Origin of the sequence: Pseudoalteromonas sp. PAST1 (assembly GCF_021532515.1) — a bacterium.
GTDB lineage: Bacteria > Pseudomonadota > Gammaproteobacteria > Enterobacterales > Alteromonadaceae > Pseudoalteromonas > Pseudoalteromonas simplex.
The window spans coordinates 1-57671 of record NZ_JAKGBH010000030.1; the positions used below are offsets into that span (position 1 = coordinate 1).

Annotated in this window: 51 protein-coding genes; 43 read left to right on the forward strand and 8 right to left on the reverse strand. The window is 39.2% G+C overall.

The features are described from left to right. From L1272_RS14900 to L1272_RS15025, 26 genes are all read left to right on the forward strand, one after another. Positions 1 to 635, forward strand: a 635-nt coding sequence (locus L1272_RS14900) for a hypothetical protein (protein WP_235373742.1), incomplete at its 5' end; no start/stop codon positions are given. Positions 636 to 655: 20 nt separating this feature from the next. Then, a complete protein-coding gene (locus L1272_RS14905) occupies positions 656 to 1408 on the forward strand; it encodes a glycosyltransferase family 2 protein (RefSeq protein WP_235373743.1) in 753 nt (250 codons plus the stop codon). A 261-nt stretch (positions 1409 to 1669) separates the two neighbouring features. Beyond that, on the forward strand, positions 1670 to 2155 hold the full coding sequence (gene rfaH, locus L1272_RS14910; RefSeq protein WP_235373744.1) for a transcription/translation regulatory transformer protein RfaH: 486 nt from the start codon (positions 1670 to 1672) through the stop codon (positions 2153 to 2155). Positions 2156 to 3239: 1084 nt separating this feature from the next. Further along, positions 3240 to 4358 carry a polysaccharide export protein gene (locus L1272_RS14915; RefSeq protein ID WP_235373745.1) on the forward strand — a complete coding sequence of 373 codons (1119 nt, stop codon included), beginning with the start codon at positions 3240 to 3242 and terminating at the stop codon, positions 4356 to 4358. Positions 4359 to 4369: 11 nt separating this feature from the next. Next, a complete protein-coding gene (locus tag L1272_RS14920; RefSeq protein WP_235373746.1) occupies positions 4370 to 4804 on the forward strand; it encodes a low molecular weight protein-tyrosine-phosphatase in 435 nt (144 codons plus the stop codon). A gap of 14 nt (positions 4805 to 4818) precedes the next feature. Continuing rightward, entirely contained in the window at positions 4819 to 7074 is a 2256-nt protein-coding gene (locus L1272_RS14925) for a polysaccharide biosynthesis tyrosine autokinase (protein WP_235373747.1), read from the forward strand. A gap of 103 nt (positions 7075 to 7177) precedes the next feature. Continuing rightward, on the forward strand, positions 7178 to 8245 hold the full coding sequence (gene rfbB, locus L1272_RS14930) for a dTDP-glucose 4,6-dehydratase (RefSeq protein WP_235373748.1): 1068 nt from the start codon (positions 7178 to 7180) through the stop codon (positions 8243 to 8245). Between the two features lie 14 nt (positions 8246 to 8259). Further along, a complete protein-coding gene (gene rfbA, locus L1272_RS14935) occupies positions 8260 to 9141 on the forward strand; it encodes a glucose-1-phosphate thymidylyltransferase RfbA (RefSeq protein WP_235373749.1) in 882 nt (293 codons plus the stop codon). Further along, entirely contained in the window at positions 9138 to 9545 is a 408-nt protein-coding gene (locus L1272_RS14940; RefSeq protein ID WP_235373750.1) for a sugar 3,4-ketoisomerase, read from the forward strand. The genes rfbA and L1272_RS14940 overlap by 4 nt, the downstream gene beginning before the upstream one ends. Continuing rightward, positions 9535 to 9984: an acyltransferase gene (locus tag L1272_RS14945; protein ID WP_235373751.1), complete on the forward strand. Its 450-nt coding sequence runs from the start codon at positions 9535 to 9537 to the stop codon at positions 9982 to 9984. Before L1272_RS14940 ends, L1272_RS14945 begins: the two co-directional genes overlap by 11 nt. After that, a complete protein-coding gene (locus tag L1272_RS14950; RefSeq protein WP_235373752.1) occupies positions 9981 to 11081 on the forward strand; it encodes a DegT/DnrJ/EryC1/StrS family aminotransferase in 1101 nt (366 codons plus the stop codon). The genes L1272_RS14945 and L1272_RS14950 overlap by 4 nt, the downstream gene beginning before the upstream one ends. Then, positions 11078 to 12322, forward strand: coding sequence for an O-antigen translocase (locus L1272_RS14955; protein WP_235373753.1), 1245 nt, complete (start codon positions 11078 to 11080; stop codon positions 12320 to 12322). Before L1272_RS14950 ends, L1272_RS14955 begins: the two co-directional genes overlap by 4 nt. Further along, a complete protein-coding gene (locus L1272_RS14960) occupies positions 12319 to 13395 on the forward strand; it encodes a hypothetical protein (RefSeq protein ID WP_235373754.1) in 1077 nt (358 codons plus the stop codon). The genes L1272_RS14955 and L1272_RS14960 overlap by 4 nt, the downstream gene beginning before the upstream one ends. Positions 13396 to 13846: 451 nt before the next feature. Beyond that, entirely contained in the window at positions 13847 to 15346 is a 1500-nt protein-coding gene (locus tag L1272_RS14965) for a hypothetical protein (RefSeq protein WP_235373755.1), read from the forward strand. Then, a complete protein-coding gene (locus L1272_RS14970) occupies positions 15339 to 16430 on the forward strand; it encodes a glycosyltransferase (RefSeq protein WP_235373756.1) in 1092 nt (363 codons plus the stop codon). Before L1272_RS14965 ends, L1272_RS14970 begins: the two co-directional genes overlap by 8 nt. Before the next feature lie 13 nt (positions 16431 to 16443). After that, the gene (locus L1272_RS14975) at positions 16444 to 17427 is read left to right on the forward strand and encodes an EpsG family protein (protein WP_235373757.1); all 984 of its coding nucleotides are present in this window, start codon (positions 16444 to 16446) and stop codon (positions 17425 to 17427) included. A gap of 35 nt (positions 17428 to 17462) precedes the next feature. Next, positions 17463 to 18584 (forward strand): glycosyltransferase, encoded by a 1122-nt coding sequence (locus L1272_RS14980; protein ID WP_235373758.1) that lies wholly within the window; start codon positions 17463 to 17465, stop codon positions 18582 to 18584. Next, positions 18581 to 19723 carry a glycosyltransferase family 4 protein gene (locus tag L1272_RS14985; protein ID WP_235373759.1) on the forward strand — a complete coding sequence of 381 codons (1143 nt, stop codon included), beginning with the start codon at positions 18581 to 18583 and terminating at the stop codon, positions 19721 to 19723. The genes L1272_RS14980 and L1272_RS14985 overlap by 4 nt, the downstream gene beginning before the upstream one ends. Next, entirely contained in the window at positions 19720 to 20649 is a 930-nt protein-coding gene (locus tag L1272_RS14990; protein WP_235373760.1) for a UDP-glucose 4-epimerase family protein, read from the forward strand. Before L1272_RS14985 ends, L1272_RS14990 begins: the two co-directional genes overlap by 4 nt. A gap of 23 nt (positions 20650 to 20672) precedes the next feature. Then, positions 20673 to 21221 carry a sugar transferase gene (locus L1272_RS14995; protein ID WP_235373761.1) on the forward strand — a complete coding sequence of 183 codons (549 nt, stop codon included), beginning with the start codon at positions 20673 to 20675 and terminating at the stop codon, positions 21219 to 21221. Between the two features lie 192 nt (positions 21222 to 21413). Then, positions 21414 to 23381, forward strand: a complete 1968-nt coding sequence (locus L1272_RS15000) for a polysaccharide biosynthesis protein (RefSeq protein WP_235373762.1) — start codon at positions 21414 to 21416, stop codon at positions 23379 to 23381. A 74-nt stretch (positions 23382 to 23455) separates the two neighbouring features. Next, positions 23456 to 24622, forward strand: coding sequence for a nucleotide sugar dehydrogenase (locus L1272_RS15005; RefSeq protein ID WP_235373763.1), 1167 nt, complete (start codon positions 23456 to 23458; stop codon positions 24620 to 24622). Between the two features lie 216 nt (positions 24623 to 24838). Continuing rightward, positions 24839 to 25846: an NAD-dependent epimerase gene (locus tag L1272_RS15010; RefSeq protein WP_235373764.1), complete on the forward strand. Its 1008-nt coding sequence runs from the start codon at positions 24839 to 24841 to the stop codon at positions 25844 to 25846. 556 nt (positions 25847 to 26402) lie between these two features. Further along, entirely contained in the window at positions 26403 to 27311 is a 909-nt protein-coding gene (galU, locus tag L1272_RS15015; protein ID WP_235373765.1) for a UTP--glucose-1-phosphate uridylyltransferase GalU, read from the forward strand. A gap of 178 nt (positions 27312 to 27489) precedes the next feature. After that, entirely contained in the window at positions 27490 to 29634 is a 2145-nt protein-coding gene (locus L1272_RS15020) for a YjbH domain-containing protein (RefSeq protein ID WP_235373766.1), read from the forward strand. Positions 29635 to 29843: 209 nt separating this feature from the next. After that, positions 29844 to 31466 (forward strand): hypothetical protein, encoded by a 1623-nt coding sequence (locus L1272_RS15025; RefSeq protein ID WP_235373767.1) that lies wholly within the window; start codon positions 29844 to 29846, stop codon positions 31464 to 31466. A 72-nt stretch (positions 31467 to 31538) separates the two neighbouring features. Here the strand turns inward: L1272_RS15025 and L1272_RS15030 are convergent, their stop codons facing one another. Continuing rightward, positions 31539 to 32936: an MBL fold metallo-hydrolase RNA specificity domain-containing protein gene (locus tag L1272_RS15030; protein WP_235373768.1), complete on the reverse strand. Its 1398-nt coding sequence runs from the start codon at positions 32934 to 32936 to the stop codon at positions 31539 to 31541. Between the two features lie 418 nt (positions 32937 to 33354). Here L1272_RS15030 and L1272_RS15035 point away from each other — a divergent pair, with 418 nt between their 5' ends. The 5 genes from L1272_RS15035 (at position 33355) to L1272_RS15055 (ending at position 41451) form a co-directional block, all read left to right on the forward strand. Further along, positions 33355 to 33831 (forward strand): DUF721 domain-containing protein, encoded by a 477-nt coding sequence (locus L1272_RS15035; RefSeq protein ID WP_199529313.1) that lies wholly within the window; start codon positions 33355 to 33357, stop codon positions 33829 to 33831. A 724-nt stretch (positions 33832 to 34555) separates the two neighbouring features. Then, positions 34556 to 37264: a preprotein translocase subunit SecA gene (secA, locus tag L1272_RS15040; RefSeq protein WP_235373769.1), complete on the forward strand. Its 2709-nt coding sequence runs from the start codon at positions 34556 to 34558 to the stop codon at positions 37262 to 37264. A 62-nt stretch (positions 37265 to 37326) separates the two neighbouring features. Beyond that, complete coding sequence (gene mutT, locus L1272_RS15045) at positions 37327 to 37728, forward strand: 8-oxo-dGTP diphosphatase MutT (RefSeq protein WP_235373770.1); 402 nt, start codon at positions 37327 to 37329, stop codon at positions 37726 to 37728. Positions 37729 to 38213: 485 nt separating this feature from the next. Further along, positions 38214 to 40286: a M13 family metallopeptidase gene (locus L1272_RS15050; RefSeq protein ID WP_235373771.1), complete on the forward strand. Its 2073-nt coding sequence runs from the start codon at positions 38214 to 38216 to the stop codon at positions 40284 to 40286. 718 nt (positions 40287 to 41004) lie between these two features. Continuing rightward, positions 41005 to 41451 carry an REP-associated tyrosine transposase gene (locus L1272_RS15055; RefSeq protein ID WP_138599300.1) on the forward strand — a complete coding sequence of 149 codons (447 nt, stop codon included), beginning with the start codon at positions 41005 to 41007 and terminating at the stop codon, positions 41449 to 41451. A gap of 114 nt (positions 41452 to 41565) precedes the next feature. On the opposite strand, the gene yjgA is transcribed toward L1272_RS15055, so the two are convergent. Further along, positions 41566 to 42087, reverse strand: a complete 522-nt coding sequence (gene yjgA, locus L1272_RS15060) for a ribosome biogenesis factor YjgA (RefSeq protein WP_054563425.1) — start codon at positions 42085 to 42087, stop codon at positions 41566 to 41568. Positions 42088 to 42224: 137 nt separating this feature from the next. Here yjgA and pmbA point away from each other — a divergent pair, with 137 nt between their 5' ends. Continuing rightward, on the forward strand, positions 42225 to 43562 hold the full coding sequence (gene pmbA, locus L1272_RS15065; RefSeq protein WP_055021365.1) for a metalloprotease PmbA: 1338 nt from the start codon (positions 42225 to 42227) through the stop codon (positions 43560 to 43562). A 129-nt stretch (positions 43563 to 43691) separates the two neighbouring features. Then, positions 43692 to 44108 carry a VOC family protein gene (locus tag L1272_RS15070; RefSeq protein ID WP_235373773.1) on the forward strand — a complete coding sequence of 139 codons (417 nt, stop codon included), beginning with the start codon at positions 43692 to 43694 and terminating at the stop codon, positions 44106 to 44108. 8 nt (positions 44109 to 44116) lie between these two features. On the opposite strand, the gene L1272_RS15075 is transcribed toward L1272_RS15070, so the two are convergent. Continuing rightward, positions 44117 to 44275, reverse strand: coding sequence for a hypothetical protein (locus L1272_RS15075; RefSeq protein ID WP_235373774.1), 159 nt, complete (start codon positions 44273 to 44275; stop codon positions 44117 to 44119). A 150-nt stretch (positions 44276 to 44425) separates the two neighbouring features. Beyond that, positions 44426 to 45085 carry a LiaF domain-containing protein gene (locus L1272_RS15080; RefSeq protein WP_235373775.1) on the reverse strand — a complete coding sequence of 220 codons (660 nt, stop codon included), beginning with the start codon at positions 45083 to 45085 and terminating at the stop codon, positions 44426 to 44428. A 330-nt stretch (positions 45086 to 45415) separates the two neighbouring features. Here L1272_RS15080 and L1272_RS15085 point away from each other — a divergent pair, with 330 nt between their 5' ends. Genes L1272_RS15085 through L1272_RS15100 form a run of 4 tightly spaced genes read left to right on the forward strand, consistent with a single transcriptional unit; the run spans position 45416 to position 46662 of the window. Continuing rightward, a complete protein-coding gene (locus L1272_RS15085; protein WP_235373776.1) occupies positions 45416 to 45982 on the forward strand; it encodes a BON domain-containing protein in 567 nt (188 codons plus the stop codon). A gap of 57 nt (positions 45983 to 46039) precedes the next feature. Beyond that, complete coding sequence (locus L1272_RS15090) at positions 46040 to 46198, forward strand: YqaE/Pmp3 family membrane protein (protein ID WP_064971745.1); 159 nt, start codon at positions 46040 to 46042, stop codon at positions 46196 to 46198. Positions 46199 to 46219: 21 nt separating this feature from the next. Further along, positions 46220 to 46402, forward strand: coding sequence for a hypothetical protein (locus tag L1272_RS15095; RefSeq protein ID WP_138599296.1), 183 nt, complete (start codon positions 46220 to 46222; stop codon positions 46400 to 46402). A 50-nt stretch (positions 46403 to 46452) separates the two neighbouring features. Beyond that, positions 46453 to 46662, forward strand: a complete 210-nt coding sequence (locus L1272_RS15100; RefSeq protein ID WP_054552865.1) for a hypothetical protein — start codon at positions 46453 to 46455, stop codon at positions 46660 to 46662. Here the strand turns inward: L1272_RS15100 and L1272_RS15105 are convergent. Continuing rightward, positions 46647 to 48671: a methyl-accepting chemotaxis protein gene (locus L1272_RS15105; protein WP_138599295.1), complete on the reverse strand. Its 2025-nt coding sequence runs from the start codon at positions 48669 to 48671 to the stop codon at positions 46647 to 46649. The genes L1272_RS15100 and L1272_RS15105 overlap by 16 nt on opposite strands. 112 nt (positions 48672 to 48783) lie before the next feature. Here L1272_RS15105 and L1272_RS15110 point away from each other — a divergent pair, with 112 nt between their 5' ends. Beyond that, positions 48784 to 49554, forward strand: coding sequence for an NADP-binding protein (locus tag L1272_RS15110; protein WP_235373777.1), 771 nt, complete (start codon positions 48784 to 48786; stop codon positions 49552 to 49554). Here L1272_RS15110 and hutC read toward each other — a convergent pair whose 3' ends face one another. Further along, entirely contained in the window at positions 49555 to 50262 is a 708-nt protein-coding gene (gene hutC, locus L1272_RS15115; RefSeq protein ID WP_138616087.1) for a histidine utilization repressor, read from the reverse strand. Between the two features lie 142 nt (positions 50263 to 50404). Here hutC and hutI point away from each other — a divergent pair, with 142 nt between their 5' ends. Both hutI and L1272_RS15125 read left to right on the forward strand, forming a co-directional pair. Next, complete coding sequence (gene hutI / locus L1272_RS15120; RefSeq protein WP_235373778.1) at positions 50405 to 51646, forward strand: imidazolonepropionase; 1242 nt, start codon at positions 50405 to 50407, stop codon at positions 51644 to 51646. Positions 51647 to 51767: 121 nt separating this feature from the next. Then, positions 51768 to 53438 carry a GGDEF domain-containing phosphodiesterase gene (locus L1272_RS15125; RefSeq protein ID WP_235373783.1) on the forward strand — a complete coding sequence of 557 codons (1671 nt, stop codon included), beginning with the start codon at positions 51768 to 51770 and terminating at the stop codon, positions 53436 to 53438. Between the two features lie 50 nt (positions 53439 to 53488). Here L1272_RS15125 and L1272_RS15130 read toward each other — a convergent pair whose 3' ends face one another. Continuing rightward, complete coding sequence (locus tag L1272_RS15130; RefSeq protein WP_235373779.1) at positions 53489 to 54409, reverse strand: esterase/lipase family protein; 921 nt, start codon at positions 54407 to 54409, stop codon at positions 53489 to 53491. Between the two features lie 423 nt (positions 54410 to 54832). Between L1272_RS15130 and L1272_RS15135 the strand changes: the two genes are divergently transcribed. Both L1272_RS15135 and L1272_RS15140 read left to right on the forward strand, forming a co-directional pair. Next, the gene (locus L1272_RS15135; protein WP_235373780.1) at positions 54833 to 55420 is read left to right on the forward strand and encodes a YceI family protein; all 588 of its coding nucleotides are present in this window, start codon (positions 54833 to 54835) and stop codon (positions 55418 to 55420) included. Further along, on the forward strand, positions 55420 to 55938 hold the full coding sequence (locus L1272_RS15140) for a DUF1285 domain-containing protein (RefSeq protein WP_166341075.1): 519 nt from the start codon (positions 55420 to 55422) through the stop codon (positions 55936 to 55938). Before L1272_RS15135 ends, L1272_RS15140 begins: the two co-directional genes overlap by 1 nt. A 4-nt stretch (positions 55939 to 55942) precedes the next feature. On the opposite strand, the gene yihA is transcribed toward L1272_RS15140, so the two are convergent. Next, entirely contained in the window at positions 55943 to 56590 is a 648-nt protein-coding gene (gene yihA, locus L1272_RS15145) for a ribosome biogenesis GTP-binding protein YihA/YsxC (RefSeq protein WP_138599290.1), read from the reverse strand. 283 nt (positions 56591 to 56873) lie between these two features. Here yihA and L1272_RS15150 point away from each other — a divergent pair, with 283 nt between their 5' ends. After that, entirely contained in the window at positions 56874 to 57506 is a 633-nt protein-coding gene (locus L1272_RS15150; protein WP_054552855.1) for a c-type cytochrome, read from the forward strand. Positions 57507 to 57671 lie beyond the last annotated feature (165 nt).

Sequence of the window (57671 nt, forward strand, 5' to 3'; positions counted from 1 at the left end):
CTAATGTATCCTTGGTAGATGATGACGGAAACCCTATAAATAACTCAAAGGCTAAAAACTATTCAAAAGATATTATTTTTTCAGATAAAAATATGACATCATTACTCACTTTACCTTACGCCACTTGGTGCAGATTGTATAAGCGAGAACTTTTAGTTGAAAATAGCTATCAGTATGAAAAGGGTGAGCTATTCTTAACTAACTTTCACTTTATAAATAGCATTCGCTCAGGGCTGGTTGCTAATGCAGTTTATTTTTATAGAATAAGAAACAATAGTATGTCATCTGCATCAAACTCTTCAAAAAAATTACAAAAAAATATGACAGAAGAATCTATCCTTAACTTTAAAAACGAATTGATTAGTCTAAACATTCAACATTCAAGAAAGCAGGTTTTTAACCTTTTTAATTATTTATCATTCGCAAAGCTAAACTTTATATCCTGTGTTTATGGCTGTGAAATAAAAAGGTATAAGCTGTTGAAAAGTAGGATAAGTAATTGTTTTCCAGTAGAGTCTTTTGAACTATCACAGAGTATAGGGCTACTGCCAAGAGAGTTAATGATTTTTTTAATATGTGAAAAGTTAAGGCTAACTCCGATATTGTTGTATATAAAAAGTAAAATGACAAAATAGTAAAAGGCTAATGAAGTTTTATGGTAGAAGAAAAGGCGTTAGTCTCGGTGATCATGCCGACCTACAATGCAGAAAGCTATTTAGCTGAGAGCATTAATTCAGTAATAGCTCAAACTTACAATAATTGGGAGTTATTAATAACAGATGATTGTTCGACAGATGATACAGTTGCTATTGCTAAAAAATATGCAGACTCTGATTCTAGGGTTAAGTTATTTATTCAGCCACAAAACCAAGGAGCAGGAGCAGCTAGAAATAATTCTATTATGAATGCTAAAGGGAAATATATTGCATTCTTAGATGCGGATGATTTGTGGTTACCTGAAAAGTTAGAAAAACAAGTCGCTTTTGCAACGAAGAACAACTACGCATTTACATATACAAGTTACCAAAAGTTTTCTAACGGTAAAGTTTCTACAGTTGTACACCCTCCTAAAAGCACGACATATAGCAAATTAATGTACAGTAATGTAATTGGTTGCTTAACTGCTATGTATGATGCAGAAAAACTAGGCAAAAAATATATGCCATTAATTCGTAAGCGGCAAGATATGGGCTTATGGTTAGATATTCTCAAAGAAACACCCGCAGCTTATTGCCTAAAAGAACCTCTTGCATATTACCGTGTAGGGGTTGGAATGAGCGCTAATAAAATTAAGATACTTTCATATCAATGGCGGTTTTATAGAGATGTAGCAAAGCTTAACTTTTTTAGAGCTATGTTTACCTTTAGTGTTTATGCACTCAAAGGATTTAGCAAACACCGTCAATAAAGCTGCTTTAGGAAGCAAGTTATTAGTGGGTGACATCAGGCCCGCTCAAGCAATCATTGCCAATGAAAAGCTTATTCAGCTTGAAAAGACATTGCTAAAAAATGAAAAAATTATAAATCTATAAATTAGTGGTTTGTTCTCGTAAAGGGTAATAACAATTTTGTAATAGACACGCTTAAATTCTCTGCGTATAATCGCCGGCTCATAAAAACCAATCCTTTAGGGTTGGTTTTAGGGAAAATGAGCATTTCAGGTGTGACTATGGAAAGTTGGTACTTACTTTTTTGTAAATCAAAACAAGAGCTAAGAGCTCAAACTAACCTTCAAAACCAAGGTTTTGAAGTATTCTTTCCCGAACATAAAATTGAGCGAATCGTAAAAGGTCGCCGATCAATTCGTACGTCTCCTCTTTTCCCTAATTATATATTCATAAAGTTATGTACGAAAAACTGTAACTTTTCTGCGGTAAAAAATACTCGAGGCATAAGTGGCTTTGTAACATACGGCCAGCAATTTCAGCTTGTCTCAGAACAGTTGATTGCTCAACTCAAATCTATGAATGATATGTGTGAGATAACTTCTGCGTTACCAAAAACGGGGGATGTTGTTTATTTGAATACAGAGTCATTTAAAAACGTACAGGCTATTTACCAAGAGCCAGATGGCGATATGCGCAGCATACTTCTCATTAATTTGCTGAATAAACAAATAAGCGTAAGTGTAGAAAATAAAGAAATCAGTTTATAAGTCGTGCTCCAGCGCGACGCTTATGTAAGAACGGCTTTAGCCGTGAACATATTCAAAGTGTTCGGCGTTAAAACACCTCCTACAGAACGGGTAATACGTAGGAACGGCTTTAGCCGTGAACATACTCAAAATGTTCGGCGTTAAACCACCTCTTATAGAACGGGTAATACGTAGGAACGGCTTTAGCCGTGAACATGCTTTAAATGTTCGGCGTTAAAACACCTCCTACAGTGTAGGCTTTATGCTTTCATACGAAAAAATAACAATAAAATCAGTACGTAGGAACTGCAACCTAGGGGCGGAAGCGTGCCCGAAGGGCTAGACAAGCAAATAGTTTTGCTTTCAAGTTGGAGCGAGAGGAGCTCTGCGACGAACTGGAACGGAAGCGTGCCCGAAGGGCTAGACAAGCAAATAGTTTTGCTTTCAAGTTGGAGCGAGAGGAGCTCTGCGACGAACTGGAACGGAAGCGTGCCCGAAGGGCTAGACAAGACGTAGGCGTCACGCTTGCTTGGCGCGTCTCAAACACGGCACTGCTGCGAACATTTCGCGCGATATAAATTTCACGCCTACAAAATGGTGAATGCCGAAGGGCTAGACAAGGCGTAGGCGTCACGCTTGCTTGGCGCGTCTCAAACACGGCACTGCTGCGAACATGTCGCGCGAAATAAATTTCACGCCTACATCAAAGACATTTAATCGCACAAAGAGACTATGAGCTGCTTCGTTGAAGAGTAAACAAAGAAGTTTTGTCTTACTCATTTAATCTCGTTTACTTCTCTTTGTGCTAATGAAAACTAGTGATAAAGCCTTAATTAGTAGGCAGCTTAGAAGTCAACATACAAATTGTTATGTTAAAGCTTCTTAGATTCTCGTTTATACAAATAGGACTTCTAGACTAGTACTAAGTGAATGAGCCAAGAAGTACTTATTAACTATTTTGCAAAAAACTGTCACAAGTGAGCGTTTACTAAACACTCAGTCTTGCGAACATCTAGTTGCCATGCTTTAATTAGGCAGCAAAAAAATAAACAGATATGGTTTTATTTAAACTGGACGTTTTAAGAAAATTATTTGGGAAATAACAATGGCGCTTAGCTGTAAAACAATTGTGACGTCATTTGCGTTACTAGCAATGACAGGCTGTACAATCATCCCCGGCAGCCATTTCGAAGGAATCGAGTCGGGCGAACAAGTAGATAATGTAGAGAAGGAACTCGAAAAGGTTAATATTCAAATCATTGACTCTTCTTTAATAAATCAACAAAAGCAATCTCAAGTTAAAAACTTCACGCCTTCCAGTTTAGATGGCATAGATACATCTAATTATCAGTACAAATTAGGTGTAGGTGATGTACTTACAATTGGTGTTTGGGATCACCCAGAGTTAACCATTCCAGCAGCAGTGCAACGTACAGCTGAGTTTGATGGCTTTCGTGTTCAAGCAGATGGCACAATTACCTATGCATACGCGCCTAATATTCAAGCCGCTGGTAAAACAGTACAACAAGTTCATAAAGAGCTTGTAAAGCGCCTAAGCCGAGTAATTGAAGAGCCACAGGTTGATGTGAAAGTGGTTGGGTTTAGAAGCCAAAAAGCTTATGTAACAGGCGAAGTAAACAAGCCAGGTGTATTACCAGTTACAGAGATCCCTTTAACTTTAATCGATGCTCTAAACCAAGCTGGCGGTCTAACAGAAAGTGCTGACTGGCGCACCGTGACATTTACTCGCGGTGATAAAACAGAAATTATTAAGTTAGATGATTTTTATGCCCATGGCGATATTTCGCAAAACCGCTTATTGCAGCATGGCGATATTGTGCACGTAAGCCGAAACGATATGCAAAAAGTGTTTGTACTTGGTGATGTAAAACGCGCTGGTACAGTGGGTGTTAATCGCTATGGTTTAAATTTAGCACAAGCATTAAGTGATGCTGGTGGCTTAAACGAAAATACAGCAGATGCAAATGGCGTGTTTGTTCTTCGCAAACGCAACTTAAACACTGATGGTGTAATTGCTGATGTGTACCAACTTCATGCTAAGAATGTTGCTGCATTAGTGCTTGCTGAACAGTTTGAACTTGAACCGCACGACATTGTATATGTAACGTCAGCGCCGCTTGCACGTTGGAATCGTGTAATTAGCTTATTACTACCATCAGTAAGTACAGTTGATTCAATCAACGACGTTGCAAACACAAACTAAAGGTAGGCTGTATGTTTGATTCTGTATTAGTAGTTTGTGCAGGTAATATATGCCGAAGCCCTACTGCCGAATATGTTTTAAAAAGTAAGCTAGAAGGTAAAAATGTAGTTGTTTCTTCAGCAGGATTGACTGCCCTTGAGGGTAAACCTGCTGATGAACAAGCAAAGCAAATTGCCAACTCACATAATATTGATATGAGCGCGCACCAAGGCAGGCAAATAACCTCAAATTTGGTGGCAAATAATAGCGTTATTTTAGTGATGGAGCAGCGCCATGTTAACGATTTGTGCGCACGTTACCCTCAAGCTCGCGGGAAAACATTTTTACTAGGTAAATGGATTGGCGATAAAGAAATCCCCGATCCTTACCGCCAAAGTCAAGAAGCCTTTGAGCATGTTTACGCATTAATAGATAGCGCGTGTAGCGCTTGGCAAAAGTATTTATAAGGAAAGGCTAGTACATGAATGCTCAGCCCACTGCATTAGCAGAAAACAATAAACAAAATAGAACAACGCAAGACCAAACCAGTCAAGAAATCGATTTAATGGCGTTATTAGGCGCATTAATCGATCGTAAGTATTTTATTGCAGCCATCACTGCAGTATTTATGGTTGTGGGCGTTTTTTATGCAATCTATACAGCACCAGTGTACAAAGCAACAGCTATGGTCCAAGTTGAAGATGGAGGCGCATCAGTCCCAGGCTTTGATGATATGGCGGGTATGTTCGAAAGCACCTCTGCTGCGGTAACCGAAATAGAGCTACTTAAGTCACGCTCAGTGATAGGCGAGGCCGTTGATACCTTAAAGCTTGATATAGTCGCTGCACCTAAATTATTCCCGGTGATTGGTAATAGAGCGTTTCGTAAATTTACCCCAATAGAAGCAGGCGATTTAGCCGACCCAAGTTTGGGTGCAAGCAGTTATGCTTGGGGTGGTGAGAGCATTGATGTATTTAGGTTTGATGTACCACGCTCAGCGATTGGTGCTGGCTTTACACTCGTTGCCGGTGAAGGCACTGATAAAAATAAAAGTTTTACCCTCATTAATGGTGAAGACGAAGTAATTCTGCAAGGTAAAGTGGGAGAAGAGCTAACTAACGGTAAATTTAACTTAACTATTCGCAGTTTAATTGCTCGAGCAGGTACAGAATTTACTCTAATACGTAAAGATCGCTTAAATACAATTTTGAATTTGCAAACCGCAATTGAGGCAACAGAAAAAGGTAAAGACTCAGGGATTATTAACTTGAGTTTACAAAGCGAAAGCACACAATTTGCCGAAAAAGTGCTTGATAAAGTAACATCTATATATGTGCGCCGTAATGTAGAGCGAAACAGCGCTGAGGCGCAAAAATCACTCGAGTTTTTAGAAGTACAACTACCCGAAGTTAAAAAGCAGCTTGAATATGCAGAGCAGCGTTTTAACGATTATCAAATTAAACGTCAATCAATCAACATTACATTAGAGACTCAAGGTGTACTTGAGCAAGTAGTAGAGCTTGAAACTAAACTACAAGAGCTTGAGCTAAAGCGCTTAGAGCTAAGCCGTAAATTTAAAGAAAGCCACCCGACCTACCAAGGTGTACTTGAGCAAATCGAAGCGGTACAGAAACAAAAGCAAAACTTAGTGGGTGAAGTGGGCAACCTGCCAGAAACACAACAAGAGTTACTGCGTTTAAAGCGTGACGTTGAAGTAAGTAACCAAATTTACACGCTATTATTAAGTAAAACACAAGAGCTTGATATTGTACGTGCAGGTACAGTGGGTAATGTCCGTATTATTGACCATGCTGAGGTAAATATCTCTAAGCCAGTTAAACCTAAAAAAGCATTAATTGTGGTAATGGCAACCTTGTTAGGCGGTATGCTAGCAGTGGCGATAGTGCTTGTCCAAAAGGCAATTCATAAAGGGGTAGAAGACCCTAACGAAATTGAGGCCTTAGGCCTACCTGTTTATGCTAGCGTACCTTACTCAGATTACCAAGATAAACTAACCGGTTTTAGTCGTGCCCGTAAAAGTAAAGATAAACCAAAATCAATACTCGCAGTTGATAACCCAGCTGATTTATCAATAGAGGCGCTACGTAGCTTACGCACAAGCTTACACTTTGCGATGATGGAGGCAAAAAATAATATTATTGCTATATCTGGCCCAAGCCCAGGCGTTGGTAAATCGTTTATATCGGTTAACTTGGCAACAGTGCTGGCACAAAGTGGTAAAAAGGTACTGATTATTGATGCTGATATGCGCAAAGGTTACTTACAAACCCAGTTTGGCATGAAGTGGGATGATGGCTTAAGTGATTTATTATCGGGGCGACTAACGCTTGAGCAAGTAACTAAAACATCACAAGTTCAAGACTTAGATGTTATTACCCGTGGTCAAATACCGCCAAACCCGTCTGAGTTACTAATGCACCGCAACTTTACTAAGATGGTCGATCAAGTTAAAGATAAATACGACATTGTAATAATTGATACTCCACCAATTTTAGCTGTAACAGACCCTGCAATTGTTAGTGCTCATACAGGTACTACCTTACTTGTAACGCGCTTTGGGCAAAATCATGCGCGCGAAATTGAGCTTACACGCAATCGTTTTGAACAAAATGGCATTGATGTAAAAGGCGTGGTATTTAACGGTGTAGTTAAAAAGGCTAGTAATGCCTATGGATATTATGGTTACTATAACTATGAGTATAAATCAGGAAATTAAGTGTCGGTTGTTTAAGTTTTTCGTATTATCTTCGAGTATTTAAAGCAGCTTAGTTGCTTTCCATTTAGTTATATTGAAGTCATTTAATTAAAAAGGATATATAGTGAAAATTCTTGTTACAGGTGGAGCGGGTTTTATTGGTTCTGCTGTTATCCGTCACATAATTGAAAACACCTGCGACTCTGTTATTAATATAGATAAATTAACCTATGCTGGTAATTTACAATCGTTAGAGTCTATTAAAAGTAGCAATCGTTATGTATTTGAAAAGGTAGATATTTGTGACCGAGAAAATATTAACAGAGTGTTTAAGCAATATAAACCTGATGCTGTTATGCATTTAGCGGCTGAGAGCCATGTCGACCGCTCTATAACTGGGTCTGCCGAATTTATACAAACTAATATTGTAGGTACTTATACCTTATTAGAAGCAGCTCGTGAATACTGGAATTCATTAAATGGCAATGATAAAAAATCGTTTAGGTTTCATCATATTTCAACGGATGAGGTATATGGCGATCTTCCACATCCAGATGAGCAAGAAGGTGAGCTTCCTTTATTTACTGAGGAAACATCTTACGCGCCAAGTAGCCCTTATTCTGCAAGTAAAGCGTCGAGTGACCATTTAGTTCGAGCATGGCTGCGCACGTATGGCTTTCCTACAATTGTCACTAATTGTTCAAATAATTACGGGCCTTACCATTTTCCTGAGAAGCTAATTCCTTTAGTGATACTCAATGCCCTAGAAGGAAAAAAGTTGCCTATTTATGGTAAAGGCGACCAAATACGTGACTGGTTATACGTAGAAGACCATGCGCGCGCTTTATATAAAGTTGTGACCGAAGGTATTGTTGGAGAAACCTATAACATAGGCGGTCATAATGAAAAGAAAAACCTAGAAGTAGTGAAAACTATTTGTGAAATTTTAGATACGCTAGTACCAAAAAAATCTAAGTACGCTGAGCAAATTATATACGTAACAGATCGCCCTGGGCATGACAGACGCTATGCGATTGACTCATCAAAAATGAGTAAAGAACTTAATTGGGAACCTGTAGAGACATTTGAAACAGGGCTACGTAAAACAATTGAATGGTACTTATCAAACCAGCAGTGGTGCAAAAATGTTCAAGACGGATCGTATCAGCGCGAACGCCTTGGCGAGTTATAAAAAGGAGTTATTTAGTGAAAGGAATAATCTTAGCAGGTGGATCAGGTACTCGTTTATACCCAATTACCATGGGCGTTTCTAAACAGCTGCTTCCTATCTATGATAAACCAATGATTTATTATCCACTTTCGGTGTTAATGCTGGCTGGTATTAGAGAGGTTTTAATCATAACAACAGATGAAGATTTAGACTCTTTTAAGCGCTTATTAGGCGATGGCTCACAATTTGGCATAGAGCTTAATTATACAGTTCAACCTAGTCCTGATGGACTTGCACAGGCTTTTATTTTAGGTGAAGAATTCATCGCTGAAGACGATGTTTGCTTAGTACTAGGCGATAATATTTTCTATGGCCAAGGTTTCACCCCAAAGCTCAAACAAGCTGTAAATAATGCAAAAAATGGTCAAGGGGCGACAGTATTTGGCTATCAAGTAAAAGACCCTGAGCGCTTTGGTGTCGTTGAATTCAACGAAAACCTTAAAGCTATTTCCATAGAAGAAAAACCCGCAGAGCCAAAGTCAAATTATGCAGTAACAGGGTTGTACTTTTATGACAACTCTGTTGTAAAAATGGCTAAAAAAGTTGAGCCTTCTGCCCGTGGTGAGTTAGAAATAACCTGCTTAAATGATATGTATCTTACACAAGGGCAGTTAAATGTAGAAATGCTTGGTCGTGGTTTTGCCTGGTTAGACACAGGCACACATGAAAGCCTGTTAGAAGCAGCTCACTTTGTCGAAACCATTGAAAAACGCCAAGGCTACAAAATAGCGTGCCTTGAAGAAATTGCATTTAATAACGGCTGGTTGAGCAAAGAGGAAATTTTATCATTGGCAAAACCTCTTTCTAAAAATAGCTATGGTGAATACTTGATCGATTTAGTAGGAAATAAAAAGTGATTATCTCAGAGCTTATGGAATTAACGAATTTAGGCGATGATCGCGGCTCGCTCGTTGTTTTAGAAAATAATAAACAAGTACCCTTTAATATTGAGCGTGTTTATTATATTTACGCGTCAGAGCAAGGCGTTTCTAGAGGATTTCATGCGCATAAAGAGTTAGAGCAAATAGCAATTTGTGTTAAAGGGCAATGCGAAATGCTACTAGACAACGGGCAGGAAAAACAGACTATCTTGCTTGATTCACCTACTAAAGCAGTGACAATTAATAAAATGGTCTGGCATGAAATGCACAATTTTTCTGACGATTGTGTTTTACTCGTACTGGCTAGTGATATTTATGATGAAAGCGACTACATACGCAATTATAAAGCGTTTATAAAGGCCGTTAATCATGATTCATAAAATGAGTGATGTACAGTCGACACAGATTGGTGAAAATACAAATGTATGGCAATTCTGTATTGTATTACCAAATGCAGTTATAGGCAGTAACTGTAACATTTGCTCACACTGTTTAATCGAGAATGATGTATTTATAGGTAACAATGTCACTATAAAAAGTGGTGTACAAATATGGGATGGAATAGAAATTCAAGATAACGTTTTTATCGGCCCAAATGTTACATTTACAAACGATTTGAACCCACGCTCTAAGTGTTACCCTGACAATTTCCTTAAAACTAAAGTTTGTAAAGGTGCTTCAATTGGTGCCAACGCGACTATTTTACCAGGTATTATTATTGGAGAAGGGGCTATGGTAGGCGCTGGTAGTGTGGTCGTTAAAGATGTCCCTGCTAATACAACGGTTGTTGGAAACCCCGCAAAAGAGATAAATAAGTGATCAAATTTTTAGATTTAGCCAAAATTAATGCTCAGTACGAGCAAGAGCTTAAAGCAGCCTGTTCAAGAGTAATAGACTCCGGTTGGTACATAATGGGCAATGAACTTGTTGCATTCGAAAATGAATTTGCCCAATATTGCGGTACTAAATACGCTGTGGGTATCGCAAATGGACTTGATGCACTAACACTAACATTTAGAGCATGGAAAGAGCTGGGTAAGTTAAAGGAGGGAGACGAAATAATAGTCCCCGCAAATACCTATATAGCTAGTATATTAGCAATCACAGAAAATGGTTTAATTCCTGTACTTATTGAGCCTGATGAATCTACTTATAACTTATGCCCACTGAAGACTAAAGCTGCTATTACTTCTAAAACTAAAGCTATTTTACCAGTGCATTTGTACGGTTTAATATCTCCTATGCCAGAGTTAATGGGAATTGCTGAAGAATATGATTTACTAGTATTAGAAGATTGCGCACAATCTCACGGCGCACAAATAAATGGTAAAAAATGTGGTAATTGGGGACATGCTGCTGGGTTTAGTTTTTATCCTGGGAAAAACCTAGGTGCTTTAGGCGATGCAGGCGCGGTAACAACAAATGACGAAGCGTTAGCAACAACACTAAGAGCATTACGTAATTATGGCTCACATAAAAAATATGAAAACCTATACCAAGGTGTTAATAGTCGTTTAGATGAAATTCAAGCAGCTATGCTCAGGGTGAAATTAAACTACCTAGATACAGAAACAGCCAGTAGAAGAGCTGTTGCACAGGCTTACTCAAACCAGATCAACAACCCACTATTATCTCTTCCAACGTGGGATGATATTAATGAACATGTTTTTCATTTATTTGTGATTAGAACAAACTCACGTGAAAAACTACAAGAATACTTAACTGCTAATGGTATACAAAGTCTAGTTCACTATCCTCTCCCACCACATAAGCAAGAGGCGTATAAGTACTACAATCAAATAGAGCTTCCGCTTACTGAAGAGATACACCGAACTGTAATAAGTTTACCTCTGAGCCCCGTTATGCAAAAAGACGAAGTTGACCACGTTATTGAGGTTTTAAACCATTTTAAATGAATTTACTTAAAACCTCCGGGTTAACATTTATTGCAACTGTAATTAAGCTCTTTGTAGGGTTAGTAATAAATAAGGCTATTTCATTATTTGTAGGTCCTAGTGGCTTGGCTGTTATAGGGCAATTTCAAAACATTTCACAGCTGGCTATGGTTGCCTCACAAGGTGCTATAAACAAAGGGGTTGTAAAATACACTGCTGAATATTCAAAAAATGAAGAAGATTTAACTACCTTGCTAGCTACAGCAATAAAAATAACTATTGTTTGTTCAATTATAGTTGGAGTAGCGTTAATATTATTGTCTGGTTATTTGTCAGGCGAGTTTTTAACTAATAAAAACTTTGCATTTATATTTGTAATATTTGGTTTTACGATTGTTTTTTATAGTTTGAACTCTTTGCTTTTAGCTATTTTAAATGGGTTAAAAGAAATAAAGCAATTAATATTAATCAATGTAGTGCAAAGTTTGTATAGTTTGGTTTTTACAACAGTCTTAATATACTTTTTTGGTCTAAAGGGTGCTTTAATAGCGTTAGTAACTAACCAATCTATTATATTTTTATACATTATTTGGAAGTTAAGAAACCACAAGGTAATTAATTTAGGGTTACTTAAAGGTGTTTATAATACAGCAATAGCAATTAAATTAAGGCGGTTTGCCTTAATGGCTATAACATCAGCAATAGCTATTCCTATTAGTCATTTAGTTATACGTAATTACCTAGTCGATAATCTAGGGTGGGAGCAAGCTGGCTATTGGCAAGCCATTTGGTATATTTCAACAATGTATCTCATGGTTGTGACAACAACATTAGGTGTTTATTTTTTACCTAAATTATCAGAAATTACTGATAAAAAAGCACTGAGAAGTGAATTGTTAAATGGTTACAGGATTATATTGCCAATTGTAATGCTTGTATCCGCTGCTATCTTCTTTCTTAAAGACTTCATTGTGTATATATTATTTTCTGATGACTTTAAACCGATGCGAGAGCTCTTTTTATGGCAGTTAGTCGGTGATGTGATAAAAATAGCAGCTTGGCTTTTATCATATTTAATGCTTGCTAAAGCAATGGCTAAGAGCTACATGGCTGTAGAGGTACTTTTCAATGTTATATTTGTGTTCATCTCAATATTTATGGTTAACTCGTATGGCTTAATTGGAATGACATATGCTTTTGCAACGAGCTATTCGATTTATTTTGTTACAGTCCTTTTATTAACCAAGAAGGAATTTATATGAAGATTTTACTGCTTGGTGAGTTTAGTGCATTCCATAGTAATCTAAAAGAAGGTTTATTATCTCAAGGGCATGATGTAACGATTGCATCTTCAGGTGATGGGTGGAAAAAAATAAACAGCGACCTAAAAATAGGAACGAGTCGAAAGGGGTTATTAGGAAAACTCGAAAGCCTCATCAACCTAGCTAAAGTTTTACCTAGGCTAAAAGGTTATGATGTTGTTCAATTTATAGACCCTGTATTGTTTCCTAAGTTTTTGGGTATAAACCAAGCCATAGTAAAGTTTATTTTTCGTAATAATAAAAAAATATTTTTAGTTGCTGCTGGAGCTACCAATAAAATATCAGCTATTGCTGATTTTTCACAAAATAGATTTAAGTATCCTCAATTATATCAACAGGTGAAAAAAACAAACCCAGATATGTGGAGCCAAACAGATAAAGGCAGACACTACAACGACTTTTTTTTAGAGGGGATAAATGGTGTTATTCCTATAATGTTTGAATATGCACAAGGTTTTAGAGACATCAATTATCCTAAGTTATGTCCCACATTACCTATACCGATGAACATAGAAAAAATTCAATACAAAGAAAATATAATTGGAGATAAGATAGTTTTATTTCATGGGCTTAATAGAGAAGGCATGAAAGGAACTCCCTTGATCAGTAAAGCTATGGAGAAGCTTGAGCAGAACTATCCCGATGACGTTAAATGTATTATTGATGGGCGAATGCCTTTAGAAGAGTACTTATCTTTTTTAGAAAAAGTTAATGTTGTTATAGATCAAGCATATTCGGTTTCGGTTGGTGTTAATGGTGTATATAACCTAGCCATGGGTAAAGTTGTTGTAGGTGGTGGAGAGCCAGAGTTTCTTCGTGAGTTTAATTTAAGCAAGTCGCCTTTATTACCTATTAAACCTGATGTTGAAAATATATACCAACAACTTGAATGGTTGGTTAAAAATAAAAATGAAATTTTTAATATGGGAGTTGAGTCTAGAAATTTTACAGAGGCCCTTCATGACTATAAGCAGGTTGCATGCAAATATTTAGAGACTTGGAATAAATACTAACCAGATTTTAACGTAATTATTCGCAAGTATTAAGCATGAAGACATAAAATTGATTGAATACTTTTAGAATGAATACCATTATAAGAGTTAGGGATTACCTTCATAAAAACTTCAATTAATTACGGGTAGGTTGGTTTTATCTTAATTTTCATGGAGAAAATGGATTTTTTAGCTATTGAAAATTCTAAAGTATTTTACGAAAAACCAAACATGTAAATTGCATTGAGCAGTTTATAAATGAATCGTGTCAAGAGTCACTAGATAGTTTAAAAAATATCGAAATGCCTAGACGCAATCTTAAGTACAATCGGGTTATATATGTACTTTCAAGAACTGCTGACAGGTTTAATATGAAATATTATAAAAAGCATCCTAGAAGGACGCAGTTTGAAGATTTTAGAGCATTAAATGAAAAGTGATTTTAATTTAGAGATCTTGAAAGGGTCATATAATGATTGATAAATACAGCCTTGGTAACCCGCGTTTAAAGCTTTCGTCTGATCTAGCTGGTGAGATACCACTATACATATATTTATCTGAAGATAAAAAGACCTTGCTTTACTCTAACTTGATAACAGAGCTATTCGAAGATGCAAGAGTTACAAAGCCTCTAAAAGTGTCAGATGAAGGTATCTCTTTTTTGCTACAAAGTAGTGTAATCCCGCCGCCGATGACTGCTTATGAAGGTGTATTTATTGTTGGGATAGGTGATACAGCGGAAATAAGCACTATAAATAATGAGATTGTTATAGATTTCAGCCATGAATTCCCTTTTATGGCCAATAGAAGAGAAGACTTTGAAACTTACAAAAAACCTAATCTTGATGATATTGTAAAACTCTTAGCAGAAGAAACAGTAAGTAAATTAGATATAAGTAAAAAAACGTTTCTCTTTCATAGTGCAGGTAAGGACAGTAATAGCATTGCCATTGCGCTTGCCGAAGCTGGCCTACAAGATCAAATCACATTGGTTACACATTGCTCTAAGGGTAATTTAGATGAGAGCCAAATTAGTAAAAGCATTGCTAAACAATTGGGTTTTTCACATCAAGTATTAAACGAAGTTGATGAGTTAAATAATGAGCACCTAAAATACATTGAAGAGTATTTTACTAAAGCACCATTTCCTTGCGTAGATAACTTATGTCTTGCTTATCCTTTATATGCAAAGCAACTACCGGAACTATTTAATGCCAATATAATTTTTGGTGATGGCAACGACAGCCATATGATTAGCCCACCTTCGGCTGAAGATAACTTAAAAGTAAAAGTCAGTAATTACACCTCAAAGCTTTCTTTTTTTAGAAAGCTTATAGATTCAGAAAATAAATATAGTTCATTACTTAGAACACCAGCTGAATGGTTTGGCCAATCTGGATTTTCTTTAAAAGATAGCCGGAAAGTATTCCCTAAAACAGTATCAACTTATGCGTACTGGAGAAATGAGTCTAACTTGAGAAATAGCTGGGATTTATTTTATTTTAAATCTGATATTTACTCTACACGTGTAATTAGCGAAAAAATGATTCGTAAACTATTTAACTTTTCAGATTACCTAGGTGCAAAAATAGTACTCCCCTTTGCAAGTAAACGGGTCGCAGAATATTTTGCTGCTATGCCAGAAGAGTACTTATTCGATCGTGAAACTTTTAAAAATAAGCTTATTTTAAGAGATTTATTAAAAGAAAAAATCAATATTGACTCTGATGAAATAGGCAAAATGGGCTGGTCTTATGACACCAAAGCAATCGTGAACAATAATTGGGATTTAATGCTTGATGAAATTAACAATTGCTCTTTATGGGATACTAAAGAAGCAAATAAAGTATTAGTTCGATTGAAAAGCACAATGAATCAAGAGAAAAAATATTCCCAGTTATCCTGTCGCTTGATTTATAGGTTATATTTACTTTCAATGTGGAAAAATAGGTGTAAATACCTGAATGGATAATAAAAACATAACTTTCTTTATTAGCTCTCTTGCTGGCGGTGGTGCGGAGAGAGTTTGTGTTAATATTGCAAATGGTTTAGCTGATAAAGGCTGGAGTGTTACACTTGTTGTCTTACACCTAGATCGTGAGGTATATAAAAACGAACTTAATAATGAAATAAAACTAATAAGCCTCGACGTACTCAATGCGCGTTATTCGCCATTTAAAATTTATAAATATCTTAAAAAAAATGAAAGTGATAGAGTTGTAGTATTTAATTATGAATTGGCGGTTATTTTAATATTAATTCGCACTCTTACCCGCTTAAATTTCAGCTTAATAGCCAGAAATATTAACTCTCTTTCTGAAAAAATGTTACATCATGGAGGTGGAGTTCGCCATAAAGTCTTATATTTTCTTATGCGTAAAATATATCAAAAGGCGGACTATATAGTTAATCAGTGTGAATCTATGCAGGATGACTTAGCATCGGTCATTCCCAGTGTCAGATCTAAAAGCTGTGTTATTTACAATCCAGTAAATAGCACTCTATCAGAAAGAAAGTCAGATGAGCTTTCTTCTGAAAGTGAATTTATATTATGCGTTGGCCGTTTAGAGAAGCAGAAGGCCTTTCATTATGCTCTACAATCGTTTTCGATTGTGAGTAAAAACTATCCTAAATTGAGATTGAAAATTGTTGGTACAGGTAGTTTAGAGGCCGAGTTAAAAGCTCTTTCTACAGAATTAAAAGTAGCAGACAAAGTAGATTTTGAAGGGTTTAACTCTAATATTGCAAAATATTATCGTAATGCGAAAGCTACACTTTTAACATCCTTATATGAAGGATTCCCTAATGTACTTATAGAATCTATTTCACTTGGTACACCTGTGATATCTTTTGATTGTAAAAGTGGTCCTTCTGAAATAGTAATAAATAAGGTAAATGGATATTTAATTGAGTTTCAAAATATTGAGTTAATGGCTTCCGCTATTTCTAAAACCCTAGATAATCCATTTTTATCAAAAGATATTATTGATACATCAGCACCCTTTTCAAAAGATGTGATTATTCAACAATGGGAAAAGTTAATAGATAAATGTTAGTTTTTGGTTTTTTATGATAAATAACAATACTTTAGATGGTTTTTTCTTATATCGTATCTTTTGCTTATTATTTGCATTGGTCTTTGCTTTCATATTATGCTACTTGCCTATAGAACAGCTTGTTGATAGAAATAATTACTTAGTTTACTCTTCGTTTTCTTCCGAAATATTATCATCTAGATTTAATAATGGATTGATATCTTTTCTTTTCAACGAACCATTTTGGCTTTTTGTAAATCTGTTCTTGTCTAGTGTTTTCTCGGCAGAAAATACTGTAAGGATCATAATATTTTTTTCAACGTTTATAACGTTTTATTTGGTTTTGGCTAATTTTGAGCCGAAGTTTTTGCTTTTACTATTACTATTTCTTTTTTTGCCTCAAGTTTTAAAGAACAATGTCATTCATTTAAGACAAGGCTTAGCTATAGCTCTGTTTTTGGTAGGGTGGTTTTCCAACAATAGTAAATCGAAATTGTTCTTCCTTTGTTTGGCTGCCCTAGTCCATACCTCGTTCATTATTGTAGGGTTTGGAATGTTTTTAGTTGATTTTTTATCTCGTATTAGAGTGTCTAATGGAATTAAAAACCTTATTTATGTTGTAGTAGGTATTCTTATTGCAATATTTGGCTTAGTTATAGCAAGTACTTTTGGAGCTCGGCAAGCTGAGAGATACGCTGAAGTTTCGGCTAATATAAGCGGTTTTGGTTTTGTTTTTTGGTCCGGTGTGTTCTTTTTGTACTTGTCACAAGGCAAAGATTTTGTAACTCGTAATTCTTACTCTTTATTTTTTATTCTTTTATATCTTGCAACATATTTCACTCTACCTGTTACAGGTAGAGTTTTAGAGAGTGTTTTGTTAATTATTTTGCTCTCTTCTTTAGAGCTGAAAAAGTGGAAAAAGCTTTTGTTTATAACAGTGTATACACTATATTTCTTTCTAAACTGGTTACCTAGGCTAGGTCAGCCTTGGTTTGGTTGGGGTATAAGTAATTATTAAGTTGAGTAATAAATTTTGAGCTCGGAAGGTGTTAAGTGTCAAAGAAAATAATGTTAATTAATAGTTTGGGAGTTGGTGGGGCTGAACGTGTTTTTTCGAACTTAGCGAATTATCTCACTGATAATAGTGTTGATTTTAAAGTCGTGAGCTTAATTAACAAAATAGACTATGAGATAAGCTCAAAAGTTGATGTGAAGTTTTTGAGTAATAGGGATACTATTGGCTATTTAAAGTTGCCAATATATTTCTTGAAATTTTTTTTCTTATGCTGGAAAACTAAGCCCAAAGTTGTTCAAAGTCATTTGTTCTGGGCAAATTATATAAATGTTTTGTGCTCTATTCTTTTTAAGTATGAGTCTCAATTAGTTCATTGTGTTTCTTTTAATTCAAAGTTTAAAAAAGGCAAGGTTAGAACTTTCCATTACTTTTTTTGCTCTTTACTACTTAAAAAAGGTACTGTGAATATATTTAAAAGTCATGAAATGCGTGATGAATATATAAATCTTTTTAATATTTCTGCAAAGAACTCTGAAGTTATATACAACCCAATTTCAGTCGAAATTGTTGATAAAAAAAAGCCACGAAAATCCACGGATGAAGTTTTAAACATTTGTCTTGTTGGCAGGTTCCATAAAAGTAAGCGTTATTTTGATTTGTTAGAAGTCGCAGAGTGTTTGAAAGACAAAGTTGTCTTCCATTGTGTCGGAGAAGGAGAGTTGCTCGAAGACTTCAAATTAAGAGTTAAACAAAAAAAACTCTCAAGCCAATTTGTGTTTCATGGTTGGCTAAACAAGCCATCCGATATTCTTGATGCTTCTGATGTATACTTGAGCTGTTCAGAATCTGAGGGGTTTCCAAATGCATTGATAGAAGCTATGGGTAGAGGGTTACCAGTTGTTCATAGCGATTGCAAAACAGGTCCAAAAGAAATCTTAGGTGAAGTCATTTATTCTGAACAGTGTTATGATATACGCCAGTTTGGAGTCACGTTTCCTGTCGGTAGTATTCCTTCAATTATAGGTATATTAGTCGCTTTAGAGTCAAACATTTTAAGCAAAGATAAGCTAAGTGCATTAGCTTTATCAAGAGTTAAAGAATTGGCCCAAGATGATAGTTTTTCAAAATATATGTCACTTATTTTAAAGGGTGGAGTGTGAGAACGATATTAATTATTGTGAACGTTGACTGGTTTTTTATGTCTCATAGACTTCCAATAGCTATCAAAGCTCTTAAACAAGGCTACGATGTCACCATTGCGAGCCGCTTTACTGAGCATAAAGCTGAATTAAAATCTCTAGGTTTTAATGTTGTCGATATTCCATTTAACCGCAGTGGTGGAAGAGTAAGTTCTGAATTAAGCACGATTAAAGCCATTAAACGAGTTATCGAAGATCTTAAGCCTAATCTAATACATGCAATTACTATAAAGCCGGTGCTTTATACGGGTCTGGCCTTGAAAGCTGTTAAGAAAGATATTCCTTTTGTAGCGGCAATTTCTGGCCTCGGTTATGTATTCACTGCAAATACACTTAGAGCGAAAGTGACAAAATTGATAGCCTCCGCCTTTTACAAGGTTGCTCTTTCACAAAAGTTTAAAACTGTTATTTTTCAAAATACATCTGATGAGGCAATACTAACCCGAGTTGCTAAGCTTAATAGCACTGATAAAACTTTAATTAAAGGATCAGGTGCGGATCTATCTGTTTATAGATTTGAACCAGAGAACCAAACTCCACCACTAAAGATTGCTATGGCATGCCGCTTACTAAAAGAAAAAGGTGTATATCAATACATTGAAGCGGCAAGATTAGTCAAAAAGACTCACTTTGATGTTGAGTTTTTACTAATTGGTACACCAGATCTAGATAACCCTAACTCTGTAATGCAAACAGAAATTGACTCTTGGGTTAAAGAAGGAGTCATCAACTATCTAGGGCACAGAAATGATATCCCCGATGTCTTTTCTAGTAGCAGTATTGTGTGCTTACCATCTTTCTACGGTGAAGGGGTTCCAAAAGTTTTAATTGAAGCGGCTGCATGCGGTCGAGCTATTGTAACAACCGATAACCCCGGTTGTAGAGATGCTATTATTGAAGGTGAAACTGGCTTGGCTGTGCCTGTGCGAGATTCAGAGAAGCTAGCTGAAGCATTAATTTGCTTAATTGAAGATACAAAGCTAAGGTCTAATATGGGGCTGAAAGCTCGTAAATTTGCAGAGCAAGAGTTTGATGTTAATAGCGTTGTTGATAAACATTTAGAAATTTATGATGCATTATTAGCAAGGAATAACCAATGATTGCTTTAACTGGTTATACAGGGTTTGTTGGTAATGAACTGTTGAAAACACTCGTCCCCGATGATGTTTTACTTTTAGGTCGTAAAGCGCCGCTAAGTTATCCCCATTTTAATTTTTTTGATTTATCTGATACGCAAAGCTTAAGTTTGCAAAATGCGTTACGTTCTGTTGATGTTTTAATACATAGTGCTGCACGAGTTCATATTATGGATGATACTTCGAGAGATCCACTCAAAGAATTTAGAACTATTAATACTCTTGGAACACTGAACTTAGCTAAGCAAGCTGCAAAAGCGGGAGTTAAGCGTTTTATTTTCGTGAGCTCTATAAAAGTAAACGGTGAGAGCACAACAAATAAGCATCCATTTTCTTCAGCTCATTTGCCTGCACCAGAAGACCCTTACGGTATTTCAAAAGCTGAAGCAGAGCAGCAGCTATTAGAGCTTGGTGAGCAAACAAGTATGGAGATTGTTATTATTCGACCACCGCTTGTTTATGGTGAGGGGGTCAAAGCTAACTTTGCCTCATTAATGAAATTAGTTGGTAAAGGTTTGCCACTACCGTTTAGATTAATTAACAAAAATAAACGCAGTTTGGTGTCGGTTTATAATTTGGTAGATTTAATTCAAGTGTGTATAGAGCACCCAAATGCTGCGGATCAAATATTTTTAGCTAGTGATGCTCACGATTTATCGACAGCTGAAATGGTTTCGTTAATGGCTAAAGTACAAGGGAAACCTAATTTAACTATACCCGTGCCTGTGTGGTGTTTTAAATTAGCTGGAAAGTTATTGGGTAAACAAGATGTAATTGATAGGCTTACAGGCTCACTGCAATTAGATATAGCACATACACAAAATACGCTTAACTGGTCTCCCCCTTACTCTGTTGAGCATGGCTTTAAGCTTGCTGCTAAACGCACTTAACAAAAAACTAACGGATTTATAAAATGATACGCTTATTAGACTTTTTATTCGCATTATTTGGCTTGCTTATAGCTTTCCCTTTTCTGGTTATATTATTTGTTATTGGTTTATTTGATACCGGTTCACCCATATTTACGCAAGAACGGGTAGGGCGTAACAAAAAACCGTTCACTCTTGTTAAATTTAGAACAATGAAAGTTGATACAGCTTCAGTTGCTAGCCATTTAGCAAGTACAGCCTCAATCACACCCTTTGGTGGTTTTTTACGAAAGACTAAGCTAGACGAACTCCCGCAATTATGGAATGTACTTAAAGGCGAAATGAGCCTAGTTGGTCCGCGCCCAGGGTTATTTAACCAACAAGAGCTTACAGCTGCTCGCGATGCTAAAAATGTATTTACTGTGCGCCCTGGTATTACCGGCCTTGCTCAAGTTAACGAAATTGATATGTCGACTCCAGAGTTACTTGCAAAAACAGATCGTGAGATGATCGATACTCTTAACTTAGCAAATTACTTTAAATATATTTTAATGACTGTAACTGGCAGCGGCAGTGGCGATAGAGTTAAGTAAAAGCTTAGTACAAAGGAAGTGTGCTAGCTTTGATTTTAAATCTTATTTAAAATCAAATAGTAATGATAATGTATTAGAGTTGTGGCTAGATTGATTTAGTTCGGCTATAATTCATGAAAATTTAACAATCGTTAAGCTCGCTGTAAGCTTCGATTGGTATCTTATTGACAAAAACAAGACAGGGAACTTGTTGTGGATAATATTATTCGCTCTATCTTAAATTCACCACGTGCGACAAAACGCACTATTACACTGTTTATTGACTCAATATTTATTGTTTCAGCCTTTTGGTTAGCTTTAATTGTTAGGCTAGACAGTTTAGCCCCCTTAAGTAAGCTTGATAACTGGATGTTACTTGCATTGCTTGTACCTACTAGCTTGTTTGCATTTATAAACCTTGGTTTATATCGCGCTGTATTGCGTTATATGAACGCACAAGCATTGTGGGCAATAGTGCTAGGTACGCTTATAACCACTATTGCACTTGTGATGTTCGCATTTTTTATTGGCGTAGAAATCCCCCGTACCATGCCGTTTATATTTGCCTGGTTATGCTTGCTTACTGTAGGTGGCTCAAGAATTTTAGTAAGGGCTATGATTGGTAAGTTAACTACCACCAATAAAGAGTCTGTTATTATTTATGGCGCTGGCTCTGCGGGTAGGCAGCTTGCTACAGCACTAGGTACTGGCCCTGAGTACTATGTACGGGCTTTTATAGACGATGATATTTCAAAACAAGGCTCGATTATTCAGGGTATACCCGTACTTGCTTTTAATGAAATTTATGAGTTGGTTAACAAAGGTAGGGCTAAAAAAGTTTTATTAGCATTACCAAGCGAAAGTAGAGCGCGCCGCAAAGAGATTTTATCGCAATTAGAGCCTCTCTCTATTAAAGTGCTTTCTATACCAGGAATGGCTGATGTTGTTGAAGGTAAAGCTAAACTTTCTGAGTTTAGAGATGTTGAAGTCGAAGATTTGTTAGGGCGTGATCCTGTTGCGCCAAAGCCTGACCTAATGGCCGCAAATATTAAAGATAAAGTGGTTATGGTAACAGGTGCAGGTGGCTCAATTGGCTCTGAGCTTTGTAGGCAGATTGTAAAGCAAAAGCCGTCTAAACTTGTTTTATTTGAAGTTAATGAATTTGGCTTGTATTCAATCGAAAAAGAGCTTTGCGAATATATTCAATCTAACCAGCTGCAAGTTGAGTTAATACCTATTATGGGGTCTGTGCAGCGTATTAACCGCTTAGAAACGGTGATGATGGCGTTTGGCGTACAAACTGTTTACCACGCAGCTGCATATAAACATGTTCCCCTTGTTGAGCATAACGTTGTTGAAGGGGTACGTAACAACGTGTTTGGTACTTACTATGCAGCCAAAGCAGCAGTAAATGCTAAAGTTGAAACATTTGTACTTATATCTACTGATAAAGCAGTGCGCCCTACAAACGTAATGGGGGCTACAAAACGCATGGCAGAGCTATGCTTGCAGGGCTTGGCACAAAATAAAGGTAAAAGCCACCATACCCGCTTTTGTATGGTACGGTTTGGTAATGTATTAGGCTCTAGTGGTTCTGTTGTGCCACTATTCCGTAGGCAAATACGCGAAGGCGGCCCTATAACGTTAACCCACCAAGATATCACTCGCTTTTTTATGACCATACCAGAGGCTGCTCAACTTGTTATACAAGCTGGTGCTATGGGTAAAGGTGGTGATGTGTTTGTACTCGACATGGGCGAGTCAGTTAAAATAAAAGACCTAGCAAGTAAAATGATTCGTTTATCGGGCTTTGAGATAAAAGACAAAAATAACCCACATGGTGATATTGAAATTACATGCACAGGCCTGCGTCCAGGCGAAAAGCTATACGAAGAGTTACTTATAGGCGATAACGTTGGCGAGACATCGCACGAGCGTATTATGACAGCCAATGAAGTAATGTTACCCCTGGCAGAGCTTAATGTATTTTTAGAGGCGCTTGATATTGCGTGCCATAACTTTGAGCATGAGATTATTAGGCAGCTTTTGCTTGATGCACCTACTGGCTTTAACCCAACTGATGGTATTTGTGATTTAGTTTGGAATGTTAAGCAAAAGGCTGACATATTATCAGGCAATGACTTTAAAGATCATGGCAAGGTTGTAAATTTAAAAAGCTAACAAAGTAAGTTAATTACAGCACCTGAAGTTAGTTTTTAAATTTTAGAGCATAATTTAGAAAAGGATGAGAATTAATGAAAATTGCAGTAGTTGGTACAGGTTATGTTGGCCTGTCGAACGCAATGTTACTAGCGCAACATAACCAAGTTGTTGCACTCGATATAGACGAAAACAAAGTTGCGCTTTTAAAAGATAAACAGTCACCGATTGTTGATGTTGAAATTAGTGATTTTTTGCAAAATAAATCACTGAATTTTACCGCTACAACAGATAAAACACTGGCATTAGCTGATGCTGAGTTCGTAGTAATTGCTACCCCAACAGACTATGACCCAGAAACAAATTACTTTAATACTCGTTCTGTTGAGTCTGTCATTGCCGATGTATTAGCAATCAACCCTGCTGCAACTATGGTGATTAAGTCTACCGTGCCGGTTGGTTATACCAAATCAGTTAAAGAAAAGTTTGGCACTGATAATATTATTTTTTCGCCTGAGTTTTTGCGCGAAGGTAAAGCTCTATACGATAACTTGCACCCGTCACGTATTATCGTGGGTGAGCAAAGTGACCGTGCACAAGTTTTTGCTGATTTATTAGCGCAAGGTGCTATAAAACAAGACATTGAGGTATTGTTTACAGACTCTACCGAAGCAGAAGCTATTAAACTGTTCTCTAATACTTACCTTGCAATGCGTGTTGCATACTTTAACGAGCTAGACAGTTACGCAGAGAGCCATGGCCTAGATGCAAAACAAATTATTCAAGGTGTTGGTTTAGACCCGCGTATTGGTAAACACTATAACAACCCATCGTTTGGTTATGGTGGTTACTGCTTACCAAAAGATACCAAGCAGTTATTGGCCAATTACGAAGATGTGCCGAACAATATGATCCGCGCAATTGTAGATGCCAATACAACGCGTAAAGACTTTATTGCTAACTCAATTATTGCTCGCAACCCTAAAGTGGTTGGTATTTACCGTTTAGTGATGAAGTCGGGCTCAGATAACTTTAGAGCTTCTGCCATTCAAGGTGTAATGAAGCGTATTAAGGCAAAAGGCATTGAGGTTGTTATTTATGAACCAAGCCTTACAGAAGATTCATTCTTTAATTCTCGTGTCATTAAATCAATAGATGAACTTAAACAAACTGCTGATGTAATTATTTCTAACCGTATGGCAGAAGAGCTGCAAGACGTAGCAGATAAAGTTTATACACGCGATTTATTCGGTAGTGATTAAGGAAAAGGTTGTATCGTAGGCGTGAAATTTATTTCGCGCGAAGATATTTTCACAAAGAAAAGTGAATGAGAATGCGATAATAATGCTTTTTGTTTTCCTCTAAAGCGAAGCATCTCATTATCTCTTGTGAACATTTGGCTTCTTTATGAAGCCGCTCTTAACTCTCATTAAGTCAAATGAATTGGCAGCCTACGGGCTCAATAAGATAGGAACATAATGAAATATTTAGTTACTGGCGCTGCAGGTTTTATAGGTGCAGCTACAAGTCAAAAATTACTAGCGCAAGGTCACACTGTAGTTGGTGTTGATAACTTAAATGATTATTACGATGTAAATTTAAAACATGCTCGTCTAGCTCAGTTTGAACAACACGAAAATTTTACTTTTATTAAATTAGATATTGCAGATAGAGCCACAATGGCCGAGTTGTTTGCGTGCGAGCAATTTGAACGTGTAATTCATTTAGCGGCTCAAGCTGGTGTGCGTTATTCAATCGAAAACCCAGATGCGTATGCAGACTCAAACTTAGTTGGGCATTTAAATGTTTTAGAAGGTTGTCGCCACAATAAGGTTTCGCACCTGGTTTATGCGTCTTCTAGCTCAGTTTATGGTTTAAACGAAAAAACACCATTTGAAACAACCGATAGTGTTGACCACCCTGTTTCGTTTTATGCTGCGACTAAGAAAGCCAATGAACTTATGGCGCACAGTTATTCGCACTTGTACAACTTGCCTACCACTGGCTTACGCTTTTTTACGGTTTATGGCCCGTGGGGCCGCCCTGATATGGCGCCGTTTATTTTTACTAAAAAAATGCTTGATGGCGACACCATAGATATTAATAATAATGGCGATATGTGGCGTGACTTTACCTACATTGACGACATTGTTGAAGGTGTTGTTAGAGCTGCTGAGGTTGTACCAGAACGTGATAATAGCTGGAAGGTTGAAACAGGTTCGCCTGCATCAAGTTCAGCTCCATTCAAAGTTTACAACATTGGCCATGGTAGCCCGATTAACCTAATGAAGTTTATTGAGTCCATTGAGACTGAACTAGGTATTGAAGCGAAAAAGAACTTTCGCGAAATGCAGGCCGGTGATGTTTATAAAACCTATGCCGATACACAAGACTTATTTGCAGCAACTGGTTATAAACCAGGGGTTGGGGTAGAGCAAGGCGTGGCTGAGTTAATCAGCTGGTATAAAGGTTTTTATAATAAATAATTGCTTAGCATTGTGTGGCATTGGGAACGCATCTAGCAATCGCGGTGCCTAAGGCTATGTAGGCGTGAAATTTATTTCGCGCGAAAGCCTATTCACAAAGAGAAGAAAGTGAGAGTAAATGAGGAAAAACTTACTGGTTTTCTCTTTAGCGCAGCGCCTCTTATCTTCTTTGTGCAATAAAATGTCTTTGATGAAGGCGTGAAATTTATTTCGCGCGAAAGCGTATTCACAAAGAGAAGAAAGTGAGAGTAAATGAGGAAAAACTTAATGGTTTTCTCTTTAACGCAGAGCCTCTTGTCCTCTTTGTGCAATAAAATGTCTTTGATGTAGGCGTGAAATTTAATTCGCACGAAGATATTTGACAAAGAGAAATGAATGAGAAGTAAAAGAGTAAACCAAAAATATTTTGCTTCACTCTAAAGCGCAGCGTCTCTTTGCTTCTTCTAAATATTCGTTTTTAACGAAAAGTTAAATTGAAAACCATTCAGCTTGTATCTACTTTGGTACTGTTAGTTTGGTGTTATTGTAGATTAAATTATTAAATAAGGGACTAATTATGAAAGCTGTTATTCCTGTTGCGGGCCTTGGTACTCGCATGTTACCTATGACTAAAGCAATTCCTAAAGAAATGCTGCCTTTAGTTGACAAACCGCTTATTCAATACATTGTTAATGAGTGTGTAGCGGCCGGAATTAAAGAAGTTGTATTGGTTACCCATAGCTCTAAAAATGCTATAGAAAATCACTTTGATACTAGCTTTGAGCTTGAAGCAACGCTTGAAAAGCGCGTAAAACGTACTCTTTTAGAAGAAGTTCGCTCAATCTGCCCAGACGATGTAACCATTATGCATGTTCGTCAAGGCGAGGCTAAAGGATTGGGTCACGCGGTAATGTGTGCTAAACCAATTGTAGGTGATGACGACTTTGTTGTAGTACTGCCCGATGTTATTTTAGATAGCTATACTGCTGATCAAAAAACCGAAAACGTTGCCGCAATGATAAAACGCTTTAACGAGGTTAAAGCAAGCCAAATTATGCTTGAGCCAGTACCACAGGAAAGTGTTCATAAATATGGTATTGCTGATATTGGTGGCGTTAAAATTAATGCGGGCGAAAGTGCACCTATTAAAACCATGATCGAAAAACCTAAAGCAGAAGAGGCTCCTTCTAACTTAGCAGTTGTTGGTCGTTATGTGTTATCTAAAGCTATTTGGCCGCTGCTTGCTAATACCCCTGCTGGTGCAGGTGGCGAAATTCAATTAACTGACGCAATCGATGAGTTAATGAAACATGAAATTGTTGAAGCATTTCACATGAGTGGTCGTGCTCATGATTGTGGCGACAAGCTAGGTTATTTAAAAGCAATTGTAGAGTACAGTATGCGCGATGAAAAACTTGGCGCAGAGTTTACAGACTTTGTAACAGAAATGGTTACGCCAAACACAAGGCATTTAAAAGCGGTATAACTTTTAAAACTAAATATTTAAAAAAGGGTAAGAAGTAAATTCTTACCCTTTTTAGTTTTAACATAGCAATTTATTTTTGACCCTAAAGGTTTAGTTTGGCTGATAGCTTCTTGTTTTTGTTTTCTGATGTTATATTTAAAACAATGAAGGAACTTATAACTTTAACTCGGATTTCCTAATGCCAAAATTGAATTTATTGTTTTTAAGCTGTGCCGCCGCACTTAGCTTGCCAATAGCCGCCGACGAAATAAAAAGCCACCAGTCTTTTTCTGGTTATACGGGGTTGATAAACACTCCGAATGCAGAAGCGCTCAGCTCTGGTAGTGTTGATATAGGCTATAACAATTTATTAGATTTTAAAGGGCAGCGATATTTAGATGGCCATAACTTTATATTCTCTGCAGGGTTATTTGAAGGTCTTGAAGTTAGTGGGCAAATATCCTCTAACTCAATACACGATAATTTGTTTTATAGCGAAGGCCGTGGGCAAACTCGAGATTTATCGTTCAACGCAAAATATCAGCTACCTTATATACCTAAAGACTGGTTTAGTGTAGCTATAGGTGCTAAAGATATAGGTGGTGCCGCTAACAACTATAAAACGTTTTATGCAGTGGCCTCAAAAGAGTTATGGGATTTTCGTTTTAGTGCCGGCCTAGGTTCAAGTGACAGACTTACTGGTGAAATGGATGGCGCATTTGCTGGTATTGAGTGGCAACCGCTTGAGTGGTTTAGCTTACTCACCGAATATGATGCCGAAGCTGTAAATGCAGCAGCACGTATAACGATTCCTAAAAAGTGGCTATATGATATTGGTGAAATAACCTTTACTAGCCGTTTTTACAGCAGTACTGATTTTTCTGAAGATAAAGACACCTACTGGGGGATAAATTTTACCCTACCATTATCTGATGAAGCTAAAACTAATTATGAGCCTGTAAAGCCTGCACCTTATGTAGCCCCAACAAGCAATACACCTGCGGCTAAAGTAAACGATTATGGTTTAGGCTTTATTCAAACGTCAGTAGCGCCCAAGCTAGCTGAACAACCTGATGCGTTAACCGTTACTAGTGCTGAGCAAAGTCAAACACAAAATTCACAAAAAGTTGTTAGTTCTAGCTTAAGCAAACAAGCAATTACATTGAAAGATGCGCTCATTAATGATGGTTTTGAAAACGTGGTTGTTGGTTACAACTCAACTACTGTATTTGTTAACTTTGAAAACTCAGTGTTTAACCGCAACGACATTGACGCTATTGGTGTAGTACTTGGTCGCATCGCCGAAAATATAGTTAATGAAAATACTCATTATAGCGTTCAGCTTTCGAAAACAGATATCCCGTTACTAGCAATTAGCGGCAACATCGACAATTATCGTTTGTTTATTGAAAAGGGCGTTAGCCCTGACTTAAATGTTCAACAAGACAAAGCCGTTATTCCCGAGGGTGTTACATGGGCTGGTAAAGCGCAGGCGAGCCCTTACTTTAAACCGCGTGTAACTTTAAGCCCTGCTATTAGTAATACGTACGCTACTGAGTTAGGTGTATTTGACTACTCTATTGCAATTAGAGCAGATGTCGATGTGCCTCTTTGGAAAGGTGCGGGTGTTATTTTAGGTGGACAAGTTAATGTTGAAAATAGTGATGACTATGATGAGCGAGGTCCATTTAGGCGTTATCGTCAAGAAACTGAATTTGATAGAGCTATGTTCTACCAAACATTTAAGCTGCCATTCGGTTTTTATAACCAAACGCAAGTTGGTTTTATAAAAGAGCGCTACGATTTAACAGGTATCACTAACGAAACAACTTGGTTGAGTGATGAAGGGCGTCACAGAATTAGTGCTCAGTTGGGTTCGTATAAATACGAAGATTATCGCGGTAGCAAAACATTCCAAGCACTAAACTACCAATATAACTGGGTTGAACAAGACATTACCTTACATGCTCAAGCAGGTAATTATTGGTATGAAGATTCTGGCTATAAGTTAGAAAGCCGTTTTTGGTTTGGTGACAGTTACTTAGCTGTATATTACGAAGATACAAATACGACTAAAGCAGGTTTGGCATTTAGTATTCCACTTTCACCACGAAAAGATATGAAAGCTTATAAATTTGGGCAAATTAAAGGCACTGAATCTTACAGGCATACTGCGAGTACTGAGATTGGTGAAAGCACTAACCGCTTAGTGTTCAGTCAAGGCTTTATTCCAGGAAGTGCAATAAGCACCTACCGTACGTTCCTTAATCAGGGGCGTATGTCTAGTGATTATGTATACCAAAATCTTGCAAGATTAAAAGAGGCATATTTAACTTATCGGTAACAATTTATGTTGGGTTAAGTATTGTACAATTAGGTAATTTAGCTATATTATTGATGAGGTGTTTTAGATAATTTAAGAGCTTTAATGTCTCGTTTTTAATTTGTAAAAAAATTATGGTGCTGACTATACTTTTTGGAAGTTCGCGCTACTATTTTATAAAATGAGTAAATTCATTTACAAATGTTGATAAAGGAATAGAAGGACTCCCTATGTTTACTAACAAAAAATCGCTACTAGCGTTATCAGTAGCATCGGCTTTCGCTTTAACAGGTTGTTTTAGCGATGATGATAACAATAAACCAGTACCAGATGACGGTGGTGATGGTGGCGATGGTGGTGTTGTTGTCGTTGCACCAGAAGCTCCAGCGGCACTTACATTTGTTGTAAGTGGTTCTGTTGTTCAATCAAACGATGATGACGAATTTGACGTTATCGGTGATGCAACAATCAAATTTTTAGAATCAGGCGTTCTTTCAACTAACATCGTAGATGTTGAAGGTAATCAAGTTCAAACTTTAGATGTTGGCGATGAAGGTAGCTTCCTTGTTACTCGTAAAAGTGGTTCTTCAACAGACAGCGTTACTGCTATCGTTTCAGCTCCAGGCTTTGTTACTAAAGCATTTAGCTTAGATCTTTCTAACGAAGACGATAACGATGTATTAGTTGCACAATTTTTACTAACACCTACTGACGAAGAAGGTCTTGCATCTACAACTACAACATCATCAGACATTACAGGCTCTACTACAACAGCTGAAATTGTAGCTGATGCATCTGCTGAAGGTTCATCTTTAGCTTCAGCTACATTGCCAACAGGTATTACTTTACAAGACGCTGATGGTCAACCTGTTACAGGTGCTGAAGTAGCATTAAATGTATTGGGTACTGACCCTTCAACTGAAACTAAAAGCTTAGTTTTACCAGAAGGTCTAAATAGCGATGACAGCAGTGCTAATATTGCAGTGCCTGTTTCTTTAGCAAACGTTACATTAAGTGTTGATGGCACAAGCGTTAAAAAATTCGCTGGTGATACATTAAACGTAACACTTGCTGCTCCTGCTGATCTAGATGCTGGTGAAGTATTAAGCGTAAGCTCTTTAGATGAAGAAACTGGTATCTGGATGCCAGAAACGTTCCCAGTAACTAAAGGTACGGGTACAGTTAGCTTTGAAACAGACCACTTAACTTGGTTCTCTGTTAATAAGTCTGTTCCTGTATGTACTGATGGTTTAACTGTTAACTTTACTGGTGATGCAGTACCTGCTGGCGGTTTAACACTTGCTGCATACTCAGCTGATGGTTTCTTATGGTCTCGAGTTGGTGCTGGTAGCACTTCTCGTGTTGTTCCTCCTGGTTTCTTAAAGCGTTACGGCATCTCTTCTGAAGCTACTGCAACAGTAGTAGTGTTTGACCGAGACGGCGCTATCTGGGGTGAAACAGATGGCGAAGTAGCAGTTTGTGGTACAGTTAATGACTTTGCTCTAGCTGCTCCTTACACTCTAGTTAATAAAACTTTAACTATTACTGGCTCATGTGCTAACGACCCTGAAGTTGCTGTAAATGTAAGCAACTCTGCTGTACGTTATAAGCGTGATGGTAAAGCTGTACGTACTGCGCTTAAAGATGCAGATGGTAACTTCCAGCTTACCAACCTACGCGAAGGCGAAGATTACGAAGTTACTGTTAACTTCCGTGGTTTACCTCTAGAAGGTTCAAACACAATTTCGCTTGATGCTGTGACAGGTGATGATTTAACTCAAAACTTTGAATTCACTTGCCCTGAAGTAACAGGTTCAGGTGGTACTGGTTCTACTGGTGGCACTGGTGGTTAGTAACCATTTTTGTTAGTTCCTAAATAGGGATTAAATCTGAAAGCCGCATTTATGCGGCTTTTTTTATGTGCATTACGGAATTTTAATTGTTGCTGTTGCTAATCTTGTACAAAGCTCATTAGCCAATGCTTGTTTGGCTTGCTCGTCTCCGTGAACAATTTTAATTAAACTTGGCTTTTTGCGTATGCCAGTAACGAAATTTATTAACCCTTTTTGATCTGCGTGGGCGCTGTAACCGCTAATGGTATGAACTTGTGCTTTAATCATCACCTTTTTATTATCGATAAAGACGTATCCGCCGCGTGGGCCATATTTTTGAATACCTCGGCCTAAGGTTCCTTGCCCTTGGTAGCCAACAAAAATGACATCGGTTGTTTTGTCTGGTAAAAACCGTTCTAGATAATTAACTATTCTGCCGCCATTACACATTCCGCTGGCAGCTATGATTATTGCGGGCTGCTGTTTCGAGGCTAAAAAGTTTATTAATGCAAGGTGTTCTTGGTGGCTATCAATAGTGTGTAGTTGGTTGAAGTCGAGCGGGTGGCGGCCTTGTTTTACGCGCTTTTTTGCTTCGTTATCCCACAGCGCTTTAAAGTGTAAATACTCATTTGTGAAATTGGCTGCCATTGGTGAATCAACAATAATTTGCAGCTTATGCCACATAGAGCGCTTACGTGCAGAGTGAATAAGCTGTTCAAATTCATAAAGCAACTCTTGTGTGCGGCCAATACTAAAAGCCGGTATGAGTACCACGCCATTATCACTTACGGCACGTTCTATAACTTTTTTAAGCACGGCTACGCGCTCTTTGCGGCCTTGATGGTTTTTATCACCATAGGTGGACTCAATAACTAATGTATCGGCACGGTAGGGTGGTTTTGGCGTCGGTAACAATGGCGTGTAAGGTGCACCTAAATCACCTGAAAATACCACTCTATGCGTGTTTGGTCTTTTACCCAGTTCAATTTCAACATAGGCAGAGCCTAAAATGTGCCCAGCACGTTGCAGGCGAATTTTATATAAAGAGTTTTGATTGCTTGAGGTTGCTTTTTCGGGGCTTAAGCCCACTCCTACGGGAATGCAGTACCATGTATTATAATCGAGAGAGATAATTTGCTGTTTTAGTAACTTTAAGCAGGTGCGGATCACCGCTTCATCGCGAGTTACACCTACTTTTAAGGCATCTTCAATCACCATAGGTAAGAGTTTTGCGGTGGCAATCGAGGTATAAATTGGGCCTTTAAAACCTGCGGCAAGTAAGTAAGGTATGCGACCAACATGGTCTATGTGGCAATGTGTAACAATCAGCGCTTTAACTGTTGAGATATCAAAATCAATTGCTAGATCTTGTTTACTGTCTTCCCCTTGAAATAGCCCACAATCAACAAGTACAGAATTTGTGTCATCAATAAATAGCTGGTGGCAAGACCCAGTTACGCCTTTCACCGCTCCGTGGTGTTTTATATGCATAATATTCTCCTTTTTGAAGCTAATTTCAGCATAGAGGTAAATAACTCTTAGGGCAATGGAGGCAGGATTGAGATATTTGAAGGCGTGAAGTTTATTTCGTTGAAGGTTTATTTCACAAAGAGAAGCGAATGAGAAGAAAATGAGGGAACCTAATGTTACCTTCTCTTAAGCGAAGCGTCTCTTATCCTCTTTGTGCTATTAGATGTCTTTGATGTAGGCGTGAAATTTATTTTGCGCGCTTTCTTGTAGATCGTGCTTTAGCGCATCATTGATGAGAGGTACGTAATAGCTTGACGCCATAAATGACCACTTTGTACAAAACCGCATCTTGTATCTCGTTCCCCGAACCTAATAGCTTCATATTTACGTAGGTGATATATTCTCTTTGTGGTGATTAACCCTTTTAGGTAGACGATTAATGGCAAAAGATAGATACGCGCCAAAGGCTGTTGGCGATATTATGGCGGGCTTGAGTGGTCGCTTGGCATCTTATGCTGGTAAAACCCAAGGTTTGTCTTCTCAACAAACCATTCTTGATGACTTCTTAGGTGAAACGCTTTCGAAAAAATGTCGGGTAAGTAATTACCGTGATGGTACTTTGATGATAGAAGCAGTTTCGGCACCGATTGCACTGCGTTTAAATTACTTAAAAATGGATATGCTTTCGCATTTTCGTGCCGCTGGCATGGTAGAGCTTGGGCAAATTAAAATTACCGCAAACCCACAGGCAACACAGCGCTTATCAGCAACAAATAAGCCAGAGCAAAAGCATGTTTCGAAGCGCCAAATGAGCGAACAAACAGCCGATTACCTCAACGCCATTGCCGCAGATGCCCCACCATCGTTAAAAGCCAAGTTAGAGCGTTTAGCACAACATGGGCGGAAAAAGAAGTAAAGCCGTCAGCTTTCAGCCGTCAGTTTGAAGCCGAATTGTGTTGTTTGTAAGTCAGACATAGGTTGGTGAAATGGCGCAGTATGTCAGACGCGCCAAGCAAGCGTGACGCCTATGGTGTAGGCGTGAAATTTATTTCGCGCGAAAATATTTGCACAAAGAGAAGTGAATGAGAAAAGAATGAGAAAGCGATAATGTGCTTTTTTGTTTTCTTTTAAGCGCAGCGTCTCTTATCCTCTTTGTGCGATTAAATGTCTTTGATGTAGGCGTGAAATTTATTTCGCGTGTTATCTTGTAGGTTGTGCTTTAGCGCGTCATTGGTGAAGGCGATGTAATGTATTGTCGCCATAAATGACCACCTACATTTACAAAGTCGAATTTCGTCCATCGCATCGCCTTTTTACTCCCCTGATCTTGATTTTATTCTTATTGTCGCCATATCTATTCAGTAATCTTGTTTTCACCCTTTTTATGGGGTTAGATCAAAGATTATGGCTGATTTTTAAATTTTCTTGCCGAAATTCCATATCTTCATAAACAGAAGGTTTGATGTTGCGCAGACTCTGGTATGATAGCGCACGAAATAAGCGGTGTTTTGAACAGCGTACTGATAAATTGTTAATTAATATGCCCTACATCATGAGCATAAGCGCATATTAATTATCAATTGAAGAAAGTGGGTTAGCTAATGACTAGCTAACAAAGAATATATTGTAACGGTTTTATCATGATATCTAATTTATTTACCAAGATTTTTGGTAGTCGCAATGACCGCACTATTAAAAACCTAAGAAAGACGGTCGCTCTAATTAATGCGCTTGAAAAGCAATTAGAAGCGCTTTCTGATGAAGATTTAAAAGCAAAAACAGCTGAATTTAGAGAGCGTTACGATAACGGACAAAGCCTAGTTGACATTTTACCAGAAGCATTTGCTGTGGTACGTGAAGCATCTAAACGTGTAAATGGCATGCGTCACTTCGACGTACAGCTACTAGGTGGTATGGTTTTACACCAAGGTCGCATCGCAGAAATGCGTACCGGTGAAGGTAAAACACTAACAGCAACATTACCTGCCTACCTTCGTGGTTTAACAGGTAAAGGTGTTCACGTAATTACCGTGAATGACTACCTTGCAAAACGTGACGCCGAAACTAACCGTGAACTATTTGAATTCTTGGGCCTAACTGTAGGCTGTAACGTACCTGGCATGATGCCACAGCAGAAGAAAATCGCTTACGCTGCCGACATCACTTACGGTACAAATAACGAATTTGGCTTTGATTATCTGCGCGATAACATGGCATTTAGCATTGAAGAGCGTGTACAACGCCCACTTTACTACGCCGTAGTGGATGAGGTGGATTCAATCCTAATCGATGAAGCGCGTACCCCGCTGATTATCTCAGGCCCAGCTGAAGACAGCTCTGAGCTTTACATCGAAATCAACAAAATTGTGCCTGATCTAGAGCTACAAGAAAAAGAAGATGAAGAAGGCGTTGAAGGCGACGGCGATTACACGATCGATGAAAAGTCTAAGCAAGTTCACCTTACAGAGCGTGGTCAAATTAAAGTTGAAGAGCTACTAATTGAGCGCGGCTTAATTCAAGAAGGTGATTCACTTTACTCAGCTTCAAGCATCACATTATTAAGCCATGTGTATGCGGCACTTCGTGCTCACAAGCTTTATCAAAAAGACGTTGATTACGTTGTTAAAGAAAACGAAGTTATCATTGTTGATGAGCACACAGGCCGTACAATGGAAGGTCGTCGTTGGTCAGAAGGTTTACACCAAGCTGTTGAAGCAAAAGAAGGTGTACGCATTCAAAACGAAAACCAAACATTGGCATCAATCACATTCCAAAACTACTTCCGTTTATACGACACGCTAGCAGGTATGACAGGTACAGCAGACACAGAAGCGTTTGAGTTCCAGTCTATCTATGGTCTAGACACAGTAGTAATGCCAACTAACAAACCGATGATCCGTGACGATCGTGCTGATCTTGTGTACCTAACACAAGAAGAAAAGTACGAAGCAATCCTTGCTGATATCAAAGATTGCCAAGAACGTGGTCAACCGGTACTTGTGGGTACTATCTCTATCGAAAGTTCTGAGTACTTATCACAGTTCTTACGTAAAGAAAAAATTAAGCACAACGTACTTAATGCTAAGTTCCACGCACAAGAAGCAGACATTGTTGCCGATGCAGGTTTACCTGGCACAGTAACTATTGCAACTAACATGGCTGGTCGTGGTACCGATATCGTGTTAGGTGGTAACTGGAACAGTGAAGTTGAAAAGCTAGAAAACCCAACTGATGAACAAATCAAAGCGATTAAAGATGAGTGGCAAAAACGCCACGATGCAGTAATCGAAGCGGGTGGTTTACACATCATTGGTACTGAACGTCACGAGTCTCGTCGTATCGATAACCAGCTACGTGGTCGTTCTGGTCGTCAAGGTGATGCGGGTTCAAGCCGTTTCTACTTATCAATGGACGACGCGCTAATGCGTATCTTCGCTGGTGAGCGCATGACTAACATGATGCGCAAACTAGGTATGCAACGCGGTGAAGCAATTGAGCACCCTTGGGTTAACCGCGCAATCGAAAACGCGCAGCGTAAAGTTGAAGCACGTAACTTTGACGTTCGTAAGCAATTACTTGAGTACGATGACGTAGCGAATGATCAACGTCGTGTTGTTTACTCGCAACGTAACGAGCTTCTTGAAGAAGGCGATATTTCAGAAACTATCACTGCAATTCGTGGCGATGTGCTAAATGGTACAATCGACCAGTACATTGCACCGCAAAGCCTTGCTGAAATGTGGGATATCCCAGGTCTTGAAGAGCGCTTAAAACAAGATTTCTTAATCGAGCTGCCAATTTCACAATGGCTAGCTGACGATAGCAAACTATACGAAGAGAAACTTCGTGAGCGTATCGAAGAAGCGGTTGAGCAAGCATACAAACAAAAAGAAGAGATGGTAGGCGAGTCTGTACTACGTCAATTCGAAAAAGCGATTATGCTACAAAGCTTAGACCAACATTGGAAAGATCATTTGGCTGCGATGGACCACCTTCGTCAAGGTATCCACTTACGTGGTTACGCACAGAAGAATCCTAAGCAAGAGTACAAGCGCGAGTCGTTCGAGCTATTCTCTGAAATGCTTGAGAACTTAAAAGTCGACGTTGTGGGTATTTTAAGTAAAGTACAAGTTCGCGCTGAAGAAGATGTTGAAAAAGTTGAAGAGCAACATCGTCGTAGCGAAAATGCGCCACGTGAATACCAACACGAAGAAGCTGAGCACATCGGTGGCGAAACACCAGAAGGTGCTGTAGTTACACAACGTGCAGAACCTAAAGTAGGCCGTAACGAGCCGTGTCCTTGTGGTTCAGGTAATAAATATAAGCAGTGTTGCGGTAAATTAAAATAACCAAAACACGGTGATAAAAAGCGACGCTTGCGTCGCTTTTTTTATGATTAAGGAAACAACAAATGACTAAAAAAGTAGTGCATGTTGCAGTTGGTGTTATTTATAAAGATCAGCAATTATTTATTTGTAAACGCCCAGACGACAAACACCAAGGCGGCTTATGGGAATTCCCAGGCGGTAAAGTAGAGCAGGGCGAAAGCGTATTTACTGCGCTACAGCGCGAGCTATTAGAAGAAGTAAACCTAACCGTAAATGGCAGTGAAGAGCTAATGGTTATCGAACATGACTACGGCGATAAGTGCGTACGCTTAGATGTGCACATTGTTGATGATTTCACAGGCACAGCCCATGGCGCAGAAGGCCAACAAGGAAAATGGGTCGCACTAAACGAGCTTGATGATTACAGCTTCCCAGCCGCCAATGTTGAGATTATCGAAAAGATAAAACAGAGGTATGAGCTGTAACAGCTGTCAGCTTTCAGCTGTCAGTTTCTAGCCGAGCGGCATTGTTTGCGGGTTCTTTATTAATTTGCAATCTTGGTGCTGAATGTAAGACGCGCCAAGCAAGCGTGACGCCTACGATTGATGTAGGCGTGAAATTTATTTCGCGCGAAAAAATTGCACAAAGAGCAGTGAATGAGAAAAGAATGAGGAAGTGATAATAATGCTTTTTTGTATTCTCTTAAGCGCAGCGCCTCTTATCCTCTTTGTGAGTCATAGAAACATTGCGCGATATAAAATCGCGCCTACAATGCAACCACTAACCACTTAACCTCCCACTCTCATCGCTCAAAAATGCGGCTTATCTTGTTTTGATAAGAATTGTTACATATTCGGTTTTGTTGTTTTGCTCGAGAGGTTTATTATGGAAACAGCGAAAAACTAACTGTTGGTATGGTTTACTCGTTTTTCGATAAATACTTTATAAATTAAATTGGTACGGGAACCTCATGAAAAAAGTAACACTTACCGCGGCAAGTATTGCACTTGCGCTCGGTCTTGTTGGTTGTGGTGAAAAAGAACAAGAAACTAAAGCACCAGCAACTGCGACCGTCACTGAAGCAAAAGCACCTTTAAACTCTGGCATTGAACTGGCGAACATGGACAAATCTGTTCGCGCACAAGATGACTTTTATTATCACGTAAACGGCGAATGGTTAGAGAAAACTGAAATTCCAGGTGATAAATCAAACTACGGCTCATTCACTCAGCTTTACGATGATTCGCAAAAAGCGATGAAAGAAGTATTAGAAAAAGCAGCGGCTAATAAAGACGTTAAGCCAGGCTCTGATGAAGCTAAATTAGCTGCATTCTACAACAGCTACATGGACGAAGCAGGTCGTGAAGCGGCAGGTATCAAGCCATTAACACCAGTGCTAGAAAGCGTTGATGCAGTGAAGAACAAGTCAGATCTTGTTGCTTTAATGGCTGAACTTCGCATTAAAGGTGGTAGTTTACCGTTTGGTTGGTACGTAAACAACGACGCGAAAAACTCTAGCGAAAACGCGATGTATGTTTATCAGTCTGGTTTAGGTTTGCCAGATCGCGACTACTACTTAAAAGATGAAGAAAAATTCACAAAAATTCGTGAAGCTTACCAAGCATACGTAACAGCAATCTTAAGCAAGGCCGGTGTTGCTGATGCAGAATCTGCGGCTAAAGCAATTATTGATCTTGAAACAAGCATTGCCGATGCGCAGTGGAGCCGTGTAGAAAGCCGTGATGCGACTAAATCTTACAATAAGATGAGCGTTGCAGATGCAAACAAACTTACAGGTGAGTTTGATTTTGCAGCTTACCTTGATGCATCAGGTATCAAAATTGATGATGTAATCATTCGCCAACCTAGCTACCTAGAAAAATTTGCTGGTATCTACAACGATACAGACTTAGCAACGTGGCAGAACTACCTTAAGTTCCACTTTGTTAGCAACTATGCTCACCTATTAGATAAAGAGCTAGTAGACCTTAACTTTGATTTCTACAGCACAACACTTCGCGGTGTTACAGAGCAATCTCCACTTTGGAAAAAAGCGGTTGATGCATCAAACGGTGTACTAGGTGAAATTCTAGGTAAAGTATACGTTAAAGAAAACTTCCCGCCTGAAGCGAAAGCGCGCATGGAAGAGTTAGTAGATAACGTAATCAAAGGTTATGCAGTTGCGATTGAAAACCTTGAGTGGATGAGCCCTGAAACAAAAATTGCGGCTAAAGAAAAGCTTGATAAGTTCACGCCAAAAATCGGTTACCCAGATAAGTGGAAAGATTACTCAGCACTTGAAGTTAAAGGTGATGACTTAGTAGGTAACTACATTCGCCACAGCGAATGGGAATATGCAGACATGACTGCAAAACTAGGTAAGCCAGTTGACCGTTCTGAGTGGCACATGACACCACAAACAGTAAACGCTTACTACAACCCTGTGAACAACGAGATTGTATTCCCTGCGGCTATCTTACAACCGCCATTCTTCAACCTAGAAGCTGATGACGCTGTGAACTACGGTGCAATCGGTGCGGTAATCGGCCACGAATTAGGTCACGGCTTTGATGACCAAGGTGCGAAGTACGATGGTGATGGTAACTTACGTAACTGGTGGAGCGAATCAGACCTTAAACAGTTTGAAGAGCGCACAGGTCAGCTAGTTGCTCAATATAACGAGTACAAACCATTTGAAGATGCTAGCGTAAATGGTCAGCTTACATTAGGTGAAAACATTGGTGACTTAGGTGGCTTAACAGTTGCTTATACAGCATACCAGTTATCACTTGGTGATGAAAAAGCGCCTATTATTGATGGTTACACAGGTGATCAGCGTTTCTTCATGGGTTGGTCGCAAATTTGGCGTCGTAAATATCGTGACGAAGAGTTACGTAACCGCCTAATGACAGACCCTCATTCACCAAGCCATTACCGCGTAATCGGTATTCTTTCAAACATGCCAGAATTCTATCAGGCATTTGATGTGAAAGAAGGTGACAAAATGTATATCAAACCAGAAGATCGCGTAAAAATCTGGTAATTGATTATCGATTTTAAAAAAGGCTCTGAGTGAACGCTCAGAGCCTTTTTTTGTTTGGAGCTGTCAGCTTTAAGCCGACATTTGATGTAGACGTGAAATTTATGTCACGCGATGGTTGTGTATTAAGTGGTGTTCAACACGCGCCAAGCAAGCGTGACGCCTACGGTGTTGTAGGCATGAAATTTATTTCGCGCGATGGTTGAGTATTGCGTGATGTTCAATACGCGCCAAGCAAGCGTGACGCCTACGGTTGATGTAGGCATGAAATTTATTTCGCGAGATGGTTGAGTATTGTGTGATGTTCAAGACGCGCCAAGCAAGCGTGACGCCCACGGTGATGTAGGCGTGAAATTTATTTCGCGCGGTGGATGCGTGTTGTGTGGTGTTTAAAACGCGCCAAGCAAGCGTGACGCCTACGGTTGATGTAGGCATGAAACTTATTTCGCGAGATGGTTGAGTATTGTGTGATGTTCAAGACGCGCCAAGCAAGCGTGACGCCTACGGTTGATGTAGGCATGAAATTTATTTCGCGCGTTAGTTGCGTGTTGTGTGGTGTTTAAGAAGCGCCAAGCAAGCGTGAAGCCTATGTTTGATGTAGGCGTGAAATTTATTTCGCGCGATGTTTTTGTATTGTGAGGTTCAAACATTTTTGGTGTAAATTGGCTAGGTGTGTTTTTAAGTTCTAAGATCAGGTTTTACCTTCAGGATTGATAGGTTTATGTTTTCGTCAAGGAAGAGGCTTAAAGGGCGTACCTCACATTCAAACTGCTATTATTCAGTAACTCTTTGTTGTGAGAATCGAGTGCCTATATTTGCCAACTATCTATATGCAGTTGATGCTGCCAAAGCAATTTACCATTTAGAAGATAAAGTGGAGACAATCTGCTTTGTCCTCATGCCTGACCATTTACATTGGATATTTCAACTTCGCCCTCAGCAAAACTTATCAGCAGTAATTAAGCTGTACAAAAGCATGGTGACCATGTCTATTCGTAAGAGAAAGGGGCGCAAAGTAGTGGTTTGGCAAAATAATTTTTATGATCATCAAATCAGAGATGAAAATGACCTAATACATCAAGCTCGATATATAGTCGCAAACCCTCTACGCGCAAAATTAGTCAAGCACGTTGGCGATTACCCGTTTTGGAATTGTATTTGGCTGTAGAGACGTGAAATTTATGTCGCGCGATGGTTGTGTATTAAGTGGTGTTCAACACGCGCCAAGCAAGCGTGACGCCTACGGTGTTGTAGGCGTGAAATTTATTTCGCGCGAAGGAAATCAAAGCATAATCGCATCTTTTAGATACTGGAATAACTCTTTGTAAGCTTTGGCTGGCTTTTCTGCTTTCACTTCTTTTGCGGCGCTGCGCACTAATTGGCGCATTTTTTGGCGCTCAAGAGAAGGGTATTGATCAATTGTTGAATTGATCAGGTCGTCACCTTGTTTAATTAAATCATCACGCAGGGTTTCGATTTTGTTCATCAAAACATCGGCTTGATTGTTTTTATTAAGCATGATGTCGATCATCGCTTGGATTTCATCAACGTTTTCTGTGGTACGTAATACTTTTGCGATGTAGTTTAAGTTACGACGGTAAGCATCGCTCTTATCACTTACTTTATCAGAAACAACAAGGGCTTCTTTTAAATCGTGATTAAGCGGTAAACGATCGCGTTGCTTTTTCGGCATTTTTGCAATTTCAGCACCCAGACCATGATATTGCATGGCTTCACGTTTTAATTCGCTTTTTGATACGTAAATAATTTCTTCTTCGATAAGTGGCTTTTTCTTCTTCGCCATAAGGATGCTCATTCAGTAAACTTAACTATTCGCTATTATACGCCATTTAGTTAATGATTAATATTAGCTGATGCAGGTCTCGCAGTGTGTTAGCATTCGTTACACTATAAAAAATATCAGAACCTAGGACACACAAGATGAAAGATCCTATTTATCAACACATTTCTGAAGTGAAAGACGCAGTAAGCGAAGTGCTAGAGCATGCAAAAAAATTGGGTGCAACAGCAGCCGAAGCGGCGATGTCGAGCACGTCAGGTTTGTCTGTCAGTACGCGCATGGGCGAAGTTGAAACAATAGAGTTTAACCAAGACGGTGGCTTAGGTATCAGTGTTTATGTGGGTAATAACAAAGGGTCTGCTTCAACGGCTGACTTAAACCCGAAAACATTACGTACAGTGGTCGAAAAAGCCATTGATATTGCAAAGTTCACCTCTGACGACCCATTTAATGGTATCGCGGATAAAGAGTTACTTGAATTTGCACCGCAAGATTTAGATTTATACCACCCGTGGGAAGTAAGCCCTGAGCAAGGTGTGGAATTTTGTCATCAAGCAGAGCAAGCGGCGTTGAACGCCGATGAGCGCATTGTAAATTCAGACGGTGCGAGTTTTTCTTCTCATCAAGGTTTACGTGTTTATGGTAACAGCCATGGCATGATTGCAGGTTACCCGCGTACGCGTCATAGCATTAGCACGATGGTGATTGGTAAAGAAGGCGAGCAAATGCAGCGCGACTCAGCTTATACCATCGCACGTCATAAAGATGATTTAAATGACGCTGCAAAAGTAGGCCTCGAAGCGGCAACCGAAACTTTGGCTAAACTTAACAGCCAAAAGCTCGGTACCATGAAAGTGCCTGTGATCTTTAGAGCAGATATTGCTAACTCATTATTCGGCCATTTAGTGTCGGCGATTGGTGGCGGTGCGCTTTATCGTAAATCAAGCTTCTTGCTTGATAGTTTAGGTACAAAAGTATTCAGCGATTGTGTGAATATCTCTGAGCGCCCGCATTTATTAAAAGGTCTAGCGTCTTCGCCGTTTGATGCTGAAGGTTTAAAAACCGTAGATCGTGAAATTATTCAAGGTGGTGAGCTGCAAACTTACCTATTAGCAAGCTATGCAGCACGAAAACTGTCGATGGCACCAACGGGTCATGCTGGTGGTATTCATAACTGGCTAGTTGAACAAACCCATGCCGATTTAAAAGCGCTATTAAAAACCATGGGCACAGGCTTATTAGTAACTGAACTTATGGGCCAAGGTGTGAACACTGTAACGGGTGATTACTCACGTGGTGCAGCAGGTTTTTGGGTTGAGAATGGCGAAATCCAATACCCAGTCAGTGAAATCACGATTGCTGGTAACTTAAAAGATATGTTTAAAGCCGTTGTGGGCTTAGGTGGCGACATCGAGCGTCGTGGTGGTATTCAAACTGGCTCTGTATTGATTGAACAAATGCAGGTTGCTGGTAGCTGATTCATCAATAACTACTCAATTTTTGAAGCCTCACGTTTGTGGGGCTTTTTTATTTGAAAAAACGCTTTACCTAAACTTAACTTGAGGTTTTATCTTGGTGGCAGTTTAAAAATAAAAAGGAAAACTACAATGTATTTAGAGCACGTAAACCTTGTTGTTAGTAATGTTGATGCCATGCTGCACTTTTATAAAGCCGCATTCCCGCACTGGCGTGTGCGTAGCCAAGGCGATAGCAAATGGTCGGGCAAACCGCGCAAGTGGCTGCACTTTGGTGATGATTACCAATATCTCGCACTGAGTGATAACGGTGAAGCAGAAAACCGTGATTTAGCCGGCCACCAAGTAGGACTTGCTCATTTTGCCTATGTGACAAACGATATTAATGCCATAGTTGAACGCCTGGTTTCGGCTGGTTATGAAGTTGATAAACACGGCCCAGAAAACCCTTACCGTAAAAATGTATATTTCATCGACCCTGCAGGTTTTGAAGTTGAGTTTGTAGAGTATTTTAGTGATATCCCGAGTGAGAGGAATAATGACTTGTGAGGGAGCTGTCAGCTTTCAGCTGTCAGTTTTGAGCCGAGCGGTGTTGTTTGTAGGTCAGGCATTGATTGATTGATTGATGGAATGGCGTTGTATGTACGACGCGCCAAGCAAGCGTGACGCCTACGGTGTAGGGTCGCTTTAACGCCGAACAGCTTTACTTTATTCACGGCTAAAGCCGTTCCCACGTTTGATGTAGGCGTGAAATTTATTTCGCGCGCATTCTTGTAGGTCGTGCTTTAGCGCGTCATTGATGAAACGTATGTAATATCTTGTCGCCATAAATGACGACTTACATTGCATAACCGCACCTCACAACTTTACTGCATCTTATTCATCTCTTTCCAACTGGCTTTTAGGCTGTTGGCGAAGCTGATGAACTTTTCTTTCATGGTACGTTTAACTGAAATCTCGACAGAGCCTAGCCATACATTACCTTCAATAGTGATGGTTGGGCCTTGGCCTTTGTTTAAGGCAACTGATTTATTCTCTACACTACCAATCACGCTAAATAATTTAGATACCACATTAACATGTTCTGGCACGTAGATTTCATCGTTACCTAAAGTACAGTTCACGTAAATGGTGACATGCTGATGTTGGAAAATCGCTTCGCTAAAGTCGAGTTCAATTGAACCTAAGCAGTTTGTGAGGTGAATTTCTTTTGGTACTACCCATTGGCCGCTGCGCTCATTTGAACCCAAAATACTACGAAGCTGCAGGCTTTCGTTGTCGCTGCTGTGGCTGTAGTGAGGTTTAAATTGCGCATGCTTTTGCGATTTGTAGTCAATATCCGCTTTCAGATCTAAATCAGCAACAAGCTCAACCAGTACTTCGTTGCTGGTGGCTTCCATTGCCTGATCTAGGCGGCGTTCAAATGCTTCGGCTGAAATAACAGCATGACTGTAGTTATAAATGAGTTGATCAATGACTTCTTCTCTTACTTGATCGATTGGGCGGTCTTCAAGTTTAACGGCCATGGTAGTTCCCTGTTGTGATTTTAAAGGTGATTCTTTAGTTATTAATTACAAAGCAAAGCTTAGGCCAGATTTTATTTCTTTATAAATCATGAGGTTGTCTTTTTAGACGAATAAGCAATTTCGTTAAATTAACCACAGATTAATAAAATCAGCAACTAAATGGTTATTTTTGCAACATTGTGAACATCTTACCGAGCAGCTTGTAAATCTTTACCGAAATGAATATAAATCACCGCTGAATAGGTGTTTAACCTACTGAAATTTAAAGAATAAATAGTTGGCATCATAGTCGCATTACTTAAACTGTCTTTAATCAAAAGGAGAAAGATTATGAACACTTTTAACAAATCTATGATTGCGGCTTTAGTAATTGGTGCAACTAGCATGTCAGCTCAGGCAAGCAGCTGGGAAAATGAAAGTAAAGATGCTTGGATTGATGGTAAGGCGGAAACTGTGCTTCTTATGAACACAAACCTTAACAACTTTGACATCAACACTGATGTAACGAATGGCAAGGTTGTACTTACAGGTAAAGTTGATAGCGAATTAGATAAAGAGCTTGCTGAAGAGTTAGTTCTTAGCCTAGACGGTGTTAGCTCTGTTGATAACAAACTAACGGTTGTTAAAAACATTAAAGCTAAGCACATGAAATCAGACAAAGCTGATTCTGCAGAAAGCGACTTAACCGATGCAAAAATCAGTACTGTAATCACCACACGTTATTTATTTAACTCAGAAGTAGGTGGTACAGATATCGATGTTGATACCGACAACGGTGTAGTAACACTAAAAGGTACTGTTGAGTCTGATGCAGAAAAGCAATTAGCGGTAAGCATTGCTGAAAACGCTGAAGATGTTCGCAAAGTAATCGATGAATTAACGATTGTTGCTGAATAATAGCAAGCCCTATATAGCCCAGCTTTGGCTGGGCTTATCTTTTTCAAGGAGTGAGTCATGGATTTAATACGTATTATTTTATCGGTTTTAATTCCACCTCTCGGCGTATTTTTACAGGTAGGTTTAGGTGCGCAGTTCTGGATTAATATTCTTTTAACTCTATTAGGGTATATTCCAGGTTTGATTCATGCTGTGTATATCATCGCTAAGCGATAATCACCGCATTAATCTACAAGGATGGGTAATGGAGCACAGCAAGGAAGGGCTGTAGGAGTAACGGACGATAAAGCGCAAGGAGTTTACAGTATGGATAATGTAACTAAGCACAAAGGACAACAAGGAAGTAACAAGGCGTTATGGAGTAGCGCACAATGGCAACGCTTTATGGATAAGGTGAATGGAGATGACAGCAAGGATTAAGCTTAGGCTTGGAGCCCAAACGGATGAAGCTAGCGTAAGGAGGAGACTATATGGAACAAGTACAAACGCAATCAAAACAAGGATTGACCAATAATGGAGTTGCTTTATGGAACAAGCAACAGTGGCACGAATTTATGGAACACGCGAAAGCGGTTGCGCCACGATTAACAGGGAAGGCTGACGATAAAAACCCGATGTCATCTTCAGGTGACATCGGGTTTTTAACTACTTCAGCAATTTATCTTTATAACTTAAATTGATTTACTGTCTTATTTAGAGACTCTGCTAACTCATTCAAATCACGTGCTTCATCCGCCAATTCATGGGCATGATCCGCAGTGCTATTCACTAAGTGATTAATCGCTGCCAAGCTATTGTTAATATCTTCTGCAACCACAGTTTGCTGCTCTGTCGAAGTCGCAATTTGATGACTTTGATCTTGTACATTTGTCACAGATTGCGCGATATCTTGCAATGCTTGCAATACAATTTGTGTTTGCTCAACTGAGCCTTCAGCACGCTCTTGACCTTGTTGCATCATGGTCGATGCTTGTTGGGCAATTTGCTGTAAACGGCTGATCATGTTGCGAATATCATCTGTTGACTCTTGCGTTCTGCTTGCTAGTGAACGAACTTCATCAGCAACAACTGCGAAACCTCGGCCTTGCTCGCCAGCACGGGCTGCTTCTATCGCCGCGTTAAGTGCCAGTAAGTTGGTTTGCTCAGCGATTGAGTTGATAACATCAACCACCGCGCCGATATTGCCACTTTCTTGCTCAAGACCCGCAACGACTTTAGACGCTTCACCAATGTGACTTGCAAGAGCGGTCATGACTGACTGAGCTTGAGTTGAGCGCTTGGTGCCATCTGCGGTAATGGTTTGCACTTCTTCAGCTGCATTATTGGTATGTTGCGCGTTACGTGAAATTTCGAGAACAGTTGAGGCCATTTCGGTTACTGCCGCACTTACGCTATCAACTTGTTGCTTTTCTTGCTGAATTTCATCATTGGTTTTTTGCGATACGGTTTTCAATTGGGCTGCGGCTTGGCTTAATTGCTCAGCTTGAGCTGCAGTATTTAGCATCATTGCACGTAATTTATCGATGAAAGTATTCATGTGATGAGCAAGCTGTCCTACTTCATCCTGACTCTTAATTTCGATTTTTTGTGTTAAATCGCCATCACCTGATGCGATATCACGCATGATGTAAGTGAGTTTAGTCAGCGGCTTGGTGATCATTTGCGTGGCCCAGAAGATCATCGCAATAATAATCGCAAGAATGATGATCACGGATGTTGTGGTTGTCATCACCGCATCATTTACTGGCTCATCAATCATACTGGTCGGAATTAAAATACCCACATACCAATCAAGGTAAGGGCTTTCTAATTCAAGGCGATTGTATACAACGTAATATTGCTCGCCTTTGAATGTGACAAAGCTGCTACCCTCTTTTTGGCTTTTCATCGCGCGGTTTAATTCGCTAAAGCCCGAGGTGTCGTTAAATTGCTTTTCGAGGGCATCTAAGCCTTCTTTGCCATTAGGGCCTTCGTCTGTGATAGATAGTTTATGTCCAGTTCGTTTTGAAAAGTGCACTACTTTCTGGTTACTGTCGAGTAAAAAGCCAAAGCCTTGGCCATCAAATCGAATAGCTTCAACCATGTCGTTGATATTATTAAGCTGTAAATCAACACCACCAAAACCAACAAGCTTGTTTTGTTTATAAACTGGCTGTTGTACAACTGCAGAGGCGATACCTGTGGTTAAATCAACAGAAATAGGGCCAACATACAATTTATTAATTTTTAATGCATCTTGCCACCAACCACGTTTGTAAGCGTAATATGGTTGGCCATTATAAGTGGCGGTACGTTCGTTTTCTTTGAAGTACTCACCTGTGGTCGCAGAAGCAAAGAAGGCTGATAAAATGTTATCATCGTTACCACTAATACGAACAAAATCTTGATTAACGCTGCTGTAACCAGGCTGACTATCTAAGCTTTGATCGCGCTGAGTCCAGTTATCGAACCAGTTAACTAAATGCGGGTTTGTTACAAAGGTTTCGACAACTTTGCCGTATTTGGCAAAATAGGCCTGCATTGACAGTCGCTCACTTTGCAAATAGCTGTCGGCTTCGCGTTGAATTGCATGACGTGAGAGATCAGCAATATGGTTTACAAAAAAGCTAGACGCGATGATTAGTAGCACACTTATCGTCCCGCCAATGAGCAGAAGTATTTTTTTACGTAAAGAGAGGTTGTTTAACATAGTGCACGCGTTTTTATTATAGGTTAGAGTTATCTATCTAATCATATTTGCACCTAAATCGCTACACTGTTAAGCGAAGGTTAATAATAAATGCTAAGGGGCAGTTGAGTAAATGAGTACTGAAAATAATAAACTGGTTGTTTTAGGTGCCGGCTGGCTTGGAAATGCACTTTGTGTTGAGGCAAATAAATTAGCATGGCAAGTACAGGGAACACATCGCGGTGGCGAGCACGAATATGACTTTCAGCGCCAGTTTATACTTGAAGGTGATGTGCTCAAGCATGAGCTGTCGCTTGAAAATGCTTGGTGGGTCTGCGCTATTCCACCGCGTAGTCGTAGCTCAGAAAGTAACTATTTAGCGACTTTGCAAGCAGGGCTTGAACTTGCTAAGCAACTAAATTGTAAAGGCTTTATTTTATGTTCTTCGACAGGAGTTTATCCATCTAACAATGGTCAATATGACGAAACTACAGAAATTATTTGCCAATCAGCACGTCAACAGCAGCTATATGATGCTGAACAGTTAGTGCTAAATGCTGGTGGTAAAGTATTGCGCTTGGCTGGTCTTGTAGGGCCTGGGCGCGATCCGGGTAGGTTTGTTGCCGGTAAAGAACTGACTAGCTCAAGTCAGCAAGTGGTAAACATGGTTCAGCAGCAAGATGTGATAGCGGCGATTTTTTCAGTACTTGAAAATTGGTCAAACGCGAGCAGTATTTATAATGTGGTTAATCCGGCACATCCTACAAAAGCAGATTACTACCAACAAAAATGTGCTGAGCAGGGCAACCAGCCACCGGCTTTTACTAGTCATGATAAAGGCGAGCGCCTTATTGATGGCTCAGCGATTGAGTCACTGAGTTTTCGTTATCAAATGTCCATTTAGTTATTTTTTAAAAGTAAGGTGGCCGCCTAATCGGTATTTACTGCCTGGTGATACTAAACGGGCAAAGCTCACAATACCTTGTGATGACCAAGTTCGGCGGATCACTTGTAAGCATGGCTCTTCGTTATAAAGGTTGAGCCATTCGCACATTTCTTGGTTGGGCATAATCGCTTCGACTGTATGGCGTGCCTCAGTGAGCGGGGCATTTTGCGATAAGTATTCATGAGGCGTTAGGCTATGGAAATCTTGCTGTAAGTAATCTTTAGCAAGAGCGGGGTTCACAAAGCGTTCTTCAACTTGCAGAGGTTGCTCGTTTTCATTGTGTACAATCACACTTCTGTAAACATGGCTGTCGACCTCGACACCCAAAGCAATCGCAATTGGTGCTATAGCGCTTATAGACTCCATTACTAAAATGGTACAACTATAGTGGTTACTTCGCGCTTTTACCTCATCAGCAATATTTTTAATTTCTAATAAAGATGATTGTGACTTAAAGCTAGCCACAAAAGTACCTAGGCCTTGGCTACGGGTTAATATACCTGCATCGGTTAATTCACTGAGTGCTCGTCTTGCAGTCATACGACTAACTTTAAACTGGTTGGTAAGCTCATTTTCAGAGGGCACTCGGTGATTTTCTTGCCAAGCTCCAGAACGAATATTTTCCAGAATGAACTCTTTTATTTGCGCAAATTTAGGAACACTCATTATGCGTGTATATGTGGTGAGTAAACAGTATGTTTGAAGGTGACATAATTATCTTGTATATACAAGGTGAGTTGATAAACTTTAAGCAAATTTAAACTTAGTCTCGTAATGGGCCTATCGCAAGTATCAATGTAGGTGAAAAATGCACACAACCAATAATGATCAAGCTTTCTGGGATTTAGTGATCACAGATGCCAACATCGCCACAATGGACCCAGCCATCGAAGCACCTTATGGTGCTATTGAAAATGCAGCTATTGCTGTTAAAGATGGCAAAATTGCTTGGTTAGGTGAGCAAGCCGATTTACCAGAGTTTGATGCGCTAGCTACGCCAACATTGTCAGCAAAAGGGCAGTGGTTAACCCCAGGGTTAATTGATTGCCACACTCACTTAGTGTTCGCGGGTAGCCGTGCAGAAGAATTTGAGCAGCGTTTACAAGGTGTAAGCTATGAGCAAATAGCTGCAAACGGTGGCGGTATTGCAAGTACCGTACGTGCAACGCGAGAAGCCGATCACGAAGCTTTATTTGTCAGTGCAAAAGAGCGCTTAAATGCATTATATGCAGAAGGTGTGACTACGGTAGAGATTAAATCTGGCTACGGTCTTGATTGTGAAAACGAAATTAAACTTCTCGAAGTGGCGCGTTTACTCGGTGAAAATCACCCAGTTGATGTTAAAACCACGTTTTTAGGTGCGCATGCATTACCGCCTGAATTTAAAGGCCGTAGCGATGAGTACATTGATCTGGTTTGCGGTGAAATGCTTGACCGTGTTGTTGAAGCTGATTTAGCTGATGCCGTTGATGCTTTTTGTGAAAACGTTGGTTTTAGTAATGAGCAAACTCGCCGCGTGTTTGAAGCGGCTAAAAAACACAACTTACCAGTCAAGTTGCACGCTGAGCAGTTATCTAATCAACATGGTGCAGAGCTTGTTGCTGAATTTAATGGCTTATCTGCGGATCATATTGAACACTTAGATGAAGCTGGTATTCAGGCAATGGCCAAAGCGGGTACTGCAGCAGTTTTATTACCAGGTGCATTTTACTTCTTACGTGAAACAAAGTATCCGCCAATTGAACTACTGCAGCAGTACCAAGTTCCAATTGCTATTTCAACTGACTTCAACCCGGGTACTTCGCCTTTATGTTCATTGCATTTGATGATGAACATGGCATGCACTATTTTTCGGATGACACCAGAGCAAGCATTAGCTGGGGTAACTCGAAACGCTGCAGGTGCTTTAGGACTTGATGATCGTGGTGTGTTAAAGGTAGGCGCACGTGCTGATATTGCCCATTGGCAAATAACCCACCCAGCACAATTAAGTTACCAATTTGGCGTAAATAAACTGTTAAATCTGTGGATTTTGGGTAGACTTAATTAGATAAGTCTTTTTTACGTAGTATTTTTACATGTCTTTGATTGCCAGCTTAGCAAGTAGTAGCGTGAGCCTTGCAAATTTAAGTAGCGATGTTGTGCCAGTGTTTTTAGCTGGTTGCGTTCTTATGGCAATGATTTGTGCCTTATGTGTTACTCAAAATTCTATTTTAAGGCTGAGCTTAGTCGTCAATGGCGTGCTTGGATTAGCAATTCTTAGTCTTGGCATGCCTTGGTTAGTGTTATTGTTAAGTGCAAGTGTTTGTTTTCATTTGTGGCAGGCATTTCGCACAACTAATTGGCTAGCAATCATTATCTCAGTTGTTGCTGCGATTGAATTAACAGTACTTTATTCAGCTCATTTATTGTTACATACTGCTCTTTACTGGCTTGTTTTTTCTGTCGTTATTTTGTGTATATCAGGCTTTTTTAACTATGAAGAACCTGAAGAAGAGCAGGTGGTCGTTGAGCCACTTCACACTGACGAGTTAGATGCGACACCTCTTACAGGCTTACCCGATCGCAACGCCCTAAAAAATAGCTTTATTGCTTGGACCGAGGAGCATGATGCTAACTGCGCGTTAGTGATGCTTCGCCTTGAAGGTTTTAACGATGTAAACCAACACATAGGTCGAGACTTTGGTGATTTGTTATTAGCGCAATCAGCAACCCGAATTAAACAGCAGCTCAATGTTGATAATGTTCTTAATATAGTGGGTAATTCAGGCAAAGCCGAAAAGTTGGCGCATTTAGGGGGCTTGAACTTTGCGTTTATTTGCTCATTAGAGGAACAAAAGCACCTTCATGAGCAACTAATTAGTCAAATTCGCCATGTTACTTTAAAGCCATTTAATGTTGCCAATTGCACCATTGAAGTTAAAGTTCGTGCTAGTTATGTAGTTTGTGATGAGCCTGAATACAGCTTTGAAAACTTCATTTCGTTTGCCAACCTAGCGCTTGATTCAAATCCAGACAAAGCGATTGTGCCTTATCATCCGCAAATGATGATTGAGCAATTGGAGCAGCAAGCACGACTACGTGAGTTAGCACACCTTGATTTTGCAAGTGAACTAGAGTTGTATTTTCAGCCAGTTATTCGTAATAGCGATGAGCAAATCGAATTTTTAGAATTGCTGTTACGTTGGCAGCATCCTAAGCAAGGGATTCTTTCTGCGAATAAATTTATAGATGATATACGTGTTGCAGGCCTAAGCTATCCTGTTGCAGCTTTTGTTATTGAGCGTGCAGCAGAACTAGCTATGGCACTACGAATGGAAGGTATTGAATTACCTCTTAGTATAAATGTGTTTGGCCCTGAGATGCTGCACGAAGAATTTATTGAGTTTGTTGACCGTATCATGGCTGAGCATCGACTAGAGCCGGGTGATTTAATTATCGAGTGCCCGCTTGATTTATTTATGAGTTTAGATGATCAAGGTAAAGCGATGGTTGCAAGGCTCAATAGTATTGGTATTAAATTATGTATCGATGGTTTTGGTGACACACCTATTTGGCTAGCTAAGCTTCCGAATCTTAATGTTGAGTATATTAAAGTGGCGGCTTCACTTACCGCTGATTTTGCTCATCAAAGTCAAATTCGAAGCCTCGTTTCGGGCATGGTCGATATGCACAATCAAAATAATGCAAAAGTGATTTGTGAAGGAGTTGAAACTCTAGAGCAACTTAAGTTTGTAAAGTCGCTTAAAACCTATGCTGCACAGGGCTATTATTTTAATTACCCATTGAGTAGTGTTGGTATGATGTCATGGCTTAAACAATGGCGTTTGGAGCACCAGTAAGCGTAATGCTGTGCTCTTCCTCTGGTAGACTTCACAATACAACACCGCTTTTATAACCCTAGTTTCTGTAACCTTGTCACGTGGCTACGGTAAAGTTCAACTGGATCAACTTCACGAAAACTATGTAAACCAATAAATTGGTTAATCTCATCGAGATGATTCATTTTGTAATCATCTTTGATCACATGCCCTAAATGGCTACTACAGCGTGAAATGAGGCCGTCACTGTGACCTAAGATAAATAATGAGCCAAATAACATGGATAAGTCACTTAAATCTAAGATATTAGTGAGTGTTTCTGTGCCGCTCCAAGAAAAGTAGTATACGCCATTGCTTGCAAGCATATTACCTTGTTCGCACTCGTTTTTGGGCAAGCCTTCGGGGTACTTTTGATTAAATGTTGCTGCTCCTTGTGTGCTTAAACTATTTATTGCACCGAGTGTATTTTGCGGTAATTGACTATTGCCTGATAATAACGAAATAACACCACCGAATGCATCGAATACTAATCGAGTTGTATATTCTGCTTGAGAGCCGGGTGTTAGCTCTTTATTAATAAGATCAATAATGCCACTGCCATAATTTGCACCGCCTACACTGGTAACTGAGGAAATTAGATCAGGCCTGATAGATGCAACATAGCGTGCAGTTTGCGCACCTTGACTGTGACCAATCAAGTTTACTTTTTTAGCACTAGTCAGAGCTAAGATTGATTCTATTTGAGTGAGTAATTGCTCGCCTCGGACTTCTGAACTGTTGATAGCAGAAACGGCAGGTGTGAAGACTAAAGTACCATCTTTTTCCAGAATTGTAGCGATATTGTAGAAGTAATCGATTCCGAGCAGGTTATCGAATCCCATTAGCCCATGAACTAAAACAACTGGATATTGGGTAGTTGTTTTTTTGGCATTGCACCAAGGGCTCAACAAAAAAAGTAAGGTAACAAATAAAATTAACGGGATTTTTTTCATACCTTTTACTCTTCTACTTCAATATTTATCACCAACAAGCCTTAAAAAAGCCTGATTTTAGTGCGCTTTTAATTCACCTTACCTTAAATTTGGGTTCTCTGTAATGTTAAATTAAAGTAAGCAGGAAAAGATGGTTTTAGTGTTTCGTTATATGTTTATCAATTTGTGTTTTTTCTGCGGTTAAGCAATTTATTTTTAATCTGGTATTTGATAAAGTCCGCGCCGTCCTCATCCTGTAGGACATCCTGTTGATGATGCATCTGAAAGGATGCAACGTATTGATAGCTTCTCCCCAGTTTGCTATAACGACTCACTCCTTGTTGAGTGAGTCGCTTTTTCTTTTCTTATCATACAATTCATTGCACAAATACACGCAAGTGATACCATCAAAGTGATTCTTATTTACTTTCGAAGGAATGCGTTATGTTTAAATCTTTGGCAATAGCTGCCTTTTCATTATCGAGTATTTTAGTTGCCCCTTTAGCCAGCGCAAATTGGCAAGTTAATAATGAGCAAAGTAACGTAAGCTTTGTATCTATTAAAAAGAACTCTATTGCAGAAGCACATCATTTCAAAAACGTGTCGGGTACACTCAACGAACAAGGTCAATTTAAGTTGATGATCGACCTAACATCGGTTGAAACTCTGATCCCTATCCGCAATGAGCGCATGACTAAGTTGTTATTTGAAACAGCTAAATTCCCTAATGCAGTGTTAACTGCTGACTTAACCAAAGCGCTGTTAACGCTAAAACCAGGTCAACATGTGCTGAAAGGGTTAAAAGCTGAGTTAGATTTTCATGGTAACAAAAAAGAACTTACGATAGATGTTCTAGCCAATATGTCAGCGAAGGGCGATATTAGCGTGTCATCTTTTACGCCAGTTATTATTAATGCGAGTGATTTCAAAGTAACAGAAGGCATTAGTGAACTACAAAAGCTTGCGGGCTTACCATCAATTGCAACAGCTGTTCCTGTAACATTTTCTTTGACGCTAGATAAAGAAAAATAATGCAATCACTTGCTGACTTAGAAGCCGCTCTTCAGACGCCCGATAAACCTTTTGAACAATGGCAGCCACAAAACTGTGGGCAAGTGCCAATAACGATTGATGCGCAAGGGCGGTGGTTTTATGGCGGCAGTGAAATAAAACGCGAGGCAATGGTTAAACTCTTTGCCTCTGTGCTTTGCAAAGAGGCAGATAGTTATTTTTTAAAAACACCCGTCGAGAAAATGGCCATCACTGTCATTGATGTGCCTTTTATTATTGTTGATTGGCGTTTTGAAGAGACAGAACAAGGCCTTGCTCTATGTTGTGTCGATAATTTACAGCGCGCTTGGTTGGTATCAGCAAAGCAACCACTATTACTGAGAGAATTTGAAGGTGTCAGTGTGCCTTATCTTCAATTAGCACATGGCTTGGCTGCGAGGGTATCGAGAAATGTTTATTATCAGTGGGCTGAAATAGCCTGCTCAGATGAGCAGGGCTATTATATAGAATCATTAGCCAAGCGTTATTACTTGGCCTAAGCACTTAGTCTTCTGGTTGTTCGTCAGACTCAGGTGCTTGCGCTTCAATAGGGCCTAAAAACCACTCATCGAGCTTTTTAGCAACTTCAGGTAAGCCGGTGCCTTTTAGTGAAGAGAAGGCATGTACTGTAATATCACCATCTAAACTACTTAACTCACGACGAACTTGTAAAACTTGAGCTTTACGCGCGCCTTGTTTTAGCTTGTCAGCTTTAGTTAATAGTGCCAGCACTGGAATTTCGCTGCCCACCGCCCAGTCGATTAAGTCACGGTCTAAATCTTTTAACGGGTGGCGAATATCCATCAAAACAACGATACCTTTTAAGCTTTGACGTTTTTGTAAATATTCACCTAGCGACTTTTGCCATTTCTTTTTCATTTCGATAGGCACTTTCGCAAAACCATAGCCCGGTAAGTCGATAAGGCGCTTATCGGCATCAAGTTCAAAGGTATTGATCAGCTGAGTACGACCGGGTGTTTTAGAAGTACGCGCTAACTTTTGATCAGTTAACGTGTTTAAAGCACTTGATTTACCCGCATTAGAGCGACCAGCAAACGCGACTTCAATCCCCGTATCAGCAGGTAAGCGTGAGATATCAGGTGCGCTGGTAACAAAGGACGCAGTATTGTATTTGATACGAGATTTGAGCACAGGCTCTCCTAGTCTTTTATAAAAAATAACAAACAGTGGCTAATTTCCACTTAAGGCACGTATTTTATACTATTAAAGCAGCATTCAAAAGCGTATTTAAGCGTGCTAAATTGGCTTTAAATTAGGAAAATTACTAGGTGTAAACTTAATCTAAGTCAAATCCCTATAAATTATGAGCTTAATGTGGGCAGAAAACGTGCCAGAGAATTTATTATCGTGTAGAATATAGAAATCACAACATCCATATTGTAGATGATACAGGGTCGGAAACAGAGAATTCACCATGAAAAAAATAGCACTATCTTTAACTATATTGCTTGGTACGTTGTCAGCAAGCAACGCAACAGCATTTGATGGCGATGTAAACGCAGGTAAAGAGAAATCGGCAACGTGTGCGGCTTGTCACGGCCCAGACGGTAATGCACCGGTTAATATCTACCCTAAAATTGCAGGCCAACACGCAGATTATATCTATAAACAATTACAAGAGTTTAAATTAGGTATGACATCTGGCGGCAAAGAAGGTCGTATGGATCCAGTAATGAGTGGTATGGCTATGCCGCTTAGCGATCAAGACATGAAAGACCTAGCAGCTTACTTCTCTTCTTTAAATATGTCTGAAGGTGCAACACCTAAAGATGTAGTAGAAGTAGGTCAGCAGCTTTATAAAGCCGGTGATGCAGAGCGTGGTATTCCAGCATGTGCTGCGTGTCACGGTCCTCGTGGTAACGGTACATCACTAGCTAAATTCCCGAAAATTTCGTTCCAACACCCAGAATACATCAAGTCACAACTTGAAAAATTCCGTGATGGTACGCGTAATAACGACTTAAACGGTATGATGCAAGACATCGCTAAAAAGCTAACAGACAAAGACATTGAAGTACTTTCAAAATACTTAGGTGGCTTACACTAAAGTCTGATTGCGGAAAGAAATGCTCCGCAGTAGTATGTAAAGAGTTTGAAAAAGCAGCGCAAGCTGCTTTTTTGTACCTAACGTATGTCGAAATTTCCCACTCCTTTGTGAGACATTGACCATATCTAGCTGTAAGCCAAGTCTTATTTTTATTTCACTATTTTT

Excerpts from the sequence above, each read along its gene's own strand:
- L1272_RS14945 (WP_235373751.1), top strand. The coding sequence starts at position 9,535 with ATGATTCATAAAATGAGTGATGTACAGTCGACACAGATTGGTGAAAAT.
- L1272_RS14905 (WP_235373743.1), top strand. The coding sequence starts at position 656 with ATGGTAGAAGAAAAGGCGTTAGTCTCGGTGATCATGCCGACCTACAAT.
- L1272_RS15135 (WP_235373780.1), top strand. The coding sequence starts at position 54,833 with ATGTTTAAATCTTTGGCAATAGCTGCCTTTTCATTATCGAGTATTTTA.
- L1272_RS15085 (WP_235373776.1), top strand. The coding sequence starts at position 45,416 with ATGAACACTTTTAACAAATCTATGATTGCGGCTTTAGTAATTGGTGCA.
- L1272_RS14915 (WP_235373745.1), top strand. The coding sequence starts at position 3,240 with ATGGCGCTTAGCTGTAAAACAATTGTGACGTCATTTGCGTTACTAGCA.
- L1272_RS15055 (WP_138599300.1), top strand. The coding sequence starts at position 41,005 with ATGTTTTCGTCAAGGAAGAGGCTTAAAGGGCGTACCTCACATTCAAAC.
- L1272_RS15035 (WP_199529313.1), top strand. The coding sequence starts at position 33,355 with ATGGCAAAAGATAGATACGCGCCAAAGGCTGTTGGCGATATTATGGCG.
- L1272_RS15025 (WP_235373767.1), top strand. The coding sequence starts at position 29,844 with ATGTTTACTAACAAAAAATCGCTACTAGCGTTATCAGTAGCATCGGCT.
- L1272_RS15110 (WP_235373777.1), top strand. The coding sequence starts at position 48,784 with ATGAGTACTGAAAATAATAAACTGGTTGTTTTAGGTGCCGGCTGGCTT.
- rfaH (WP_235373744.1), top strand. The coding sequence starts at position 1,670 with ATGGAAAGTTGGTACTTACTTTTTTGTAAATCAAAACAAGAGCTAAGA.
- L1272_RS14955 (WP_235373753.1), top strand. The coding sequence starts at position 11,078 with ATGAATTTACTTAAAACCTCCGGGTTAACATTTATTGCAACTGTAATT.
- secA (WP_235373769.1), top strand. The coding sequence starts at position 34,556 with ATGATATCTAATTTATTTACCAAGATTTTTGGTAGTCGCAATGACCGC.
- L1272_RS15050 (WP_235373771.1), top strand. The coding sequence starts at position 38,214 with ATGAAAAAAGTAACACTTACCGCGGCAAGTATTGCACTTGCGCTCGGT.
- L1272_RS15095 (WP_138599296.1), top strand. The coding sequence starts at position 46,220 with ATGGGTAATGGAGCACAGCAAGGAAGGGCTGTAGGAGTAACGGACGAT.
- L1272_RS15010 (WP_235373764.1), top strand. The coding sequence starts at position 24,839 with ATGAAATATTTAGTTACTGGCGCTGCAGGTTTTATAGGTGCAGCTACA.
- L1272_RS14965 (WP_235373755.1), top strand. The coding sequence starts at position 13,847 with ATGATTGATAAATACAGCCTTGGTAACCCGCGTTTAAAGCTTTCGTCT.
- L1272_RS14925 (WP_235373747.1), top strand. The coding sequence starts at position 4,819 with ATGAATGCTCAGCCCACTGCATTAGCAGAAAACAATAAACAAAATAGA.
- L1272_RS14975 (WP_235373757.1), top strand. The coding sequence starts at position 16,444 with ATGATAAATAACAATACTTTAGATGGTTTTTTCTTATATCGTATCTTT.
- L1272_RS15125 (WP_235373783.1), top strand. The coding sequence starts at position 51,768 with ATGGCAATGATTTGTGCCTTATGTGTTACTCAAAATTCTATTTTAAGG.
- mutT (WP_235373770.1), top strand. The coding sequence starts at position 37,327 with ATGACTAAAAAAGTAGTGCATGTTGCAGTTGGTGTTATTTATAAAGAT.
- pmbA (WP_055021365.1), top strand. The coding sequence starts at position 42,225 with ATGAAAGATCCTATTTATCAACACATTTCTGAAGTGAAAGACGCAGTA.
- yjgA (WP_054563425.1), bottom strand. The coding sequence starts at position 42,087 with ATGGCGAAGAAGAAAAAGCCACTTATCGAAGAAGAAATTATTTACGTA.
- L1272_RS15005 (WP_235373763.1), top strand. The coding sequence starts at position 23,456 with ATGAAAATTGCAGTAGTTGGTACAGGTTATGTTGGCCTGTCGAACGCA.
- L1272_RS14920 (WP_235373746.1), top strand. The coding sequence starts at position 4,370 with ATGTTTGATTCTGTATTAGTAGTTTGTGCAGGTAATATATGCCGAAGC.
- L1272_RS15090 (WP_064971745.1), top strand. The coding sequence starts at position 46,040 with ATGGATTTAATACGTATTATTTTATCGGTTTTAATTCCACCTCTCGGC.
- L1272_RS15150 (WP_054552855.1), top strand. The coding sequence starts at position 56,874 with ATGAAAAAAATAGCACTATCTTTAACTATATTGCTTGGTACGTTGTCA.
- L1272_RS15140 (WP_166341075.1), top strand. The coding sequence starts at position 55,420 with ATGCAATCACTTGCTGACTTAGAAGCCGCTCTTCAGACGCCCGATAAA.
- hutI (WP_235373778.1), top strand. The coding sequence starts at position 50,405 with ATGCACACAACCAATAATGATCAAGCTTTCTGGGATTTAGTGATCACA.
- L1272_RS15020 (WP_235373766.1), top strand. The coding sequence starts at position 27,490 with ATGCCAAAATTGAATTTATTGTTTTTAAGCTGTGCCGCCGCACTTAGC.
- L1272_RS15100 (WP_054552865.1), top strand. The coding sequence starts at position 46,453 with ATGGAACAAGTACAAACGCAATCAAAACAAGGATTGACCAATAATGGA.
- L1272_RS15070 (WP_235373773.1), top strand. The coding sequence starts at position 43,692 with ATGTATTTAGAGCACGTAAACCTTGTTGTTAGTAATGTTGATGCCATG.
- L1272_RS14960 (WP_235373754.1), top strand. The coding sequence starts at position 12,319 with ATGAAGATTTTACTGCTTGGTGAGTTTAGTGCATTCCATAGTAATCTA.
- L1272_RS14990 (WP_235373760.1), top strand. The coding sequence starts at position 19,720 with ATGATTGCTTTAACTGGTTATACAGGGTTTGTTGGTAATGAACTGTTG.
- L1272_RS15130 (WP_235373779.1), bottom strand. The coding sequence starts at position 54,409 with ATGAAAAAAATCCCGTTAATTTTATTTGTTACCTTACTTTTTTTGTTG.
- hutC (WP_138616087.1), bottom strand. The coding sequence starts at position 50,262 with ATGAGTGTTCCTAAATTTGCGCAAATAAAAGAGTTCATTCTGGAAAAT.
- L1272_RS15105 (WP_138599295.1), bottom strand. The coding sequence starts at position 48,671 with ATGTTAAACAACCTCTCTTTACGTAAAAAAATACTTCTGCTCATTGGC.
- galU (WP_235373765.1), top strand. The coding sequence starts at position 26,403 with ATGAAAGCTGTTATTCCTGTTGCGGGCCTTGGTACTCGCATGTTACCT.
- L1272_RS14995 (WP_235373761.1), top strand. The coding sequence starts at position 20,673 with ATGATACGCTTATTAGACTTTTTATTCGCATTATTTGGCTTGCTTATA.
- L1272_RS15080 (WP_235373775.1), bottom strand. The coding sequence starts at position 45,085 with ATGGCCGTTAAACTTGAAGACCGCCCAATCGATCAAGTAAGAGAAGAA.
- L1272_RS14970 (WP_235373756.1), top strand. The coding sequence starts at position 15,339 with ATGGATAATAAAAACATAACTTTCTTTATTAGCTCTCTTGCTGGCGGT.
- L1272_RS15030 (WP_235373768.1), bottom strand. The coding sequence starts at position 32,936 with ATGCATATAAAACACCACGGAGCGGTGAAAGGCGTAACTGGGTCTTGC.